Source organism: Bacteroidia bacterium (genome assembly GCA_041391665.1).
GTDB lineage: Bacteria > Bacteroidota > Bacteroidia > J057 > J057 > JAGQVA01.
Genome location: JAWKNO010000002.1, coordinates 2,133,844 through 2,191,514, shown reverse-complemented (window position 1 = coordinate 2,191,514; position 57,671 = coordinate 2,133,844). Strand labels below are relative to the sequence as shown.

Sequence of the window (57,671 nt, the reverse complement as noted above, 5' to 3'; positions counted from 1 at the left end):
AATCAAAAACGTAGGCATGCTGATCAATGATGTAAAATCTGTCGCAGCTTACGGCTATATCGATAGTCATTATGGCTATGGTGATTAATTGTTAATGGTTAATTGTTAATTGGTTGCGGGTGACCGCGGTTGTTAGTTATATCATGGAAAGGGAAAAAAAAATCCTTTCGTAAAAAGTAAATTGCATTTAAAAATCAGAAATGAAGAAAGCATTTATTACGGGTATTACCGGACAGGACGGCTCTTTTTTAACAGAATTTTTGTTGGAAAAAGGTTATGAAGTACATGGCATTATTCGCCGGGCATCTTCCTTTAATACGGAAAGAATTGACCACCTTATGGGCAATAAAAATGTACACCTCCATCATGGAGACTTGTCTGATAGTGCCAACCTCAACAAATTGCTCCGCACAATTCATCCCGATGAGATTTATAACCTTGGCGCGCAAAGCCATGTAAAAGTATCTTTTGAAGTACCTGAATATACCGCACAGGTTGACGCGATTGGTACGCTTCGTATTCTGGACGCTATGATCAACCAGTGTCCGGAGGCAAGGTTTTATCAGGCTTCCACCTCAGAGCTTTATGGCCTGGTTCAGGAAATTCCTCAGAAGGAAACCACTCCGTTTTATCCACGCAGCCCCTACGGTGTTGCCAAACTCTACGGTTTCTGGATCACTAAAAATTTCCGGGAATCCTATGACCTCTATTCCTGCAACGGAATCCTGTTCAACCACGAATCTGAACGCAGGGGTAAAACCTTTGTAACCCGCAAAATTACCACCAACCTGGCCGAAATTTCGGTAGGTCTTCGCGAAGTCCTTCGCCTGGGTAATCTTGACGCACAACGCGACTGGGGATATGCCAAAGAATATGTGGAGGCGATGTGGTTGATGCTGCAGCAAGATCAGCCTGAAGATTTTGTGATTGCCACTGGTAAAATGTACACCGTCCGCGACTTTGTCCAAAGAGCCGCTTCACATATCGGACTGGATATCGTATGGGAAGGAACCGGGGTAGATGAAAAAGGCTACGACAAAACTTCCGGCAAACTTGTCGTCGAAGTAGATCCCCGCTATTTCCGCCCTGCTGAAGTCGAGCTGCTTATCGGCGATGCGACCAAAGCTAAAGAAAAAATGGGCTGGGAAGCGAAAGTCGGTATCGACGAGTTGGTCGAGATCATGATGGTAAACGATATTAAAGAAGCAAAGAATAAAGTCTTCTATGCACAAAACAGCTAAAATCTACGTTGCCGGGCATCGGGGAATGGTAGGATCTGCCATTGTAAGAAAACTCAGAGAAGAAGGGTATGAAAATATCATCACTCGCTCTTCCTCAGAACTTGACCTCCGCGACCAGACAGCAGTGGAAGAATTCTTTGCTCAGGAAAAACCCGATTTTGTATTTCTCGCTGCCGCAAAAGTTGGGGGTATTGTTGCCAATAATACCTATCGCGCAGAATTTCTGTACGACAACCTCGCCATTGAGATGAATATTATTCATCAGGCATATCGGCATAAAGTGGAGAAATTGCTCTTCCTCGGAAGTTCTTGTATTTATCCCAAGTTTGCCCAACAGCCCATGTCAGAAGACCAATTGCTGACCGGCATTCTGGAGTATACCAATGAGCCCTATGCAATCGCCAAAATTGCGGGTATCAAACTCTGCGAAGCTTACCGCGATCAGTATGGCTGCAACTTTATTTCCTGCATGCCTACCAATCTCTACGGGCCCAATGACAATTATGACCTGCAAAAATCGCATGTTCTTCCTGCTTTGATCCGAAAGTTTCATGAAGCAAAACAGGAAGGTAAAGCGGCGGTGGAAATCTGGGGCGACGGTAGTCCTAAACGCGAATTTCTGCACGTGGATGATCTCGCCGGGGCTTGTCTGTATCTGATGGAACATTACGACGAAAAAGGATTTGTCAACATCGGTGTAGGCGAAGATATCAGCATCCGCGATCTGGCAATGATGGTCAAAGAAGTAGTGGGATTTGAAGGAGAACTTGTATTTGACACTTCAAAACCATCGGGCACACCCCGTAAGCTTATGGACGTGAGCCGTCTTGAGGCACAGGGATTTCGCGCGACCATTGGCCTTCGCGAAGGAATCGAAAGTGTTTATCAGGAGTTTCAGCAAAATATCGAATATTATATTTCCGGAGAGCGGGTTGTTTCCTGAGAGGAATGCCAGCGGAAGATGGGATGATGAAGACCGGGAAAATCATATTTACAATCATAACACTTACAGCAATAGCCGGATGGATCATCTGGCTATTTGCGTTTCATAAAACTCAAACGGAGTCGCCATATTCCTCTGACATCAGACTGAATCAGGTGGGGTTTTATCCCGGCGGGCCTAAAACTGCCATTATTCGCAATGCGCCTTCGGGTGAGTTTACGATCCGCAGGCTGTCAGACCATTCGGTCGTATTTTCAGATACAATGACAGAATCGCTGCGCTGGTCATTTTCCGGTGAAGTGGTGCGAAAGGCAGATTTTTCAGCATTTGATCAGGTCGGCAGATACTATCTGGAGGTTCCGCTGGTGGGCAATTCCTATCCGTTTCTGATTGAGACAAATATCCATCAACATGTACTGGCCACCATTTTGCGGTCGTTTTATTTCCAGCGGTCGTCTCAGGCCATTGTTGCTCCTTTTGCGGAAAAATGGCCCAGAAAAGCTGGCCACGCCGATGATCAGGTGAAAATTCACCCGTCTGCTGCTTCGGCTTCCCGGCCTGCCGGCACCCTGGTCTCGGCTCCGGGGGGGTGGTATGATGCCGGTGATTACGGCAAATATGTTCCAACAGCGACATTTGCTACCTGGATGCTACTGGGAATGTACGAGACGGCCCCCGAACAGTACGACACCTTTGGGCTCAATATTCCGGAATCCGGCAATACATTGCCCGATATCCTTGACGAAAGCCTTTGGAGTATCCGGTGGCTGCTTACCATGCAGGATCCCGGCGAAGGATTTGTTTGCCATAAGCTGACCACCTCCCGGCATCCGGGAAAAATCATGCCCGAAGATGACCGGGCTACCCGGCTGATGATCGGAAAAAGTACTGCGGCTACCCTGGGGTTTGCTGCGGTGATGGCTCAGGCTTCAAGAATCATACGAAAATGGGAGCCAGGCCTTGCCGATTCCTGCCTCAAAGCATCTTTGGCCGCATGGCGGTGGGGAAGGGCAAACCCTGCAGTAAGTTTTGAAAACCCCCGGGACATAGAGACGGGGCCCTGTCTGGATTATTATTTTGAAGACGAAAGGGCCTGGGCCGCAGCCGAACTTTGGGTTACAACCCGTGAAGATAGTTTCTACTATGTGGGGAAATTTGGCGAACAAACATTTGACGACGCACCCACCCGCCGCAATGTCGGGCCGCTGGCCTGGATGTCGCTGTTGGCACAACCCGTCAGGTTGCCTGTGAATGGCGATGAGAAAATTATTCTGCGAAAGCTCCGTCTGATCACTGACCGGTTTCGCGATCATGCCTTGACTGTAAGCCCTTACGGTGTGCCGGTTGGAGACCGGGAGAATGACTTTCTCTGGGGGAGTAACGGGAACCTGGCGAGCAGGGGGGTATTGCTGATGTTTATGGCCCGGAAAACCGGAGACGCCTCGTATGCCGCAGCGGCTACTGCCGCGCTTGATTATATCCTGGGGCGCAATGCCACCGGGTATTGTTTTATCACAGGAGTGGGAAGCTATTCTCCCATGGATATTCATCACAGAATTTCCCTGACAGACGGCGTTTTCGAACCCGTTCCCGGCTTGATGGCCGGAGGCCCTCAAAACGAACTCAACCGGGATGGCTGTGTATATCCCGACAGCCTGCCTGCCACGACTTACCTCGACAGCTTTTGCAGCTACACCACCAATGAAGTCACCATCAATTGGAATGCCCCACTTGCAAGGCTTTGTGGAGAAATTGAACGGTGGTACACATCGCATGCTCCGGTAGAGGCCCACTAATTGAGTTGAGGCATAGCCTGTTTTTTCCTTTTTTTAGAAAATTCCTTACATTATTGATAAAAAAATAGCGGATAATTTACCGCTAATGAAAATTGAGAAAACTCCATACCATGAGGAGAAACATTGATAATCAGCATATATGTGGTGGGAAACCCCCTTTTTTGCGGGATCTGGCAGGGGCGGTGACGATTGGCGGCAAATTGTTTTCTGCGTTTTATCGGCAAAACTTACAAAAAATCGATACACCCATGGAAATAACGATTACCGAATAAACAATAGCTGGTATTATATTAGCGATATAAAATTATACTCAATGATACAATGGCTTGCTGAAGTTTGCCATTTATATCAAAGAGTAAGGGGAAAACCGGAATAGGGGTATTTCGGTTTTACAAACCCCAGGTATTAGGTATAGGTTAATAATGTAAAAATGCAAACGACTCATCGTCTTTCTTTATCCTGGCTTTCCAGTGGTATCCCTTTACCATTCAACTCTCAAGGTGCGTGTCCTGACCGGCGAATGACCGGCTTCAGGCCTTTTGTGTTTTAGCACCGTCTCCTTCCTGCTCTTAGTATTTAGGATTCGCCCGAATCTGAATTTCTTTAAAAAAAACTGCTATGTCCGGAATCATATTCATGATTTCGGGATGGGAAGGGCTTGGTCTGTATGGTTCTTCCCAAAACCTAAAGAAACCTTTAATCTGATGAAAAGACTTTTGTTGCTCAGTTTCCTCTTGCTTCTTTTTTCCCACTCTTTTTCCACAACCTATTATGTGTCAAATGCAGGTAACGATGCAAATGCCGGAACGAGCACCGCAGCTCCCTGGAAAACCATTGCAAAACTAAACACACATATATCGGCTCTTAAGCCTGGCGACAATGTACTTTTCCGTAGGGGAGATGTATTTACTGGTCAGATTCTTTTGACAGTAAGTGGCGGTCTGAACAATCCCATTACGTTTGGCGCGTACGACACCGGAGCTGATCCGGTGATTTCTGGCATGGTTCCTATTACCAACTGGAAACTTCACCAGGGAAACATCTGGTATGCTGCTTCCAGCACAAAGGTTCCCTATCTCTATGTCAATGATAAATTTATGACGTTGGCGCGTTATCCCAATTCCGGATATATTCTGGTGAATACCGCTACCGTAAACAACGTGAACTCCAAATCAATTACTCAGGCCAATGACTATTGGAAAGGCAGCAATGTGCGTCTCCGCACCACCAAATGGACATGGGAATACAAGGAAGTCGCCTCCTCTACGTCATCAGGTACGATCAATTTTGTAGGGTCCAATAAATATATTCCGGAAGCTGGTTACGGTTTTTTCCTTGATGGCAAACTTGAGCAGCTGGATATGGAGACAGAATGGGCCTATGATGCAGCCTCCGGGCGGGTATATCTTTGGGCGCCCAATGGTGCCAATCCCAACAACCTTCTTGTAGAAGGAAGCACCATTGACTATGGGATTTATGCAGCGGTAGAAGAGGCCAATATTACCGTTCGCGATCTTACTTTCCGCGGCCAAAAAATTGATGGTGTTTATTTGTTTGACCGCAAAAGCGCCAATAATACGATTACCAATTGCAAATTTTATGACCAGGGCGAAACTTCCGTTTCCGTCGGTGGTGCAAATATTACCGTAACCAATAATTATTTTGAAGGCGCACGTGGCCGCGCCGTCAAAGGTCATGAGGTAAAAGGCGGTACATTTTCTCACAATATCATGCGGCAAATCGGTCGCCAGAACGGGTATGGTATCAGCGGGAATCAGGGAATGAATGGATTTCATTTTACCATGACCGATGATGTGTATGTGGGCTACAACCGGATCGATAGTGTCGGCTATACCGGAATTACAGTTTATGCTTCCAATTCGCTGGTGGAACGCAATATCGTCAACGCTTCTCTGCTGAATCTCAATGACGGGGGGTGTATCTATACATTCTCCGAGCAGTCCCACCATACGATCATTCGTGAAAATATCGTGTATAATGCCATTGGCAACAATGACGGAGTTCCTGCCGCTAAAGTAAAATCTGCCGCCTTTGGTATCTACATCGACAACAAATCTTATAATATGAGTGTGCTCCACAATACGATCCTAAACTCCGGTACTGCTGGCGTTTTTGTCAACTCCGGGGCACATGATGTGGAAGTGGCAAGTAACGTAATCTATGGTGCTGACAGGGACCTGATCCAGCTGGAAGAAAAAATTCTGCCCGGGCAAACCATCGACAATACCTTTCATGACAACGTTGCGATTTCCTTTAATCCGGATGTAGCATGTGTGCGGTTGCTTTCTGAGTACGGAACCCATGCCAATTTGGGAACATTTGAAAACAATTATTTCTACAACCTGTATTCTCCCTATATCGCCAGAATCGGCAAACTGACCAATAAGCCGCTTTACAGTATGGATCAGTGGGAAAATATGTTGCCAACAGTCATTAACCAAAACAAAATCAGTCCTTTTCAGTGGGATTGGGTTACGGTCGCTTCCTATTTGAGCAACAACCTTATCACAAATGGTACATTTACTGCCAATGCCAGTGGCTGGACAACAGCCAGTGGGAATGCCCAAACTACCTGGCTGACCAAAGGTGGAATGGACGGAGGGTGTTATGAACTGAAAATGACCGGCGGTTCTCCGGCGACGGCAGCTGTTTCCACCAATATCACAGGTGGTTTAAAGTCAGGTACACATTACGAATTAAAGTTCAGTGTCCTTTCCACCAAATATGAAACACTGGAAGTAAATGTAAAAGGAGCGGGCGGCAAAGTGTTGCATACTTTTGATTATCCGTTGTCTCCAACCCGCCACGACTTTGTGAAAATTATTGAAAGCAATTCGAATGAAGCCACTGCTACGGTGGAATTCAGAGTAGCATACACCAATGGGCACAATTTTATCTTAGACAATGTGGAAGTATTTGAGGTGAATGCCATTCCATACAACCCCATTGTAAAAGCCAAAATATTTGTCAACCAAACCGCTGCAAATAAAGCTTTTACGCTTACTGGTACTTATCAGGACGTGGATTTGAACCCCGTGTCCGGTTCGATTACCCTGGCGCCATTTTCTTCGGTTGTATTGTTTGCAGACTCAGTTTCCGTAGTGAATACCGATCCCGGCCATACAAACTCCAACCCGGTAGCGGTGATTAATGCTACACCGATTACTGGTACTGCGCCTCTGCTCGTGGATTTTGACGGTACAAGTTCCAGCGATCCCGATGGCCTCATCACAAATTACACATGGGACTTTGGCGACGGCAAAACCGGCACAGGAAATTTATTAGCTCATACGTATCAAAGTGCCGGGAACTATCTGGCTACGCTTACTGTGCAGGACGACTCGGGAGCGGTCAATACCGCCAATGTGATGATCATTGTGAAGGAACCAGCGACAAGTTCTGGCTGTACTCTCCCTTCAGGCTGGCTGAATGAAGATATCGGGAATGTCGGATTTTCGGGCAAAGCCTGCGAAGATGGCACGGGTGTATTCACCATAGAAGCTTCGGGTGCTGATATCTGGGACAAAATCGATGCCTTTCAATATGTCTATAAGCCGATGACCGGCAATGGCGAAATTGTCATGCGGGTGAATGCTTTGTTGGAAACTCATGCCTGGGCCAAATCTGGATTGATGATGCGGGAGTCGCTTGATCCGGGTTCCAAAAACGCTTATACTTTCATCGCTGCTTCGGGAAGATATACTTTTCAGCGCCGGGTAAATAACGGTGGCCTTACTACCAGCACCAACAGTCCCAAAGATACGCCGATTCCTATTCCTTATTGGGTAAAACTGGTCAGACAAGACAATATGTTTAGAGGATATGCTTCTCCGGATGGTATCACCTGGACGCTTATCGATCAGGAAGAAATACCTATGGCTACTGAAATATTTGTAGGTATTGCGGTTACCAGCCATGACGACAACCTTCAGACTACCTCTGTTGTAGATAATGTAACCTTTACTGCGGAAGGCGTTTCTTCCTTCCCGGTCGAGTTGATCCACTTTGATGGACGCCCCGTAGGCGAAGCAGTATTACTTGAATGGGCCACAGCCAGCGAATTGAACAACGCCTACTTTACCATCGAAAAATCACTGGACGGAGCGATATTCGAAGTATTGGACCAAGTACAGGGAATGGGCATAAGTCAGGAAGTGGCCGAATACCAATTGATTGACAATCAGCCCAATAAGGGCAGGTCTTTCTACCGGTTGAAGCAAACGGATTTTGATGGCACCTTCCGTTATCTGGGTACTGTAGAGATATTTTTTGACTCCGAGCTCAAGCCGGAAGTAAGCATTTACCCAAATCCTACCTATGATCATAACCTGAATCTGCACTTTCAGGGGATTGATACCGAACAGATTCTGCGGGTGGCATTGCTGGATGTTGCCGGCCGGGAGGTTTGGGTAGCCAGTGAGCCCGCCAAATCCATGCAGGTTTCTCTGCCGGAGGCGATACCAGCCGGAATGTATATTATGATGGTAGAGTTTTCTGACGGGTTGATCGGAGAAAGACTACAGATTCAATAGCGAATCAGACTTTATATAAAGAATTTGGGGGAATGGGAGGCCTGTAATGGGCTTTCCATCTCCCGTTTTTTAGCGATTCAACAAACCTGTTAAATTTCCGGTTATCCGGAACAATATCAATTCACGGGTTATTTTTAGCTGTTCATTACTCGTATGATTTAGCTGTTAGTATTTTTCCTAATTTAGGCTCAGTTCACAGGGTGGAATCAGTATCTTACCCCAAAATTGTTGCTCTCAAATTTAGTCTTTACACGTGTACTGATACGGTAAGGCAGGATTAATTGAATGTCAGTGAATTATATAGCAGAACTGAATAAAGTTATTCGCTCTAAAGGCTTCCTGAAATATCTGAAAAACACCTCCTGGCTCATGGGAGGGCGGATAACGCAAATGGGAGTCTCATTCCTCGTTACAGCAAGAGTCGGAAAATACCTTGGAGCCGACGGGTTTGGCGCATTGGGCTACTCCCGAAGCCTGGGAATGTTATTTTTGGTATTTGCCGGACTGGGGCTTCAGGAGATTGTCGTCCGGAACCTGATAAAAGATCGTGCCAATGAGCGAAAGATTCTGGGTACGGCTCTGATATTGAGGTTTTTAGGTGCAGTTGTCGCATTTGCACTTTACTTTGTACTCTCCTTTTTCCTTCCCGATGATCAGGTATCCATTTACCTCACCTATCTGGTAATTGCCAGCGGCGTTTTTCAGGCATTGGACGTGTTTGATTATCATTTTCAAAGTACGGTTCAGGCACATTACGGAGTAAAATCACGATCTTTTTCGACGTTTGCTTTTGCTTTCCTTCAACTCTTTCTGGTGATTGTCGAAGCCGACCTGATATGGTTTGGCTGGGCATTTTTCTTCAGAAATGCGCTGGTAGGCATAGGCCAGGTGATCTGGTTTATGCGATACTTTGATAAGCCGCTGGATCTGAAGGTTGACTACAAATATGGAAAGGAAATGCTGATTGACGGCTGGCCACTGGTGTTTTCGGGTATGGTAGTGATGGTGTATATGAAGGTGGACCAGATTATGATCAAACAAATGATGGACAACGTCTCCGTAGGGTATTATACCTCTGCGTTGCGATTTTCTGAGATCTGGTTTTTCCTGGGACCCGTGCTGGCAAGTTCGTTGTTTCCTGCAATCATGAATGCCAAAGAGAAGGACGAAAAGCTATACCTGGAGCGTTTGCAAAACTTCTACAACTTAAATGTGCTGGTTGCTCTGGCGATAAGTATTCCGATGGCACTGTTTGGCCCGTGGTTTCTTGAGCTTCCGTTTTTGTTTGGAGAAAAGTACGCCGCAGCGGGGCCTGTACTGGTCATTCATATCTGGTCGCTGGTCTTTGTATTTCTCGGAGCAGCAAGCAGCAAACAAATGATTGCAGAAAACCTGCAAAAAATCACTTTATACCGTACACTGCTTGGGGCGGTAGCAAACGTTGTGCTCAATTTTATACTCATTCCCCGGATGGGAATACAGGGAGCAGCTATCGCAACCCTCATTTCGCAAGCTGTGGCATCCTATTTGGGATATCTCCTTTCAAGGAAAACATGGGGGACTTTTATTATGCAAACCAAAGCGCTTACATTTTATTCCTTAATTGAAAAGCTTAGAAAATAAGCACCTAATATAAATTTCAAATGAGTTTTGAAAAATCTCACCCTTCTTACAAACCTGTCATTGTCGTAGTTGCATATAACCGGGTTCACTCGCTGACAAGGGTGTTTCAATCACTTTCATCTGCCGAGTATCCGGAAGATGTAAAATTGATCATAAGTATAGACAAGGGCGATAATAACCAGGATGTAGTGGCGCTGGCAGCCGGGTTTGACTGGCCTTTTGGTGAAAAAGAAGTTATTTATCAGCCAGAAAATCTAGGCCTTAGAAAACATATTCTGAAATGTGGAGACCTTACCCAACAATACGGGTCCGTTATCCTTCTGGAAGATGATCTCTACGTTTCTCCCTGCTTCTACCGGTTTTCTACAGAGGCAGCTAATTTTTATGCAGACGATGACCGGATTGCCGGCGTCGGTTTGTACACCAATCAAATGAACTCTCATGCGACATTTTTGCCATTTATACCAATAGAAGATGGCTCAGACGTGTTTTTTTTCCAGGCTCCCTGTTCATGGGGACAGGTATGGACGGATAAAAAATGGCTAAAATTTCGCGACTGGTACAACAAAGGCCAGACCATTACAGCAAATGACCGGTTTCCAGAGCCCATCAAACAGTGGCCGGAAAGCTCATGGCTGAAATATCACACAAAATATGTCGTAGATCACGATATGTTTTATGTTTATCCGCGCGTCTCTCATAGCACAAATTTTGGCGATAGTGGCGTGCACTTTGATAAGCAGGTCAATATGTTTCAGGTGAACCTGCAATACCGGAAAAAATCATACACTTTCCACACTTACGACGAGTCGCTGGGAGTATATGATATCTATTATGAATTATTGCCCTCCAGGCTTAATCAAATGCTGCCTGCACTCGCAGAATATGACTATGTGGTGGATATTTACGGCACCAAAAATCTCAGTCAGTATAAAGAAGAATATGTACTGACGCAAAATCCTGTGGCAAAACCCGTTTTTTCATTTGGAATGCAGTTCCGGCCATTTGTGATGAATGTGGTCAACCAATTGGAAGGAGATGCCCTGTTTCTCGCCAAAAAGAATCAGATGCTTGCGCCCAACGGCTCTGCATTTCGACCCTTTAAATATTATTTTGGCCATTTGCAGCCCCGGCCATTAGTCAATCTCCTGAAATTCAGACTCAGAGACAGAAAACCATTTTCCCTTTTTATTAAGTAATAAGAATTATAACAATGAACATCAGTGATCAGAAGCTTGTATTTATAGTAGGCAACTCCCGTAGCGGCACCACCATGATGATGCGTATTATCGGCAAACATCCGGAGATGCATTCTGTCAATGAAATACACTTTTTTGAAAAACTTTGGTCGGTCAATGACAAAGACCGTGTCATAGATGAGGGTGAAGCGATCTATATTGCTTCCCGGCTCATTTTTGTGAAAAAAGAGGGTTATCTCGCCACTTTTAATCCGGAGAAATACAAGGAGGAAGCGACAGCGCTGGTGAGAAGTATCGAAACCGACAAACTGTACAGCCATGATGTATTTCTGGCGTTTCTGGTAAGTGAGACCCATGCAAATGGGAAAACCATACCCAGTGAAAAAACGCCGCAGAATGTATTTTACATTCAGGATATTCTGGACCTTTTCCCCAATGCGAGAGTGATCAATATGATCCGCGATCCGAGAGGGGTACTGCTGAGCCAGAAGAAAAAATGGATGCGCAAAGACAATGCGGATGCTTATCTCTCCAAACATAAAAAAGAGGTCGTTCGTCTTCGGGTAAATTATCATCCCATTACAATCAGCCGGCTTTGGAACAGCTCGATCCAGGCCAGTAAAAAGTTTGATGGAGATCCCCGTGTATTGAATGTACGTTTTGAAGACATCACCGGCAGCCCTACAGAAGAGCTGAAAAAAATATGCGCATTTATCGGCGTTGATTATTCCGAGAAAATGCAACAGGTAGAATATATTGGTTCTTCCAATGAAAAAGATGCACCGGGACAAGTCGGGATTAAAAGTAACCGCACCAAAACCTGGATGCAGGGAGGATTAAATCGCGCAGAGATTTGGTTTTGCCAGAATATTACCGCAGATTTTTTCCGGCAGTTTGGATATGAACCGATGCAAACCAAGGCTAATCCGCTGATTGTCTTTGGGTACTACATTTCATTTCCCGTAAAATTAGGACTTGCATTGGTAATGAATCTTCACAGAATGAAAAATGTAAAGGATTCCATTCGCCGCCGGTTATTTGCATAGGGAACGTACTTCCACTTATATTTGCCATACAGGCTGATTCTGCATGTATTATATCATCGCATTTTTTCTCGTTGTAAACCTCAAAGGCCTGACAGGAGGTAGCCTTGCCTTTAAGTTTTTACCCAACTTCATTTTGCTGTTGGGTATTTTCCGATACTCTTTTTTTTCTAAAGGCAAGGTTTATCTGCGAAAAATGTATGTAGAGTCCAATTTTACCATGTACGGACTCTATCTGATTGTATTTCTGGTCAGCTTGTTGCGGACGGCTTTCCCCAATGCCACATTCACCGGGTTATTGAATGATACACTGAGTGTGATTTTTCTCAATTTGCTGGTTTACAGCGCATTGGGATACCAGTTCCGGAACCCGGACAACTTCGAAAAGCTGTTTAATAAGGGTACATTACAGGCAATCATGATTCCATCAGCCCTGATTGCCTTTATGCTTTTTTTGTATATCATTGGCTACAACGACCCTACTACCAAACTTCGGCGGCAGGGGGAAGAGGCCATTATTTTGAAATTGATCGGGATTAGTCTTCAAAAAAAGGCGATTCCTTATACGGAAGGTACACACCCCAATACAATCAGTATTTTTGCCGGAGCAACTTTGGTCATGACGCTGGTTGCCCTCTGGTTGCTGGAAGTAACCCGTAAGGAAAAGATCTTCCTGTATGTCAATGCAGTGGTCTGTGCAGCTTTTATGCTGATTGCCGACTCCCGGGGCACGATTTTGAGTTTTGTCGTAACGCTCGCGATGGTGTACGCCACGTATAAGGTGCGTTTTACCGGCGCTTTGAGGGTGTTTATTCTGGTTGTGCCTTTCCTTCCGTTTTTATTCAGTGGTTTTCTTGCGGCCTTTGCAGATTCGCCCCTGCTGGCGCAGTTTGCGCGAAGCGGCGACACCAAAAACCTGACAACTTTGTCCTCACGCTCGATCATCTGGGAGGAGTGTCTGGAGGAAGTGCTGGAGCCTAAACCTATGCATATTATCGGTTTTGGTGAACATGGCCAGTCCACGGCAGGCGTCTCCGCAAGGTATGCCTATATTTTCCCCAAAGATGCTTACGAAAATGACCTGATCGTAACGCATAATATGTTTTTTCAGTCATTTTTTGATATAGGTTATCTGGGAACATTCTTCTTCCTGGGTGCATTGTTTTTATGTCTCAACAATGCCATTTTCCTCTACAACAAAGGCTACAAAGCCGGACTCGTTTATATAGGATTTATTCTATACTTTGTATTGTCTGGCACCCTCGAATCTACATTCGGCAACCACAATCGTCCATATAATCAGACACTGATGACGATTATGATGGCGATAGTATTTTTCAAAAATGAATACACCCGGCTTTCCAGCCAAAAGTGGTAGGTGTAAGATTTTTTCAATTCCTTCATATCTTTTTTCCTACCGGTGCTTTTGCGCAAACGGTTGATATTTGGCGATAAACTGTCCCTTTTCGCGAATGATACGTCTGATTTCTCTTATCAGGCACTTTTTTTGGAATAATCTTCAGGTTAAATCCTTATTTGTTAGGTGCTTAGAAAATCGCCACAAGATAAATTGCGAACATGTGAAATGAAATGTGAAGCCATGTAAGATTTAGCATGATTTTTGTAACTTTATCTTGATTTCAGGCAGCATTTCTGCCGGCATTTTCCTCCCCACACCCAACTTACATCTGGATTTACTTTTTTAACATTGAGCCTAAGGGCTTTGGTTGGCATTGTTAATGGTTTGGTTATGAGAATATTTACACGATTCAAACAGGAATTTGGAAAGCTCTTTTTGTTGGTTCTGACGGGGTTGTTGATTGGGACAAATCCTGTGCAGAGTCAGCCTTTTATTGATTCGGTGTGCGTGATTACGGAATATCAACCGGTGGGAGGACATTCCCTCTACCTGGCGAATCTTCCCGGTTCTCCGCATGAACGATTTGTCTTCGACTCGTTGGGGGGGACAATCGTCTTCTACAGCGACAGTACCGCCAATATCATTGGCAGGGTCTTCAATGACTCCTTACCCAATCTGCAGTGGGATGTCGATATCTGGCTTGAAAATCGCCGTACGTTCGCGGAGTGGAAAGCGCTTCAGCGAAAAATCAAGATTGAACTGGCGCCTGCCTCTGTCGCACATGCCAATAAATTTAACTGGGTGTTTTATGAAATGGACAGTACGCGTAGTCGCCTTACCGGTGTGCCGGGTACTTTCTATGCCGGTGATACACTCAATCTTACCCATATGCCAACGGATTACACCTACGGTTTTCAGATCGGCGTTGCCGCCAACTCTAAAAATGGAAACTACGGGATTTCCGGATGGTTTTTCTTCGGGGGAAGTTATACCGGTCATGGAGACGTCAATGCAAATTTGGGATGTTCTGTGCCTGTCTGTGATGTAGCCATCGACACCGTCGCTACGAACTGTCTGTCTGACTCGACCTTTGAAGTAGTGGTAACACTTTCGGGTTCCGGATCGAATCTTTCGATCTCCGACGACCAGGGCACCACGCCACTGACCGGGCTGAGCGCAGGAACTTACACCTTCGGCAGCTATGCCAATAATACAAGTGTAACAATATATGCCACAGACCTGAATCTGGTCGCCTGTGCCGACACAGCCGCTCCGGTAACTGCAGATTGCACACCGCCTCCGGCTTGTGATGTGGCGATCGACACCGTCGCTACGAACTGTCTGTCTGACTCGACCTTTGAAGTAGTGGTAACGCTTTCGGGTTCCGGATCGAATCTTTCGATCTCCGACGACCAGGGCACCACGCCACTGACCGGGCTGAGCGCAGGAACTTACGCCTTCGGCAGCTATGCCAATAATACAAGTGTAACGATATATGCCGCAGACCTGAATCTGGTCGCCTGTGCAGACACAGCTGCTCCGGTAACTGCAGATTGTACCCCCCGCCTCCGGCTTGTGATGTGGCGATCGACACCGTCGCTACGAACTGTCTGTCTGACTCGACCTTTGAAGTAGTGGTAACGCTTTCGGGTTCCGGATCGAATCTTTCGATCTCCGACGACCAGGGCACCACGCCACTGACCGGGCTGAGCGCAGGAACTTACGCCTTCGGCAGCTATGCCAATAATACAAGTGTAACGATATATGCCGCAGACCTGAATCTGGTCGCCTGTGCAGACACAGCTGCTCCGGTAACTGCAGATTGCACACCGCCTCCGGCTTGTGATGTGGCGATCGACACCGTCGCTACGAACTGTCTGTCTGACTCGACCTTTGAAGTAGTGGTAACACTTTCGGGTTTCGGATCGAATCTTTCGATCTCCGATGACCAGGGTACCACGCCACTGACCGGGCTGAGCGCAGGAACTTACGCCTTCGGCAGCTATGCCAATAATACAAGTGTAACGATATATGCCGCAGACCTGAATCTGGTCGCCTGTGCAGACACAGCCGCTCCGGTAACTGCAGATTGCACACCGCCTCCGGCTTGTGATGTGGCGCTCGACACCGTCGCTACGAACTGTCTGTCTGACTCGACCTTTGAAGTAGTGGTAACACTTTCGGGTTCCGGATCGAATCTTTCGATCTCCGATGACCAGGGTACCACGCCACTGACCGGGCTGAGCGCAGGAACTTACGCCTTCGGCAGCTATGCCAATAATACAAGTGTAACGATATATGCCGCAGACCTGAATCTGGTCGCCTGTGCCGACACAGCCGCTCCGGTAACTGCTGATTGCACACCGCCTCCGGCTTGTGATGTGGTCATTGACTCCGTAGTTACGAACTGCGTTACCGATTCAACATTTGAAGTGGTAGTTACATTTAGCGGAACCGGATCAGCGTTTAGTATCTCTGACGATAAAGGCACGCCTCCGGCTACAGGCCTGATTGCCGGAACCTATATGTATGGAAGTTACAACAGTGGTGATTTTGTCAGCATATTTGTGAATGACGCCAATATTGCAGGCTGTAACGATAATGCCGGGCCATTTACCGCCAACTGTGCACCACCGGTATGTGATGTAACCTTTGATACCATATATTCACTCTGTGTTACCGATTCGACCTTTGAAGTCGTAGTGAAAATTGGTGGCTCAGGTTCAAACTACCAGCTGGAAGATGATCAGGGAAATCCACCCACTGTAGGACTTTCTGCAGGAACTTATAATCTCGGTCCATATTACAACAGTACCGATGTGTATGTTACGGTAACAGATTTGAACTTCGGCTCAGGTTGTTCATTCTTCAACGGACCTGTAACCGCAGACTGTACGCCGGTTCCGGTATGTGATGTGAAGTTTGACAGTATATCTGCGGTTTGCAATACCGATTCTACCTTCCAGATAAAGGTAACCATCTCGGGATCTCAAAGCAGCTATATTATCAGCGACAACAAAGGGACGCCGATGCTGACTGGGCTTGTACCGGGGACATACACCTACGGAACCTATGCTTCCAATGATTCTGTGATTCTGCAGGTTTCTGATCCGGGGATATTTGGATGTGTTAAGTTTTCTCCGGTGATATCGACCAAGTGCGATTCTACGGTAGCACCCAAACCACCGGTAGCGTTGCCGAAGGTGATTTATATGAGCAATTTCTTCCCAAATCCGGCGGATGGTCAGACTTCTATCAAAGTGTTTATGCCTTATGTAGGAAAAGTCAGATGGGATCTGGTCAACTCACAGGGAAAAATAGTAGCATTTGGAGATGTTGTACTGAATCCGGGAGAAAACACCCTGCCATTTAACACGACGAAGATGTTGTCTGGGATTTATGTGATGAATTTTTACATGGCCGGATTGTTACTGGATTCCAAAAAACTAATGATCCTTCATTAGTTCTGATTTAGCCAAACCATTATATATTCTCACGCAGGGTGGTCCGAAATATGGCCACCCTGTTTTGTTTCTGGGGGTTAACAGAAGCTTAACAATTATTTATCGCAGAGTTCCCACGGGGGGAAGATAACCTGCCGATATTTGCAACGGGTAATCTTTCAAGCTTGGCTGAGATGTTTCAAGGTCTAAGCAAACAGATCCGGGATCGCTGGCCGATCCCGGAATCTTTTCAAGACCCAGGCTAGTTGTTTACCTCTGCACAGCATTCACGTGGGCAAAATTTACATTCGTAGTAACTCTGTTTTTGTAATAAAGCTTTTGATTAGTCACAAACAAAAATCGTCTCTGTAAGGGATGATTTTTGCTTTTGGGGAGAATGGGATCCGCTTAGAAATAATTTTCCAGCGTAGTATCGGGCAGCTTTGTCAGATCCAGGAAAATAAAACCATCGAGGCATTGGTTGAAATGTGGATCAACATTGAAGCTGATGATTTTAGCGTTTTGTTTGATATACTTTTTGAGTAGTACGGGCAATTTCAGGTGATGGGGTTCCATGTCTTCGATGACTTTGTCTGCGAGTTTGAGATCATCGGTCGCACCATCAATCAGGTTAATAATATCTGATTTTTCCTTTTTGGGGCGGAATTTTTTCCTTGGTTTTACCCATTCGGCGAGCTGTTCGTCAAAGTGGTATTTTTTTATAAAAGCCACCATAAATGAACGGGAAAGCAGGGAATATTGATTGGAAATACTGACCGGGCCAATGAGGTAGCGAATCCCTGGATTTTCCGAAATCACCTGAGAAATACCCTTCCAAAGGAGGAACAGTGGCAATCGCTGTCTTTGATATTCCGGTAAAACGAAAGACCTTCCCAATTCGATCGCTTGTACCAAATAGGGATTGAAGGCCGTTTTTATTTTAAACAAACTTTGGAGATAAAACCCTTTCCTTCCATAATGGGCCATAATTTCAGGTCCCATTCCCAGTCGGTAGGCGCCGACAATTTTTTCATTTTTGCGATCCCAGACAAACAAATGCCGGTAGTAAAGGTCGTATTCGTCAATGTCGAGCGGTTTTCCTGTCCCTTCTCCCACCATACGGAAAGTATATTCCCTGAGTCGGCCAAGTTCGCGCAGGAGGTGAGGAATCTGATCCGACTGACAGCAAAATACCTCCATATCATTTTGGGTAAACAGCAAATGCGTTTCCCTTAGCTGGCAGATTTCTGTTTGGATCAAGTCTGGCGCAATTTCTTCTGCAATAGGCTGGAAGCTCGGAGGGATAGGCTGACTTTCAAAAAAAGGCTTTACATCTATTCCTGGTTTTAGTGAATAGGTTCTCGCCCGGAGATATCGGCCAAACCGTTGGACATCATCTATTTGCCCCAGTTCTTTGGGTAAAATAGGTTTGCCGATATTCATCTTAACGGTGGAGTCCTTTTTGCGGATAAACTCAGCAGGCCCGGCCACTGTGCGCAGAGAAGGATGAACCAAACCCATCAGGTGGAAGAGGGGACTGTTGGTTCCTTGAAAATAGACCGGTACCACCGGGACTTTAGCTTTTTGGATGAGTTTTACTACAGCTTTTTGCCATTCGCGGTCGGCAATTCTTCTTTCGTCAAAGCGGTAGGTCGAAACTTCTCCGGCGGGGAAAATGCCGATAGGATGGCCTTCGTGGAGGTGTTGCCAAACATTTTTCACATCTGTCACAGCGTACTCCTGCATTCTGTCAATCTGCTGGATTAAAAAATCAGCCATGACCTTGTAGTCGGGTCGACGGGCAGAGATAACCTGTAGCAGGAGAATGGCGTCGAGCATACCGAAAGGGTGATTGGATACGGTGATAAAAGGCCCTTCTTTGGGGATTTTATCCAGTCCTTTTCCTACTACTTCCAGTTTGATTCCCAGCAGTTGCACCAACTGGTCGAGAAACTCGCGGCCCTCATATTGCTGAAGGGCGCTATAAATCCTGTTGATTTCATCCAGCCGGATCATTTTCATCATGGGCCCGGCAACGGGTTCGAGTTTGAGTTTATCGAGTCCTGTGGCCTTAATGAACGAGGTTTTAGAAATCAGTTCCTGATTCATGGCAATGACATTGGGTGTTATCAGAAAGCAAAGGACTATTTACTGTATTAGGTACAGGTAAATGGATAATTAATTTACGTGAATTTTGATACAATTCTTCACGGAAGTTTCATTTTCTTTTAACAATATCCGACGTGTAGTTCAGGTCCAAACCGAAGAAATCTAGCATACATACCCTTTCAACTGTCAACTTTTTAGGACGAGACCGTTAGCGGCTGGCATTCTCATTGTTCCTGTATTATTGATTGTCCTTTTGATTTATCACCTGATGTCCATTCCCAACTTTCGTGAAGCCGAATTTTTCCATTTTTAAGAATTTCAGGTTTTGATGTACATATGCCTGTCATAAGTTCCCCGTTTTGGTTTACTTGATGATATCGCATTTCAATTTCCCCATTTTCACCAACAAGTCCAATCAAATGCCCCTTAATTATTTTACCACCTGAGTATTCAGATGTCAATATGTTTCCGATTTGCTTGTAAATAAAAACCGTTTCACTTGATGTTTCTCCATTTTCTGAATTAACAACAGGTATGAATATTTTGTCATTATAGTTTATCATTCCTATTTTATTTGAGGTGGTCCCCAATTCTGTCCAACAATTGGGGAGTACCTCACTGAAAATATCCGGTATGATCCCAATTTTTGTGAAAACGCTACAGGTAGATTGATGATTAATTTATGCAAATATGGGCAAAATGCTTCACAGGAAGTTTATATACTAATAATAATATTCACTTACATTTACGTCAAAAAAACAGAATATGAATACCACAACACAAGCCGTTGTTGATGAAATATTTGCCTTGTTTGACCTATATGGAGATGACAGTTACGGAGAAGAAGTGACCCAACTGGAGCACATGGTACAAAGTGCCGAGCTTGCCGAAGAAGAGGGGTATGATGAGGAAGTGATTATTGCGGCATTTCTCCACGACATCGGGCACCTGTATGCAAAGTCACTTTCTCCCGAAACATTTGGCGAATATGGCGCAGCTGATCATGACCGTATTGGGGCCGAATTTCTCCGCACCCGCGGATTTTCAGAGAAAGTAGCAGCATTGGTGGAGGGGCATGTGGCAGCCAAGCGATATCTCACATTTACCGAACCCGGTTATCTGGAAGAATTGTCAGAAGCCAGCAAAAAGACCCTTGAAATGCAGGGCGGAGTCATGACAGAGGCAGAAGCCGAAGCCTTTGAAGCCAGTCAGTGGTTTAAGTTATCCTTGCGCATGCGTTATTGGGACGAAGCCGCCAAAGAGATCGGAATGGATACCCCCGATACAAGCTATCTTCGCGACATGATGGCGCGGGTATTGGGGGAGTGAGTTTTTATCTTTTCCCCAAGATTTTGGGCCATTGATTCCCAATGTCCTCTTCCCCTAAACCACCCCAGGTCTAAAGTAAAAATTCTGCTTTAAATGTTGTCCGATCTCATCGGGCGTTTTATACCCGATGGAGCTGTGGGGGTGGAGATTATACTCGCGTAACGGTGTCAATTAATTATTTAAAAGTATTACCTTAGTCAAGCCGCGCCGGTCTGATTTCCCCATAAAACCAGCGCCCGCGGGGCAAAACGCAGCCATTTTCCCCCGCTCTTCCAAAGAGCGGGGGCCAGGGGGTGAGTTCAATTTGGCCGTTCTTTGAATTTGGGAGAGTATCGGTTTGGGTTTAATGGGCAGGTGATGCCCTGAGTTCCGTCGAAGGGAAACTGACCCCGAAATCTACGGCACAGGCAACGCCGTTTCCTACAAGTACCGCGTCGAGGATGCCCGGCTGGGGCGGTTTTTGAGTGTGGATCCGTTGGCGGCTAAGTATCCTTTTTACAGCCCGTATGCTTTTTCGGGCAACCGGGTGCTGGATGCGGTGGAGTTGGAGGGGGCGGAGCCGGTTAGAGCAACATCTCCCGCTCCTCAACCGCAAATGCGAGTAATTCGTGGAGGACAGTATGGCAAAGGTTCAAGCCAGCCCTTCAACCCTGGAGATCCCGTTTCTGAAAGAGCAATTCAATATAATCGCCCGGCTTCTCCAACGGTTGAATCACAGGTATATAGTTTATTGACGTGGAAACTCTTGGCAGATTGGTTGTTTCCCCAAGAAACGCCCAAAACATCCTCCGAATTTACCAACGATCCGGTTGAAAATCAGCGCCGAATTAACCATGCAAAATCGTATGCTTATCGTATTCAAAATGGTCTAAAAGATTATAACCGGATACAAGAAGCTTTTGAAAATGTTGGAAACGGAAATGCATCCGCCGAAGATTTAAATATTTTTAATAGGGAGATAAAAATCAGGAACTCTCACCTAGCGGAATCGAACCATCCAAAGACAGATGTTCCATTTGATGTAGATGGATTTCCTGATTTTTCAGGCAATCTATATCCGGATGGCCCCAATGACGTTATGATTACACCAACTGGAGATAGGGATAATGATTTTTCGGCAGCCAATAAAGAGGCGGGCTATAACTTTACACCTAAGGGTTACACTTGGCATCATTATCAGGATTATGGAAGAATGCAACTAGTTGAGAGCGAAATCCACAATAAGACAGGGCATACAGGAGGATTTTACTTATGGCCCAGGAAATAACAGAAGTAGTATTATGATAATATTCTCACATACAGAACTACCCATAACTCAGTTTCAGATTAATGAAATAGAGCAAATAATCGGATTACGGCTCCCGGAGGAGTATAAAAAACACTTACTTACATACAATGGGGGAAGATGTCTCCCCAATCGGTTTTTTTTTGATGAAAATGGGAAAAGGACGAGTTCGGGAATTGATTGGTTTTTGGCAATCTATGACGGAAAGTACGACAATCTAAAAAATTATATCAAAATTTATAAAAAGGAGGAAAAACGATTACCTCACAATATTTTACCTATTGCACACGACCCTGGCGGAAACTTAGTTTGTATTTCCTGTGTGGGAGAAGATTTCGGGTATATTTACTTTTGGGATCATGAAAAAGAAGTTGATTTTCAAGACCCGGATCATAATGAGTATTCAAATTTGTATTTAGTCGCAAAATCCTTTCAAAGTTTTCTGGATGAATTGCAGTAACCCGGACGCCACCGGCAATATCCTTTCGACCTATCAGGAGGCGCAAATGATCGGATATCTGGCGACTATTCCTACTTCTCCCAGATCACATCAACACCATAATTGCTGAAAAGCGCATCTTTGGTCATGATTTTTAACCCTTCGCTTTTTGCCTGACCAATGATCATCCGGTCAAAAGGATCTCTGTGATAATGGATTAATTGAGTGGCTAACAATACGTGTTCCGGAGTGATTGGGAGAATCTCAAACCCCGATTCTTCTATGATTTCGAAAATTCTTTCCAGACTGTTTTTCAATTCCAGACGATCTAAAGAATATTTAATCCCCATTTCCCAATAGGTTGCCATGCTGACAAAACAACGATTGGCAGGATTTGATATAATTTCCTTCGAAGCTACGGGCAGGCTAGCGTTTTCCGTAATAAACCATATTACCGCATGGGTATCGAGAAGGATGTCCATTTACATATATTCATTGAAATCTTCGATCGGATCGTCAAAATTATCCTTCATGGTGATCATGCCTTTGGCCAATCCTGCCACACGGACAGCTTTTTTGTTCGACTTTTGAGCCTGATATTTGAGATAGTCAATATAATCAGCCACTTTTTTCTGTAGCTCGCCCGGCAGTGCAGAAATTTGCGTATAAAGTTGAATGGCCCTCATGGATAAATGGATTTAATTAATCACTTCCTTCTACGGCATTAATTTACGCTTTGTTTGCCGGGATTCAAAGGGACTGGGCAAGGATTGATACCTGCCATAAAAAGCTTCCCAACTGTTTGCGCGAAAAGTACCATCTTCCAACCCAAAAATCGTTACCTTAGCCAACGCCGCGCCGGTCTGATTTCCCCACAAAACCAGCGCCCGCGGGGCAAAAAGGGCATCTTTCCCCCGCTCTTCCAAAGAGCGGGGCCCAGGGGGTGAGTTCAATTTGGCCGTTCTTTGAATCTGGGGGACTATCGGTTTGGGTTTAACCTGTCCGCCTCGGGTGGAGGACAAGAGGGAGATAACGAAATCTACGGCACAGGCAACGCTGAGGTGGTCCCTAAATTCTCTCCAATCTTTTTAGGCGGGTCTGATAAGCCTGCAAGTAATTTCGTTGGGTGGTTTCGTGCAAAAAGGAAACACTTATCAGTGCCTCTACGTGGTCAGCCGCTCCAGTCATTAAATGAAAGATTTCTGATGTTGTTTTTTCAGGTAACCCCGCATATGTTGCAAGGAGAGAAAACTGTTGTCTTATATTTCCCTTTGCAAGATTTCGCGGTAAAAGCCCGTCATCTAAAGCCAATTCACTATCTTCAATATGAATTCTGCTGTTTAGTAAATCGTAAGCCGGGCTTAAACGGTAATCGCCCATTGGTGTTTCCAGCAGGCTAAAGTTTTTGAAGTGCGCATCTCCATTGGAAAACAGGTAGTTGAACATCAACAATTTAAACAACCTGGGAGCTTCCGTTTTATATACCGGTAAATGCTTTTGCATCAGGAGGAATAAATCAAGGTAACTACCCAGATATTTGTAATGTTCGCCGTGAGTTTGGGGGGTTCTTTCAGCCAGGGAAGCGAAATCTTCTACTGCCCATTTTGTTCCGTCGTCTTTTACATCAAACCGCCTGGTAATGTAAGCAGGCTTACCATTTGGAAAGAATATCAGTGCATTTTCAGCTGTTTCAATTCCATACACCTGACGGGCAATCTGCATAGTGAGGTGCTCATTGGCTGGCATCTGGTCGGCTTTATTGCCTGCCCCCGGAATGGGTTTCAGGATATGCGTACCGTGTTCCCCTTCAGGAGTCAGTATTAGTTTGTTTTTCTCCTGACGCAACGAAAATTTATCCTGAACCCCTGATATGGATATACGGTGTCGGCTTTCTTCAAACAATTTGTCTGTTTCGGGATTCGTCGCCGGAGCATCGTAATGCAGGATATGGTGAACTTTTTTTCCTCCAAACACTCTTTTCCGACAAGTAGGGCTATAGGTAGTAAATCCTTTGGCTAGGGTTCCGGGGCAATAGGTAATAACCGGTAAATTCATGTTCAGGATTCAGCTTTGATTACCCTTACTGCTCCGATAGTATCTGCTTTTGCGATATTCACCAATAACCCAAAGTGATCATCGGGGTCGATCCGCAGATATTTGCATACAGCTTCCCTGTTTGGGCCTTCGGGCAGAAGGTGAAAGAAAAAGGGAAACAGGTATTTTGACCGAAATTCTCCCCTGGTTTTGGGGAGGGTAAGACTGATGGAGGGTTTACTGCTATCGGCTTTCCATACATCGTGGTAGCGGAAGGTAAACGAGCCATCATCGAGTTGCGACAGCAATCCCGCTTCGTTTTCCCGGAATAATACTCTGGCACTTCTCATGAGTTACCGGTTGTAGTTTTTATCTGCAAACAAACCTCCATACCCAGCACATCCGCCAGCTTTTGGAGGGTGAGCAGGGTTGGATTGCCGTTCCCGCTTTCAAATTGTTTGAGGGTACGCAACCCCACACCCGAAAGTTCCGCCAGCGTTTGCTGCGTTACGCGGAGCATTTCCCTGCGGGTTTTGATGATATCGACTAGTTGGTGATTTTTCATGCTTTTGTGCGGTATATGGCACTATTTTATGTAAAATTAGGGAAATTGCCGAAAAATACAAAATAAAGTGCGGTTTGTGGCACTTTGATGAGTGTCTAACGTTTCAAAAAATATATAAATACTCATAAGTCAAACGCATCAAAGTAGTGAGACCTTTACCAGAGTATCTTCGATTATATCATTTCATTCCCGCCTTCCCGCTGCTCCGACAAATACGCTACCGCTGCATGTATATCTCTGTACAACAAACGATCCTTGTCCACAAAGGGTACCCGCGCCCGAAATCCCTCCAGAAGTGGCAATAGTTGCGTTCCTGTCTGGCTGGGCTCTCTGAAATGCAGGGCCTGTGAGGCGTTCATCAGCTCGATCGCAAGTACGTGGTGGAGGTTTTCCAGTATGCGCAGGCATTTTGTCGCAGCATTCGCACCCATGCTCACATGGTCTTCCTGATTATTGGATGAGGGAATGGTGTCCACACTGGCTGGCGTTGCGAGTTGTTTGTTTTGACTCACAATGCTCGCTGCGGTATATTGCGGAATCATCAACCCGGAATCTAAACCCGGATTGGCAACCAGAAACAGCGGTAAACCCCGCACGCCGGAAAGCAACTGGTAAGTCCGCCGCTCCGATATCGAAGCAAGTTCGGCTACTGCTATCGCCAGAAAGTCCAATACCAGCGCCAGTGGCTGCCCGTGAAAATTGCCTCCGGAAAGAATCAATTCTTCTTCGACAAATATATTGGGATTGTCCGAAACACTGTTGAGTTCTGTTTCAAATACGGTTTTTGCATAACTCAGCGCGTCGCGGGTTGCCCCATGTACCTGCGGTATGCACCGGAAGGAGTAGGGGTCCTGTACCTGGTTTTTGGGTCTTTGCGCAATTTCGGAGTCTGAAAGCAGTTCCCGGATCATACGTGCTGTGGAGATTTGGCCGGGGTGGGGGCGAATGTCATGAAGGGCCGGATGAAATGGTTCCAGCCTGCAATCAAATGCGTCCAGGCTCAGCGCTGCAATGCGATCAGCCATATCGGCAAGGTGAGACGCCCACAGCGAAATATGAATGCCGTAGGCCAGCATAAACTGTGTTCCGTTGAGCAGGGCGAGCCCTTCCTTGGCGATAAGATTCACCGGCTCCCAGCCCATTCTTCGGTTCATTTCTTCGGCTGATATTCGTTGGCCGTGGATTCTCACCTCCCCTTCCCCGATCAGGGGTAGTGACAAGTGCGCCAGGGGAGCGAGATCGCCACTTGCTCCCAGACTCCCTTGTGTGTAAACAATGGGCAGAATGTCATGGTTGTAAAAGTCCAGCAGCCGCTGTACCGTTTGCAATTGTACCCCCGAATGTCCGAAGGAAAGTGAAACTACTTTCAGCAGGAGCATGAGCCGCACAATGGCTGGCTGCACTTCTTCTCCCAGGCCGCAGGCGTGGGAGCGGATCAGATTGAGCTGAAGCTGGTGCAGGTCGTCAGGGTTGATCACTTTATCACAAAGAAACCCGAAGCCTGTATTGATGCCGTAAATGATCTCTCCACCTTTTTCCAGGCGGTTGGCTAGGTATTCCTGACAGTGGATGATCCGCTGCACGGCATCATCGGAGAGGCTCACAGGTTGTTTGCTGCGAAGTATCTCCTCAATCTTCTGCAAGGTGAGATTATGGGAAGGTAGTTCCATCGTAAATTTTGCAAACTTACAGAGAACCCCCCGAACGGACAAGCCCCGCATAAATTAGTAATGAACGATCAAACTTAACCGCCCCGATTCGTGAAAATTCGAGACATTCGTGGCTTTTCAACAAAAGGCCCAGAAGTAAAATCGCCACGAATGGTCGAATGAAAGACGAATAACTTTAGGCATCCCGATTCGTGAAAATTCGAGACATTCGTGGCTTTTCAACAAAAGGCCCAGAAGTAAAATCGCCACGAATGGTCGAATGAAAGACGAATAACTTTAGGCATCCCCATTCGTGAAAATTTGTGGCTAAAAAAGAAGCAATAGAGATATTTCTTTTGAGGTTCGTTATTCCAATTCCGAATTATTTCATCCACTCCAGCCCGGGCCAGTTTTCGGCCTGCTCATAAGGCTGGGCTGGGCCTGGTGTGCTCCGCCCGTTTTGGATATAGCTGATCAGCAACTGGCGCAGTTCTTCGGCTTTCTGCGGTTCCTGGTTGAGAAGATTTTCGCTTTCTCTGGGGTCAGTTTCCAGATTGTACAATTGGAAGGGTAGGGCGTCTTCCGGTTCTTCCCCGGGTTTGGGCTCACTCCATCCACCCGAACCAGGCGCCAGAATCAGTTTCCAGTTACCCTTGCGGATAGCAAAATTGCCATGGACGGAGTGGTGAACCGTAGCTTCCCGGATGGGTGTTTCTCCTGAATTTCCTTTGAGTGCGGGAAGCATGCTGTAGCTGTCTTCAGCCTGATTTTCTGCCAGGGGAATGTGTAGTATATCCGCACAGGTGGCCATCAGGTCGGTCAGGCAGGTTGTCTGGTTGGAAGAAGTCCCTGCGGGAATATGTCCCGGCCAGCGTGCAATAAAGGGAATCCGGTGTCCGCCTTCGTAAATATCTGCTTTATACCCCCGGTAGATAAAGCTGGAATAATGTCCCGCTTTTTCCATTTCGGCTGTCCCGGCGTAAGGCGCGCATCCGTTGTCGGAGGTAAATATGACCAGGGTATTATTGGTAAGTCCGTTTTCCTCAAGTGCCTGGGTTACTCTCCGGGTGATTTCGTCCACCATCACCACAAAATCTCCATATTCATTTAATCCACTTTTTCCTCCGAATGAATCAACAGGTAGAATGGGCGTGTGCGGGGCGGACAAGGGCAGGTAAAGAAAAAATGGCTGATCTTTGTTTTCACCGATAAACTGCACGGCTTTTTCTCCGAATGTCTCCAGTACTTTTTCGTGGAAAAAATCTTCGCCCGTTGGCCCTTTGCGCCACCAGCCGTATTGGGTAGTACTTTCGGTTTCCCGGTTGGGCTGTGCAGTGACTCTGCCATTTTCCACATATACATAGGGCGGAATGTCCAGCGACGCCGGAATACAAAAGGAATAATCAAACCCAAAATCGTTGGGTGATTTTTGTACGGGCTGGCTGAAATCCACCGGCCATCCGGCTGTGCTGTCTTTTACCCAGTTGAGCCCGAGGTGCCATTTGCCGATACATGCCGTGCGGTATCCTTTTTTCTGAAGCATGGCGGATACCGTTTCTCTCCCCGGCTCTATAATGGCTGAATCATAACTCCATGTTACGCCTTTTTTGATCACACCCCGCCAGCTGTATCTTCCAGTCAGAATGCCATATCGCGTGGGCGTGCAAACGGCTGATCCGGAATGTGCATCGGTAAAAAACATTCCTTCGGATGCGAGCTGGTCCAGGGCTGGGGTATTCCAGCGCGAATGATCATTATAGATAGAAACATCGCCTATCCCGAGGTCATCGGCGAGGATATAGACGATATTGGGAAGTTTTTCCTCCTTTTCCTCTTTTGTACAGGAGGGAAAAAGGCTAATTCCTGCAAACAGGATCAGAAAGTTTAGAGCGGCAATTTTCATATCAGGGTTGGGTTTTGCCCCAGTTGGGGAGGGTAAGGTTGAGGAAATCGTGGTATTGCTCCATTTGTTTAGTCAGAAGCTGGTTGAGTTTCCTGTATTTTTTTTCAAACTGCTTATTTTCTATCAGATTTTTTGTCTCAAAAGGATCTGTATTCAGGTTGAATAGCTGAGTGGTTTCGGTTTCGTTGACATTATACCGGATAAGTTTCCAGTTATCGTCAGTGCGCACGCCCCGCTGAATGTCGCGATAGGCGTAATAAATGGCTTTCCGACCATTTGCCCCGGGCTTTTGGATATAGGGAAACAGACTGGTGCTTTGCAGGCCTTCCGGAGCATTTACCTGTAAAATGTCCATAACGGTGGGGAAAATATCCGCGAGGTAACAAAGCTGGTTGCGCTGCTGGTTTTGTGGAAGGGAGTGGTGTGAGAATATCATTGGAACCCGCATGCTGTGGTCGTAGATATTTTGTTTACCCAACAGCCCGTGACTACCGACAGCCAGGCCATTATCTCCGGCAAAGACAATCAGTGTATTTTCCCGCTGCCCGTTGGCTTCCAGCACATCGAGGATTCGGCCGATCTGGAAGTCAAGTTCGGAAATCATGCCGTAGTACAAAGCCAGTTCTTTTCTCGCCATTTCCTCCGTCAATGGCCGGGGCAGGAGCATTTCATCTCTGACTTTCAGGTCTCCATTGTCAAATGGGTGTTGGGGAAGAAAGTTGGGCGGCAGCGATACCTTTTGCCAGGGATACATATCCCTGAATTTCTGCGGCGGGGTGCGTGGGTCATGCGGCGAAGTAAATGCCACATAACATAAAAAGGGTTGGGTTGCTTCCTTCTGCCGGTTTAAAAAGGATATCGCATGATCGGCATAAAATTCGGAGGAGAATTTTTCTGCATGCTGGAAGGGTACATCGTATTTGCCTGTGGCATCATATTCGACATACCGGGGACTTTCCTGCCCGCCATCTTTGGGAAAATGCATGCCACCAAAATATATACCGCCGCCGTCCTGATAAGCTCTGTTAAATGCGGCTTTGTCATTGTGCCATTTGCCTATGCCATAGGTCTTATAACCCAGGGTTTGAAGGTATTCGGGCATCATGATATGGGTGGGCGGAATAAAATCTCCCTTTCGCTCCAGTGAATGAAGGTATTTGGCGGTATGCAGCATCGCGCGACTGGGGGCACACAATGCGCCGTGCATCCCGCCCATCGTATGTGCGCGGGTAAAGGCTACACCAGAAGTTACCAGCCGGTCGAGATTTGGTGTGAATATTTCTTCATTCCCCAACGCATGGATCGTATTATATCGCTGATCGTCAGAGTAGAGGACCAGGACGTTGAGGGGTTTGGGCTGGGCAAATACGGAAAGACAAGCGTATAAACCCGCGAGTAGTAGGTAGATTCGACGTATCATAAAGGCAAGATAAATTAAAATTTGAAAGCAACACTTCCAAAATTTAATCCGCTGCCGGAACCTATCATAAATATCAGGTCATTTTCTTTGATTTTTCCCTTCTCAATCGCATCGTTGAAGGCAATTGGGATACAGGCTGAGCCGGTGTATCCGTATTTTTGCATGGCCGTGTGGGCCTTTTCGTGGGGCACGCCGAGATTGTCGAGCGTTTTATGGATGCTGTTGATATTGATCTGGGTGAGGAGAAAATGCTGAACTTCTTCTGTGGTAAGCGATAGTCTTTCCAGCAGGTTTTTTGCCATATGCGTCCATACCTGGGGATTTAGTTCGGGTGGGAAACGGTAATTGATCCGGAGAAGATGTTCTTTCTTATCCAGTGATTCATGGGTAATGGGGTGTTTGGTCCCTCCGCCATAAATGCCCATTCCATCGTAATATTGCCCCAGGGTAATCAGCTCACTCGCCAGCCAGCCGCGGTCTGTATTTTCTTCGAAGCCCAGAATGATTGCCCCTGCGCCGTCGGCGAAGAGGGTGACGGTTTTTTTGTCCTCCTTGTTGAGGTATTTGCTCATGGCATAAGCACCGATAATCATCACATGATTGTATCTGTCGTCGGTGCGGATATACTTTGCCCCGACATCCAGCCCGGTGACAAAACCTGCACAGGCAGAATTCAGGTCAAATGTGCCTGCATGCCCTGCCTGAAGGCGATATTGCAATACGGCAGCGGTAGAAGGGGAAAGGTATTCCGGTGTATCAGTCGCAACGATGATGAGGTCAATGTCCCGTGGCCCCAGTCCTGCACGCTGTAGGGCAAGCAGAGCTGCCTGCTCACACATATCAACGGTTGATTCATCTTCTGCGCACCATCGCCGTTCTTGTATCTGGAGATTGTTGGAGAGCCATGTGCTCACATCTTCTCCTAGTAGCTCATCAAAATAGCTGTTGGTCAATACACGTTTCGGAAGGTAAGCTCCGGTTGCGCGAATTACAGCGTTTCGCATCTTCATTCAATTTCTCGATTCCTGATAGGAAAGATAAAGAAAGTTTTTGAGCCAAACCAACCCCTTTTGCTGCCGTTTCCCTATAATCCGTTCATTTCCTCCATCGCTTCCTGCCAGCTTTGTCCAAAGTTGATCATCTGAAGGGTGGCCAGCGAAAGTTTGTTTTCCAGTTTGCCAAATTTCTTACGGTAGTCGTGCATGCTCCGGGAAATCACTTCGAGTGCTTCTTCTTTTCCGTAAGTATGGGTGATTTCACAGGTCGCCTGCTCCTGTCCGGGCATTTGTTTGTAGGTGAGAAAATAGTGTTTCAGCCGCTGAATGATGGAGTCCGGACAATCTGTAATATCTTTCCAGTCCTGATACACTTCGTCTCCTTTCAGAATGGCGATGATTTTGTCGTCAGCTTCGCCGTTGTCGATCATGCGGAAACCACCGATCGGAATGGCCGGCACAAGGATGTCGCCGTGGGTGATGTTTCTTTCTGTGAGCACACAAATATCGAGGGGGTCACCGTCTCCGGTAATATTGATTCTGCCGGTTTTTTCCATACAATATTCGGCGACTTCATCCATGCAGTAGGTCTGAGGAATAAAGCCATATAAAGCCGGAACGATATTGGAAAATTTTTGCGGGCGATCTACTTTCAAATACCCCGTACGTTTGTCCACTTCATATTTTACGGTATCTGATGGCACGACTTCTATAAATGTCGTCACAAGTTCGGGCGCATCTTTTCCTATTTGTACCCCATGCCAGGGGTGCGATTTATATCGAAGACCAATCAGTTCCCAAATGCGGGTTAATTGAGAATTACTCATTGTTTGTATGTTGCTTTAGTGCGTTAAGTATTTATACGAATTTTGTCCGAAAGTTCCTATTTATCTAAGAAAATCCCATGCCGTTATATCGGTTGATCCGAACATTGCCCCTGAGTGGTAAAAATCGCTTCATGTACTGGTCAGATTGAGAAATAAAGCGCCGACAGCAAAAAAATTCTTTAATTTGCCCTCAAATTTGACATTATCTGTATGGTTTATAATTTTTCTGCCGGTCCTGCTGTCCTGCCTCATGAAGTGCTCCTCGAAGCACAAAAAGACTTTCTCGACTACAAGGGTACAGGTATGTCTGTGATGGAAATGAGCCACAGGGAATCTGTCTTTATCGATATCATGGAGCGGGCGGAAGCCAGCCTCCGAAGTCTGATGGCCATTCCTGATTCGTATGAAGTCCTCTTTTTACAGGGCGGTGCAAGCAGCCAGTTTGCCATGATTCCGCTCAACCTTTTTCGCAACTCGCATCGCGCAGACTATGTGCGCACGGGCACCTGGGCGGAAAAAGCGATTGAAGAGGCTTCCCGTTACGGAAAAGTTAATGTTGTCGCCTCTTCCGAAGATGAGGGATACACTTATTTTCCCGAACTGGATCCTTCTGCTTTTGATCCTTCGGCTGACTATTTTCATATTACTACCAATAATACCATTTTTGGTACGCGTATCAGCCAATTGCCCAAAACCGGAGCTGTGCCGCTGGTCGCTGATATGTCTTCCAATATTCTTTCTGAACATTATCACGTGGAGGATTTCGGGCTGATCTATGCTGGTGCACAAAAAAATATCGGCCCGGCAGGGCTTACCATCGTCATCGTGCGAAAAGATCTGATCGGTCATGCAATGTCGTTTACGCCGACCATGCTCAACTACTATACCCACTCCTCCAAAAAGTCTGCGTACAATACGCCGCCTACCTTTGCGGTATATATGGCCGGACTGGTGTTTGACTGGACCCTGCGCCAGGGAGGGGTGCCGGCAATGGAACAGCGAAACCTCGAAAAAGCAGCCTTATTGTACAATTATCTCGATAATTCAGACTTTTATCTCTCGCCCATTCGCAAACAGGATCGATCCAGGATGAATGTCCCGTTTAAACTGATAAACCCTGCGTTGGACAAAAAATTTCTTGCTGAGGCAGAATCCGCTGGTCTCTCCACGCTTCAGGGCCATCGGTCGGTGGGAGGTATGCGGGCCAGTATATACAACCCTATGCCTTTGGAAGGAATTGTCGCACTGGTCGATTTTATGGAAAAATTTCGCATTCGTAACTTATAATATTTCACGCACTTGGCAATCATTAAACCATTCAAAGGATTCAGACCTGTGCCGGAAAAGGCGCGGGCGGTGGCTTCCAGGCCCTATGATGTACTCAATTCTGAAGAAGCCCGGGAAGAAGTACAGGGCAATCCCGATTCTTTCCTGTATGTTGTAAAACCTGAAATAGACCTTCCTCCTGAAATGGATCACTACGCAATGGAGGTTTATGAAAAAGGACGGGATAATTTTCTCAACCTGGTCTCCCGGGGAACGTTTTTTCAGGATGAGGCGGAATGTCTGTATATCTATCGCCAGATGATGGACGGGCAATATCAGTCTGGAATTGTTGCCGCAGCAGCAGTGAAAGATTATCTGGATGGTGTGATTAAAAAGCACGAACTCACCCGTCCGGACAAAGAAGAAGACCGGAAAAATCATGTGCGCGTATCGGGGATGAATGCCGAACCGGTGTTTTTTGCGTATCCTGCTGTAAAGGAGATAGATGCGATTGTAGCAGAAATAGAAAAAGAAACGCCAGACTATGATTTTATCGCGGAAGATGGCATCGGCCATACGCTTTGGGTGGTGAAAGAGGAAGCTGTCGTACGCCGTTTGGTACAACTTTTTTCTGAAAAAGTACCTTTCACTTATGTTGCCGACGGACACCACCGCACCGCAGCCGCCGCGCTCGTAGGGGATGAACGCCGAAAGGCCAATCCAAACCATACCGGAGAAGAAGCCTACAACTATTTCCTGGCTGTTCATTTTCCTGACAATCAACTCCGTATCATCGATTACAACCGGGTCGTCAAAGACCTTGCAGGGCTTTCCAAAGCTGATTTTATTCAAAAAATTGAGCAAAACTTTGTCGTGGAAAACCGCGGGAAAGACATTTATAAGCCCGAAAGCCTGCACAATTTTTCCATGTACCTGGAAGGGGAATGGTATTCGCTCACTTCACGTCCCGGCACATTTAATGACGAAGATCCGATTGGCGTGCTGGATGTGACAATTCTCTCCGACCATATCCTCGGTCCTATTCTTAATATCACTGATCTCAGAAGAGATACAAGAATTGACTTTGTAGGCGGAATCCGTGGACTGGGCGAACTGAAACGAAGAGTAGACAGCGGAGAAATGAAAGTCGCATTTGCCTTGTTTCCCGTCTCGATGAAACAACTGATAGATATTGCGGATACCGGAAATATCATGCCTCCTAAAACCACCTGGTTTGAGCCCAAACTTCGGAGTGGGCTTGTTGTGCATACTTTTGACTGACAGTCGGACCGGGGAAAAACAAATCAATTAAAGTTTTGTCATTTTTCTTACTTTTGGTAAGACCGTGTTTTTTTATGTTTGTGTAGTTATTGTTTTACCCCATTGCCTTAAGAACCCTAATCTATTTGCAATGAACCTTGTTGACGTTCTGGATATCACGCTTTCCAAAATCAAAGTTTACCTGGAAGAACTTGATAATGAGCGGTACAGCCGCCCGCTTGACTTGTTTTCCAACTCAAGCATTGGTCAGCATACCCGCCATATCATTGAGTTTCTTCAATGCCTGATTGAGCAAAACCCCACAGGGATTGTGAATTACGAAAAACGGAAACGCAATAAGGCAATCGAGGAGGACACCGAAACGGCAGGAATGATCCTTGATTTTATAATAGATCGACTAAAATCGGGAGAACTTCAACAGTCGCTGGTTCTCGAAACCCAATACGACCACAAAGGGCCGGTTCATTCTGTAGAAACAACCCTTGACAGAGAGTTGATTTACAACATAGAACATGCGATTCACCACATGGCCATCATCAAAATCGGGATGAAGGTGATTGCTCCGGAAATAGGTATTTCATCTGATTTTGGCGTTGCTCCCTCTACTGTCAGGTACCGCAATGGTTCAGAAGTTTCTCAATAATATCCGCTATTCGCGATTTTTTATCAGACTCTTAAGCTGGGAGTACTGGCCGATGCATGTGGTCTATACTCCGGTCTATTTGTACTGGTTTTTTCTGGGTATTCGCGCCAGGGGGTTTTTGTTTTTTACCGGGGTAAATCCGGGAATGGATTTTGGTGGTTTTTTCGGAGAATCCAAGAAGGAGATTCTGGATAAGATTCCGCAGGAATGGGTGCCGCTTACGCTTTTTTTCCCAAAAGGTACACAACTCTCCGATATCCTTTATCAAATGGAAAAAACGGGTATTCCCTTTCCTGCCATCGCCAAACCTGATGTGGGCGAAAGGGGTTTCCTGGTCGAAAAGGTACACGATGCGGGCGAACTGGCTCACTACCTGAAGAAAAATCCGGTGAATATTCTCATTCAGGAGTATGTTGCCTATCGGGAAGAGGTTGGGGTGCTTTATTATCGCTTTCCGGGAGAAAAATCCGGAGCGGTTAGTTCTGTTACGCTGAAAAAATTTCTATCTGTAACCGGTGACGGCACCTCCTCTATCCGCCAACTGATGACGGCATACCCCAGAGCCAAATTACAACTTCCTGCATTGGAGGAATCACAACCGCTCTTGCTGGAAAAGGTTCTGCCCGGAGGAGAAACCCTCGAACTTGTCCCCATCGGCAACCACAGCCGGGGCACAACTTTTCTCAACGGAAACCATCTGATCGATGATCAGTTGGTGAAAACATTCGACCAGATCAACTCCCGACTCGATGGCGTATTTTTCGGGAGATTTGATATCCGCTGCCAAAGTTTTGAGGATTTGCGGAAAGGGCAGCATTTTAAAATTCTGGAAGTAAACGGCGTGAAGTCTGAACCCACACATATTTATGAGCCTGGATTTTCTATCTGGAAGGCTTACAAGGTGTTATTTCGCCAATGGAAAACGATCTACCGGATCAGTATGGCCAATAAGGCCCTGGGGTATCAATTTCCGTCTCTGGCAAAAGGGATACAGCGAATGTATGAAACCACCCGTTACAAAAAACTGGCACTAAAATCCAAAAACTATGTTTGAGACCATTGTTTCGGTTACGTTTACCCTGGTTGGGATATATCTTCTGGTGGGGGTACTGTTTGGGTTATTTTTTGTCTTTAGGGGGGTGCAGAAAACAGACCCCGGAGCCGAAGGTACAGGGCTGGGATTCCGTTTGCTGATTCTTCCGGGGGCGATTGCGCTTTGGCCTGTATTGCTGGGAAAATGGCGAAAGGCTGCCTGATTTTTATTTTTAGCCAGTATCTGAATGACAATTTTATTCTTATTCCCATGACTCCTGCATTGAGAAAAAGACATTTGTACACCTGGGCAATTCTCGGTATTCTGGTTCCTGTTGGCTTCTATATGGCGATTTTGGTGATCCCGAAAATACAACCGGGAAAGGTAGTCCCCAATCTTCAACCACAGCCACTGGAAGACCTGGTGCGAAGTGTAAGCGGGGCTGCGATATCGGCCCATCTCCGTGCACAGACACAAAGTATCGTGAAGCCGGGCACAGATATGGGGTTGCCAGCGATGGAAGATACTTATTTTCAGCTTGAGTTGTTGATACATCAACCCCTGCGAACCCCTTCAGCGCTTGTGTACCTTGCACTTGAACCAGGAAGTACTTCTGTCGAAGGGAAATTACTGATCGGACGTTTGGGGGCAACCGGAGCATATCGGTTCAACCTGGATAATCTTCCTGATCCACCGGAAAAAATGTATCTGTTGATCTATGATGATTACCATCAGATGATATTAAAGGAAATAGAATTGTAATCTATTGTTATGTCAGTAACTTATAAAGCAATCGGCTGGAACCGGCAGAAGAAGATCTACGACTGGCTGATTTTCGGGTTGGTTATCCTTTATATCGGAGCCTATGTGGGACTCAGTGTGGTTTTTACCCCTGAGGTAACCCCTGAGACTTTGATAATCAGGGCTTTCGGAAGCCTGTCAATCCTCATGTTGCATGTGGTGCTGGCAATTGGGCCGCTGGCCCGTCTTGATCAGCGGTTTTTACCGTTGCTGTACAACCGCCGGCATCTCGGCGTATCTATGTTTCTGATTGCAGCTGTACATGGGATATTCAGCATCATCCAGTTTCATGCATTGGGTTCTCTCCATCCATTGGTTTCGCTGTTTGTGTCCAATTCTGACTATGGGAGTTTGTCGGGATTCCCTTTCGAAGTTTTGGGTTTTTTCCCGCTGGTGATTCTGTTTCTGATGGCAGCTACCAGTCATGATTTCTGGCTCAATACGCTGAGTCCGCGTGTCTGGAAAGCCCTGCATATGATGGTCTATCTTGCCTGGGGTATGTTGATCATGCATGTGATGCTGGGCGTCGTGCAGTACAATACTTCGCTGGTATCGGTGAGCCTGGTCGGTTCGAGCATGACTTTCCTGATTGTGATTCACCTGATGGCCGGTCTAAAACAGCACCGGGAAAATAATCAACAGAATCTGGTAGAGGACGGTTTTGTTCGTGTCTGTGATTTGGCAGAAATTCCCGATAAACGGGCAAAAATGATTCTGGCAGGCGGAGAAAATATCGCCATTTTCCGCTATGGCAATCATCTGTCGGCTATTTCCAATATTTGTAAACACCAGAATGGCCCGCTGGGAGAAGGGAAAATAGTCAATGGCTGTATCGTATGCCCCTGGCATGGGTACGAATACAAGCCGGAAGATGGTACATCCCCACCGCCTTTTAAGGAAAAAGTCGCTACTTATGATCTTCTGATGAGGGGAACCGTCGTCTATGTAAACCCTTCGCCTCATCCTGAGGGCACGCGGGTAGAACCTGTGAAAATTTCTTAATCAGAATACCTAATCTGAAAAAATGTCTTCAAAAGTAGAAAATAATGCCGGGAAGTCTGATGATTTTTATATCGGCTACTTACCCAAAATGCCGGCTTCCTACCGTATGCCGCTGCTGGTTGTGGTCGTGTTGATTGCAATCTTTCTTGGCGGGGGTGCCTGGATATGGGTTTCTTCCCAAAAACAATTTCCCATCGCAAAATTTGAACTGGGCAAGAAGATCACGCTGAAAGGAATTGTATTTCAATCTCCTATACCAGCCATTCGGGTGGTGAGCGGGAGAGATTTCCTCGGAAACCAGGTATATCAAACCATCCCCCTGATCAACTTTGGCAAATTTGGCGCCTCAGGTTTGCTGATGGAATATGAACAGAAAATCGGACGGCCTCTTGACAAGGGAGAGTTGTCGCTGGAGGGAACCCTGATTTACCGCGATGGAAAAACGCTGTTTGAACTTACCAGCCGCAGTGAGGCGCTGAAAGGTTTTTCCGACGATCGGTCTGGGTATGATGCTAAATTGCAAATATTCTCAACCGTGGACCTGGGTGAGGCAGAGATGACAGGCGAAATTGTGGACCCAAAATGTTACTTCGGCGTAATGAAACCCGGAGAAGGAAAACCCCACAGGGCTTGTGCTTCGCTTTGTATTCGGGGAGGGATTCCGCCCGTATTTGTCACTACTGATGCGAATGGTGACCACAGCTATTTCCTGCTGTTGGGGGAGAATGGCGAAATGGTCAATGAAAAAATACTGGACTATGTAGCGGTCCCCTCCCATATCAAAGGAAAAGTATTTCAGGCCGGAGACTGGTATCTCTTGTATGCAAATCCTGAGACGGGAATTGATCCTATCTGATTATCAGTTTGAGGATTTGCGTATCAGTTTCTGTAGAAACTCTGACCAGGTAAAGACCAGCTGCCAGTCCTTGTGTTCGGAGATTCCATTCATTTTCACCGGCAGTTCCTGTTCGGGTTTTTTCTATCATCTTTTTCCCGCGAAGGTCAACGATTTCAAGGAAACACTGCGCACTTTCTTCCAGGTGGTAGGTAAGTACAATCTTCCCTTCTTCAACCGCCGGATTGGGATACATACGGAGGTTTAGCCCGGCGGAAAGGATGGGAACATTAATTTCTGTCTGGTTGGAATAGCTGCTATATCCGGTTTTATCTGTGCGTCTGACCCGATAGAAATTTTGTCCTGCCAGGGGCATACGATCGGTCGCCGCAAACGATGTGGCTGGATGACTTTTTTCAGGAGAAACAACCATGATTTCCCGAAAATACCTGCCGTCGGCTGATCTTTCGATGACGAATTCGCGGAGGTTTTCCGGTGAGGGATCATCCCAGGTGATTTGTACAGATTCTCCCTGCAATTCGCTCTGAATCTGAAAACTCACAATTTGCAACAATACATCGGGAAGCCCGCTTACCAGTTCGACCAGGGTAACGGGGGATACATTTCCCAATAAATCTTCTACCTGGTAAGAAAAATGGTCGGTGGAATCTGTACTGCCAAAATAATTGTAGCTGATCAGCCCGTTGGCCGGATTTACCACCACCGTGCCCTGTATTGGCGGCGTTACAATAGAGACAGTACCCGGGTCTATCGGTGCCGGACCTGCAATGTCATTGGCCAGCACATTTAATACGGTACTCATCGCCGGAGTAAAACCAAACAAATCTGTTTGCCCGATGGGGCCACCGCAATCCGGGTACAAGTCCTTGTGGATCGTGGCCGATAATCCTGCTGCATCAGTGACCGTCAGGGTAATTCTGTAAAAATACAATACCCCATCGCATCCGATCGGCTGAAGCCCGGTGGAGGAAACTTTGGCGGTGTCGTCTGGTTCCGGATGGCTATGGTCAGAATGGTGAAGTGACGTTTGCCAGGAATAAAACAGTTGGGAAGGGCCGTGTTCGGCATCGGTGACTACTGCATTCAGCGGAACCGTGGTCAGGCCTGACATGTCATAAGAAAAGACATTGTCCAGACTTGAAGAGACAATTACCGGCGGGGTATTATTGAGGGAAATGATCAGCGAATCTGTATGGGATTCACCATCATCATCTGTTACGGTAAGCTTTACCACATACTGCGCAGGGGCGGAAGTCGGGGGTGAAAAAATATGTTGGGGGCTGATGGACGTATTCAACGGAGAGCCATCATCAAAATCCCAGGAAAACAACAGGGGGTCATTGTCGGGGTCGGAGGAATTGCTCCCGTCAAATTGGACAGTCAGCGGACCCGGACCAAAATTGGTATCAGCCATTGCTACAGCTGTGGGGGGCAGATTTGCAGGTGCATATACAATTTTGCGTACCTCTTTAGCATAATAATCTACATAAAACATTCCGGGCTCGGTTGGACTGGCAGCCAGACAAGCCATGGAAGGTCCGTTATTAATAAAATCATAGACAGAGTCCGGCTCATTGTTTGCGTCAAGGCGAATGGCTTTTACCCAGCCATCGCTGAAATCCATATGATAATATACGTTGCGGTAGAGTGGAGGAAAATCCATGCCTTCATAAAAAATCCCTCCCATTGCGCAGGTACCCGCCGTCGCATTGCCATACGAAGGATTGGTGAGTCCCATCTCATAGACCGTTCCCCCGGCAGTAATATGAGAAAGCGGCGTACCATGCCGATATTCAAATGCAGGGAATTTGTGGTTTACGTAAGTAGAGAAGCCCGGGGGTAAGTCGGCGAGGTTGACAAAATTGGTGTCCACCCCTTCAAAAATCGGCCAGCCGGAGTTTTGGCCTGCGGCAGTAATGATATCGAGTTCCTCCCGGTCATTATGTCCTACATGGCCGATCATCAGTGTACCCGGATCCCCAAGTGCGGGGTTATGCTCACCTGTGCCGGGGAGATAGACCATGCGAAAAGGGTTGCGGAAGCCCATTGCCCAGATTCGGGATTGGGCAGCACGTGGTTTTGTCGGGTCAAAATAAGGATTGCTGGGAAGCCCGTCTCCCGTAGCAGGGTCGAGACGAAGGATTTTTCCATTGAGCACATAGGGATATTGTGCGCGGTATCTGCCAATGGCGGCATAAACAGAATCGACAATCCCATCAATAATGCCCTGTGCGGAGTAATCCAGTGATGGGGTAGAGCCGGAGTACGCATCGCCGACAGAGACCATGAGGGTTTTGTCAAGCATAAAAACGAGACTGCCCGCGCTGTGTGAAGGAGCGGTTACAGGGATCCCATCGGCAATATTTGTTCCCAAAAGGACAAACCTGCTGCCTGGAATCGTAGTTTTATATCCGTTGGCAGCGTTGGCTGTATAGCGGGTCAGGCGTGCAATAGTTGCGTTGTTGTATTCGTTGGCAGTGGCGCTGTATGAAGTGGTTCCATAATGCAGCAGATGGTGCCGGTCCACATTGTAAAGGAGATAATAATAGCCATTGGTCCAGAAGTCAGGATCAAGGGCAAAGCCGCTGAGCCCCAGGTCGTTGTGGTTGGCCACTTCTTCACTGATATCTATCAGGGGAGTTGGCAGTTTGACCCCATTTTCGACCACATATACGATGCCGGGTTTATCCCAGACATACATAAGTCCATTGGGGGCAAAGGCGATTCCTTCAGGCTTATTAAAGCCGGAGACGACCAGTTGGTCGGCAAATCCTGGCGGTTGAGCCAGGAGGATATGTAATCCCATCATCTCCGGGATGAGCATAAACATAAACAGCCGGACAAATGATATGACACGCATAGAATACAAAGATCTTGGTGAGGTAAATGTATTAAAAAAAAGCAGGACATTTATATCCTGCTTTTTAAAAATTTGTGCTTAAATCCTATTAACGAATGATGACTTTGGCTGTCTCTGACTGAAAGTAATTCGACAGCCTGATAAAATAAATGCCAGGGGTAAGGGTATCCGAAGATAACGGCAGCTCATTGAGCCCGCGGGTCGCGGAATAGTTGGTACTATAAATATGCCTTCCGTTCAAATCAAATATTTCGAGATAAACGGGACGGGTTTCCGCAGCTATAAAGTGTACTGAAAATTTGTCCCCATGCTGTACCGGATTTGGCGCTACCTGTAGTTTCATTCCCAGACCGCGGGGATCGATGTTTACTTCCATTACCGAGGAGAAACTCATATGTCCATTCAGGTCTGTCTGCCGCAGGCGATAGTAGGAGGTACCCGGCAGAGGATCTTCATCAGTAGATTTATAATAGGTCGGCTCCTGGGTAGTCCCTTTTCCATCGACCTCTTGAATTTGCCAGAAAACTTTACCGTCAGAAGACCGCTCGATGGTGAAAAAATCATTGTTGGTTTCACTGGATGTTACCCATTCCAAATCTACATGATCTCCTTTGGCAAACGCATTTACAGATAGATATTCAACAGGGAAACCATTTCCACCGGAGGACTCTTTCAGTGTTACCATGATTACTGCCGATGGGGTTCCGAAAACGTCATTCACCTTATAGCTAAACCAATCTTCTTTTTGTGGCCCTCCATTGTGGGTGTAGGTAATTTGACCTGTAAGCGGATTTACAGAAACCGTTCCCCACTCAGGCGGATCTACTACAGATACTGAGGTGGGATCAATGGCGTTGCCATTATTGGGTTGATCATTGCTCAGCACATCCAGAATGGTACTCTGTCCGGAGATGTAGTTGAGAAAATCGGAGAGGCCAACAGGTCCGCCACAATTCGGATATATATCCCGGATCAAATTGCTGGAAAGTCCTGCTGCATCTTTTACCGTCAGATAAATCCGGTAGAAGTACATGATGTCATCACATCCTACGGGAGAAAGAATCGTGGTGGTAGATGCTGCATGGTCATCGGCCTCCTGATGCTCATGGTTGAAATGCCGGAGAGAAGTTACCCATGTATAAGTGAGCTCTGAAGGGCCGTGTTCTGCATCTGTAACTACAGCATTTAACGGTACTACACTATTGCCCGACATGTCGAAATAATGGACATTGTCAAGGCTGGTAGATACAATTTGCGGTGGTGTATTGTTGAGCGAAATGGTAATGATCATTGAATCCTTTTCCAAATCGTCATCTATTACGGTCAAAACCACATCAAACTCTGCCGGAGCACTGGAAGGTGCTGTAAACGTATGGGTTGCGGTAATGCTATGAACTACTGGCGAACCGTCTTTGAAATCCCAGACGTAGTCCAAAGGATCATTATCCGGATCGCTGCTCGTACTGGCATCAAAATCGACAGTCAATGGGCTGACACCATAAATCTTATTGCTCGTTCCTCTGGCCGTAGGCGGAAGATTTGCCGGTTGGTAAGTGATTTTCCTGATCTCTTTTTCGTAAAAATCGATATAAAATATACCTGGCTCAGTGGGGCTCGCGGCAATTGCCGGAATACTTCCTGCGATTTTTATAAAAGGTGTGATTTGTATAGGATTAAACTCGTTGTCAAACTCAACATGTTTAATCCAGCCTTCACCGAAATCCGCTGCATAATACCCTCTCCACTCTGGTGGGAAATCTGCGCCTTCATAAAATAATCCGCCAATCGCTGCATTTCCACTAAATGCAGATCCGTAAGACGGATCAGAATTCATGCTGATGACGTTTCCATTTACCACCACCCGCGAGATATTGGTTCCGTGATGATAATCAAATACGGGTTTTGTATGTGTAAAAAGGTGATATTGAGAGGATGGAATCTGCTGACCCGGATTACATGGGTCAGGCCATGAACCCGTTGTGGAAAGGAGATCCGAAAATTTGTAGTAAGGCTGTGAACAACCCGATGGGGTAGGAGCTCCCATATTGTAAGGTTCGTTTGCAACGTATGGTGGCGCTTCTGTACTCCCTTCGAATAATGGCCATCCAAAATTTTGCCCGGGTCCTGAAATCACACTCGTTTCTTCCCAGGTTGAAAACCCAACGTCTCCGACTACAAAAATCCCGGGATCGCCGTCATTGGGGTTATGGCTGCCAGTTTCAGACTCTATAACCATGCGGAATGGGTTTCTTAATCCTAATGCCCAAACTCTTGATTGGGCAGAACGCGGGTGTGCTGCATCGTAAAAGGGGTTGCTCGCAACGCCGTCGCCGGTAGCCGGATCCACACGAAGTACCTTCCCATTGAGAGAACCGAGATATTGTGCCCGCCATGGGCCAATGACTTCATCGGCACCTATGATACCATCGACCAAAGCCTGCTGCTCATAGTTATTTGGGGCATTTTCATGAAAATACATATCCCCGCTACATACCATTAATGTTCCATCTGTGCCAAACACGAGGCTGCCTACGGAGTGCGTTGTGCCCAGCATCGGAATTCCATTGTGAACCGAATCTCCAATCAAAATGGTACGGCTGCCGGGTATGACACTGTTGAAGTTGTTTGAGGCATCTGCTGTATATCTGGTCAGTCGTGAAATGGTTGCCTGATTGTAGTCATTGGTATTTGGATTGTAGGCCGGAGTGCCAAATTTCATCAGGTGATGTCTGTCAACAGAATACAGGAGATAAATGTAGCCGTTTGACTGAAAATTGGGATCAAGGGCAAACCCGTTTAATCCGTGGTCGTTGTGGTTAGCTACTTCTTCCTGTATGTCAATCAGATAGTTGGGCAATTTATTCCCGTCTTGTATAATGCTGACAGTCCCTCTTTTTTCCCATATATACATCCGGCCCATATAGTCAAAGGTGATTCCTTCTGCTTTGTTAAAGCCGGAAGAAACCAATTGATCTGCAAAATCGGTGGGTTGGGCAATGCTATTACTTAACGATAGCGCACTTAACACAAATACAAGCAGGAAACGGATTTTCTTATCGAAAGCGGAATTTAATGAGCAGCTCATAGGATTATCTATTCACAAATTTTTTAAATACGACTCAATTCATACTTACAATTCAAATGTAAGATTTGGGCCGAATGTGAACAATGATCTAAAGAGGAAGCGTCAATACAGGGGTTTGGGCAGTAAAAAGTCGATGTTGAATGGTAACCCTTTTTTTTCGTGGATGTAAGATCTTATGGTTTTTTCGACAGAGAAATATTCCTGAATAGGAATTATCAGCATATTATGCAAAAATCTTCGTGCCTTCAGAGCAATTTCTGCACATGTCTATTTCCGCGCGCGAATGGAGCAACTGACTGCGAAAATGGTGATAAGCGGGACTCCGCCAAATGGACTCAAACGATGCTGTTTGCAGGCTTCCCATCTCATAATCCGCATCCTTGTCAAAACAACAGGGTAAAACCTTTCCATCCCAGGTAATCTCTGCGCCATGCCACAACTTCCAGCACTGGTTGTCCAGACGGTTTTTGAGGTGGTATTTTCCGTCATCTCCCTGCCGGTATCTGCTATATTTTGAGATTGTCGGAATCAGCTCACTTCCATTCTCATAATCGTAAATCTGCGCGGTTTTAAAAACCACAGCGTCAACCCCCAATTCTCTCCCCAGTATTTTTATGTCCTGTATCTGATGCTCGTTGGGCCGCACAACCAAAAACTGAATGACAATAAACGGATACAGGGTTCCTGCTTTTTTCCGGGCTTCTACAAGGTTTTTTACGCCTGCTTTTACCTTCTCCAGATTGCCTCCGACGCGATAAGACTGATAGGTTTCCTGGGTCGTTCCGTCTATAGAAATAATCACTTCTGAAAGCCCGCTTTCAAGGGTCATACGCGCTTTTTCTTCTGTCAGATAGTGTCCGTTGGTACTTGTAGCGCTATAAACACCTTTTTCGCGTGCGTAAGCTGCCATGTCCAGAAATTGTGGATTCAGATAGGGCTCCCCCTGAAAATAAAGCAGCAAAAAGACCAGATCTTTATGAAGCTGGTCAATAACGCTTCGGTGAAGTTCCATACCCAGCATACCCGTAGGACGGCTAAATGAGCGAAGCCCCGAAGGACATTCCGGACAGCGCAGATTGCAGGAGGTGGTCGGCTCAATCCCGATTTTTACGGGGTTGCCTCTATGGTGAGGTTGTTGTTTGTATTTTGAATAATGAAAGGACTGCCAGATCCTGCGGAAGTTGTTGACCTTCCGTGGCGTAAGGGTTTGTGTCAGCAAAAGCGCTTTCCGGTAGTGATTCAAAGGGTTGTTTTCCCCAAATATAGGACAAAGCTGCCAACTGATGGCACTCAGGAAAGAAAATCAGGGAAATGGCCGTAAACAATTAGCCCTTACGTACACCCAAACAACAGCTAGCCCCTAAAACGGAAGTAGTCCAGACTCAAGGCCCGGACTACACGAGATAGTGCGGTCTTTGACCCACTTCTCTATATCTAAGATATAACTTTTTTTTTAAATTTCCCTTGCTTCTCAACACAGTACCTCTGCGTGAAACTTCAACGCCACCGAAAATAGACCAGGTAAACATTCTGCGCACTTTTAAGTTGTTTTTAAGCTGTTTCATTGCATATTCGAAGGCCAAAGGAATGAGGGTAAATGCCTTTATGTTACATTCCTTTGAAAGTATTTACCTCAACCTTATCTTTGCGGCTATGTTGCGCATATTTCCCAGTTTATTACCGCTTGTAATTTTTTCTTGCTCATTTTCCCTCCAGGCTCAGATCTCCGGAGTGGTCAATCAATATACGGAAGTACTGACTGTTGACAATGTCAATAGCACGGTCACGGTTGCCGACCCCTCCGCTTTTGCCCTCAATGATCGTGTCCTGATCATTCAGATGAAAGGGGCGACCATCGACGAGTCTAATAATTTTACTTATGGCGATATCACAGATATCAATGGTGCCGGCTTATTTGAAATGGCTTCTGTGTGTGGGGTCAACGGCAATAAAATCGGCTTCCAATACGAGCTGGTCAATACCTACAGCACCGATTCCGACGCCCGTATCCAACTGGTAAAAGTTCCTCAATACACCAACCAGACGGTCAACGGAACCCTTACCGCCCAGGCCTGGAATGGCGCCACCGGCGGTGTACTTGCCATTGAACTCACCGGAACGCTTACCCTCGCTGCCAATATCGATGTCAGCAATCAGGGGTTTCGGGGAGGGACGCATTTGCGGGGAGATACTACGTGTATGATATTTCCCAACGACCCTGATTATTACTATCCATATGCAGGACCAGGAGGTGTTGACACCAAAGGCGGAATGAAAGGAGAAGGAATTGCTGAATACATAGTCGGAAAAGAATATGGAAAAGGCGCTCAGGCTAATGGCGGTGGCGGTGGCAATGATCACAACAATGGCGGTGGAGGGGGAACAAACTATGCTTTTGGCGGAGCCGGAGGGTATCGGAGTTCGGTATTTTGTTCCAGTTTTGATGTTGGCAGTAGCGGGGAAGGCCTGAGTTTTTATGGCTATGGGACAAGTGGCAACAACAATATCTTTATGGGCGGAGGTGGCGGTTGTGGCCACGACAATGACAATGATGGAAACAATGGCGGCAACGGTGGTGGCATTATTATCATCAAAGCCAATGATATTGAAGGGAATGGCTTCGCCATACGTGCAAACGGACAAAGTCCGGCAGCGGTGTTGGGTGATGGCGCCTCCGGCGGGGGGGGAGGTGGAACGATTCTTCTGAGTACCAATGGGTACGGGGCTTCGGCACTTACCATCCAGGCCAATGGGGGCAACGGTGGAAATTCAACATTGGGGAGCAATTGTCCCGGCCCCGGCGGCGGCGGTGGCGGTGGCGTGATCTGGGTAGCAACCGCTTATGGAGGTTTGGTATCTGCCAGTGTTACAGGAGGTGCCGCCGGTACAGCTACTGCCTGTGCCTCGAATCAGGGCGCTACAAGCGGCGCCGCCGGAGCTATTTTAGCTGCGGCTAACATCCCTGAAAATGTAGTCAATACCAGCCCTTGTGTGCTTTCCCCTGAAGTTGTACTCTCCGGCGAATGGACTTCCGAACAAAATATACAGCTTGCCTGGACAACCGAAGGGGTAAAAAATCGCACCAAAATCACGCTGGAACGCAGTGTGGATGGCGGTGATTTTGTAGAGATAGAGGACTGGTTTTTCGATGTGTTTCTGCCTGTTTCGTCCGCTAAGGACTATTTTCCCGAAGGATCTGCCGCTGTCTACCGGCTGCAACTTCGCGATCCCGCCGGCACCATCCGATACTCCAACCAGGTGGAAATCTTGCTGCCGGGTTTAAAATCTATACAGTTATCAGTATTTCCCAACCCACTGCCTGCTTCAACCATGCTCAAGCTAAAAGTCTATCTTCCCGAAAGTCAAAAAGTTGACCTGGTAGTGGTAGATATGCTTGGCAAGCCTGTGTATCAGCAAAGCGCTGAATTAGGTGCCGGAGTCTCCTGGATGCTGATAGATGCTACGCGATTTGCCGCAGGTAACTATGTAGTTAGGATCAATAGTATTTCCGGTTCTGCAGGACAAACCTTCTGGAAGGCTAACTGATAGTTTTTTTGCGCAGGATGGACGTTTTTGAATGATTATTCGTTTATACATCATGCATCTACGAATTACCACGCTTACCTTACTGCTTTTCCTTTTCACTTCTGTATCACTCACGGCACAAGTTCTGCAAGGATCAGTATTTGACCGGGCGACGGGTAAGCCGTTGAAAAATGTGGCTATATCTGTAGCTGGTCTGACCTCCAGCACCGTTACCAATCATAAAGGCCATTTCACATTTAAAGGACTGAAACCGGGTGTTTACTACTTTCGGATCACACACATAGGCTATGAAAATGTTGACTGTGAGGTGGTTATCAATGCCGATAGTGTACTTTCTCTGGGGGTCGCTTTGTACCCTTCCGTGCGCCAGCTGGATGAAGAAAAGGCTGTAACCCCCCAGCGGTTTGAGCGGGAAATTTTCATCTCTCCCGCATCGGTTTCGGTATATGGCCGCGAACAAATGCTTCAGGACGCACCTCGTTCGGTGCCTGAAGCTCTGGCTGGTTTGCCGGGTATATGGACACCACTGAATGCACCCGGTACCGCCGACCTTCGTATTCGCGGACTGTCTGGCAACCGTACGCTGATGATGGTGGATGGGATTCGTATCAATACGCCCTTATTATCAACCCGAATGAATCCCTGGCTCAACACAGTTGACCTCTATACGCTTGACAGGGTGGAAGTGATGCGGGGATCAGGTGGCGTTCAGTATGGCAGTGATGCGCTTACAGGCGTTACGCAGGTTTTTACCCGGACGCCCAAATTTTCTGACACAGGGCTAAAAGTTCATGGCAATACCTTCCTCAAAATGGCCAGCCGCGATATGGAAAAATCGCTACGGGGGGAGATGGAAATCAGTGGTTCGCATGTAGCCGTCAGCGGTGGTTATACGAAGCGAATGTTTGGCAATATTTTTCCTGGAAATACGCAATCCGCGCTCGATCCTTCGGGCTACGGGGAAACAGCCGCCAATGTAAAAGCCCTGATAAAACTATCCCGCCACCATTTGCTTACGTTTTCGTGGCAGTCTATGGATCAGCAGGATATACCCGATTATGCACGCATAGCCTCGGGAGATTTTCAGAATTACCGGCATGATCCCCGGTCGCGTCAGCTTGCTTATGGCCGATTGGTCTCTTATTACGACAGTAAATGGTTCCGTCAGGTGAAGATTACGGGCTCATACCAACGGGCTTTTGATCAGGTAACTTCACTGAAAGAGAAAAGCAGTCTGGAAATAACTCATACAGAACAAGTGGATACCTGGGGCGGTGCCGTGGAAGTGCTTTCCAGCCCCAATCCTTATTGGCGATTTGTCTCCGGCGTAGAATATTATTCGGATGACGTTTATACTCAAGCTACAGGCAGAGAGGTTTCTACCGGAAATATCCATGGCTTGCCTTCAACGTTTGAGGATGGGGCAGCTGCCGCGGGACTGAGTGTGTATAGTCTGCATACATTGGATGTATTGAAGCTCAGGCTTTCTTTTGGAGGCAGGGCAAATCTCTCAGCGCTAAACTTTGAAAACTCCGAATTCGGTAAACAGGAGGTAATGCCTTCGGCTTTGGTCGGCAATATATCGGCAATGTATCCGATTCATCCCAATGTTCATCTGACTTCTTCTTTTAATACGGGATTTCGAACCCCCAACCTGCATGATTTTCAGACTATCGGTGTTTCCGATCTTGGGATTGAAGTGCCCAATGACAGTATTAACCCTGAAAAATCATTCACGTCGGAAGTGGGACTTAAAGCCCGGACAAAATTTTTCTCTGGCTCTGTCGTCTTTTACCGTACCCAGCTTACTGACCAGATTGATTTAGTCAGAAGCTCTTATCAGGGCTCGGGTGAATATGAAAACCAGCCTGTTTACCGCAAGGTAAATCTTTCTCAATCGTATGTACAGGGCGTTGAAGCAGAAGTCGAAGTGCCGGTTTCCCGCTCGGTTGCTTTGTTTGGCAGCCTCTCTTATACAAATGGACAAAATCTTACCTTCAATGAGCCCATGACCGCTATACCGCCATTAAATAGCCGTCTTGGGCTTCGGTTTAGGTCCAAATCAGGTGTCTGGAGCAAAATGGAATGGTTGCATGCCAGCATTCAGGACAGACTTTCATCTGAAGATCTGATGAATGATTTTTCGCCAGATGGTGGAACACCCGGATGGAATGTCGTCAACCTTCACGTGGGGTATGATTTTAATTGGGGATATGCGACGGTGGGTATCCGCAATTTACTGGACGAGGCATATTTTTTACATGGTTCTTCTCTGGCTTCGAATGGCCGGATGCTGCTTCTCTCGTTGCAACTGGGATTTTAATCAGTCGTTTTTACCAGGCAAGCCTGCCGGTCTGATATCCCGATCTGTGTGATTGCACCGGAGTCAAACCTGAGAAAGTCGGATTCTATTCCATCGCTGAAAATCACTCCCTGATGTGGCATGCGTGATTCTATTTCCAGCATTTCTCCACTGGCAATTTTTCCAGCTGTGAGCGAAATGGCTGAATGTCTGCTCAGAAAGGGTTCTCTTACCACAAATATCAATTCCCGGGTATTCCAGGGCAGGGCAGGGGATTGGATGGGTTGTGATCCGGAAATCATGTGTGAAACACTCTGCGCCATGTTAAACACAGAACTTAGCCATCCGGTTGAACCAGCACCTGTAGAAACGATAATGCCACTCGATGACTGGATTTCTGTCTGGCCCCGAAACCGGAGTTCGTACCGGGCAGAGCGGTGAGTGGCCGGGCCAATAAACAAATCATTGAACGCAAGCAGAGACTGACCGTCTTTAAGCCGGGCTTCTGCCATGGTTACATAACTGGCGGAGAAATCATTATCCAAAACTTGTGTGAGGCCTGTTAGAAAATTACCAGGAGTAAACGGCAGGAGTACCCCGTCGTATCTGAGAGGATCCGGATTAATGCCAATAATCGGCTGCGTATCCACGTATTTTGCTGCGTTGGCTACCAGGCCATCCTGGCCTAAAATCAGGATGACCTGATTGGACGCGAAGATAAAAGAAGGTAAATATTCGCGAAGAATCCGCTTGTATCTGAGCCGGTTGCCAAGGGTGCGGATTACCTGATCGAGAGATTGATAAAATGCCTGGTGTTCCTCCTCATAGGTGTAGAAATTTCCGCCTGATCGCTCAATATAAAATTTTGCCTGGGCTTTGGAGTTAAACCTTTCGATGAGTTGTTCGAGCCGGGTTTTGTCGTGGATGACGATGGCCTGATCTATCATAATTTGTGGGAATACCTATTTGGATTTAATGATCGATTGGAGGAGGTCGGGCGAAATGTTGAATGTGCCGATTTTGTCAGCGTTGGCAGCTATTTCGCGGAAAGCCATGGCAATCTGACTCCCTGCTTCCATTTTCCCGCTATGAATAGCCATAAGCGTGCGCCAGTCCAGTTCCCGGTAAGGGTTCAGCAAAGCCCGGAGGGCGTATTCCTGGGTGTCGGCGGCTTCCTTTTCGTTGGTGGCTTTAAGATTGGTGAGTTCGCGGCGCTGTTTTTCTAAGGAGATTTCAGCCTGCATTTTCATCTCCCGGATTTTCCGTTCGTTTTCCTGAGCGACCGTAGCCGTTTCCATTCGTTTTTCAGAAATCTGTTTTTGTTTTTCTTCCATAGCGATTTCTGTGTTGAGCTCACTTTCTTTGATTCTTCGTTCCTGTTCTACGGCAAAATTGCGCCTTTCAAATACCGCCTGATCGGCTTCCTGTTGGAGCGCTTCGCGGGTTTCTGCTTCAAGGGCACGGGCCATTTCGGGGGTAGCGCGCACGGCGAGGACATGCACACCGAGAATTTCGACACCGAGCATCATGACAGCCTTCGATTCACTGAGACCCGTGATTATATGCTCTTCAATGGCTTTCAGACTGCGGAGAGATTCCCGAAGGCTGAGGCTGTGTACAAAAGCTGCGGTAGCGGTGTGCGCCTCGTTTACAAGGCGCTGAACGAGTTTTTCGTGATCATCGGTCTGGTAGACCCGCTTTTCATCTACCGTGAAGTCCAGCATCTGCGATAGTTGATGTGGGTCCGCAACTTTATAGGTAAGTTGTCCCTGAATCGTGATTGTCTGAAAATCGCGGGTGGTTTCTGTAAAGATAAACGGAAGGTCATTGCTGCCGGCAGGAATCGCGGCGATTGACGACTGAGGCGCAAAATACAGGAAGGTGAGACCCCGGCCTTCGCGGCGGATTTTGCCATTTTGGAAATGGATCACATAATCCATAGAGTCGAAGCGTATGTACTTAAATCCCAGCATAGTTTTGGTATAAAAGTTATTTGTGTGATTTATACACAAATAGATACGGAGTAAAAAAATCTGGGTTTCAGTTTTAGTGTAAAAAATACACAAATTAAAAAATAATGAAAAAATGCTCAGGATTTTCCCGGAGATTGCGGGAAAAGCACTTCAAAAATACCCTGTGCTTTTTTTTCTGCGTATTGGGTGAGATTAAATCGATAGAGGCGGGCGGGGCGACCGGAGCCTGCCTGTTTGCGTCGTTCGTTGACTTCTTCGATCAGGCCAAGGCTTTTGAGCTTTTTCTTGAAATTTGCGCGATCAATATTTCGTTTGTCGCCCAGAATGGTTTCATAGAGGCGTAATAGTTCTGCAAAGGTGAATTTTTCCTCCAGCAGATTAAAGCCAATGGGTTCATAGGTAACTTTACTTCGGACTCTTTCTATGGCCGTTTCCAGAATATTTTTGTGGTCGAATGCGAGTTCCGGAAGTTTTTGTACATCAAACCAGCGCACATCCGAGGCATCCGAGCTCGCCGAAATCTGGAAAGCCTCCGGCCTGACAAGGGCAAAATATGCGACAGAAACTACTCTTCTCCGCAGGTCTCTGCCCGGATTGCCAAAAGTATAAAGCTGCTCCAGGTACCGCATTTCTATTCCTGTTTCTTCCTTCAGTTCGCGCTGGACAGCGGCTTCCAGCGATTCGTCATCACGCACAAATCCTCCCGGCAACGCCCACATCCCCTGATGTGGATCAAACCTGCGCTCGACAAGCAGAACCGACAACCCCTCGCCAGGGTGATAGCCAAAAACAACGGCATCCACCGCCAGTAATATGTTCTGTATCTCTGTCAATCCTTGTAAAGTTTGCCTAAAGATAATAAAAATCGGTCGGGTTTCGGCAATCGCAAAAAGATTTGAGTATATTTGACACAAAAAAATCCATGAAATATATTCATCTCGCCGGTGCAAGCCTTAACCAAACGCCGCTGGATTTTTCAGGCAATCTTTCTCATATCCGCGATGCGATCCGGGAAGCCCGTTCGCTGGGGGTAAAAATTCTTTGTCTTCCCGAATTAGCCATCAGCGGATACGGCTGTGAAGACACTTTTTTTAGTCATTATCTGACTCACAACTGCCTGAAAAGCCTGATGGATATCATTCCCGAATGCGAGGATATATTGGTTACAGTAGGGCTTCCGATGGAATACGAAAATTGCCTTTACAATGTGGTGGCGGTGATTTTTAATAAACAATTGCTCGGTTTTGTCGCCAAGCAGGAGCTCGCCGGAGACGGAATCTATTACGAACCCCGCTGGTTTAAGCCGTGGAAAGAAGAATCGGTCGTCTGGTATCGATGGGGAGAAGACGAATATCCGTTTGGCGATTTGATCTTCGAAGTGGACGGCGTACGGATAGGATTGGAAATCTGTGAAGATGCCTGGAATGGGATCCGTCCGGCCCAACGCCATTACAAAAATAATGTGAACCTGATTCTCAATCCGAGCGCGTCTAATTTTGCTTTTGGCAAAAGTCTGGTTCGCAAGGGATTGGTCACCGAAGCTTCCCGCTCTTATGCCTGTACCTATGTGTACAGCAACCTTGTCGGCAACGATGCTGGGCGGATCATTTTTGACGGGGAGATCATGATTGCCCAGGGAGGAGAATTGCTCGCCCGCAATCAGCGTTTTTCTTTCCGGGACTATCAGATACTGAGTGCTGTGGTGGATGTGGATAAAATGAGTATCACACGGAAAAAATCGTTTAGCTTTCAGCCTGATTTTCCCGACAACCTGATTGTAGCTGAAGGTAGTTTACCCGAAACTGCCCCACAGGATATACCGCTCCAACTTTTCCCTTTTGAAAGCCGGGAGGAAGAATTTTATCTGGCAGAGACACTGGGGCTGTTTGACTATATGAGAAAAAGTTACAGCCGTGGGTTTGTGTTGTCGTTGAGTGGGGGCGCTGACTCATCGACCTGCGCGGTATTATGTGCAAAGGCGCTGGAAAGAGCAGAATCAGAGCTGGGGCGGGAGATGTTTTTGAATAAGATTGGCTATGCCCGACTGGACGACGACAAGTCTGTGATTTCTCAAATGCTGACCTGCGTATATCAGGGGACCCAAAACAGCGGGGCAGAAACCCTTCAAAGTGCGAGAGAGCTGGCACTGGGGCTGGGCGCAACTTTTCACAACTGGAATGTAGAACCATTGCACCGCCAATATATCGGCCTTGCCGAATCGGCGATTGGAAGACCCCTGACATGGGAAAAAGATGATATTACCCTTCAAAATATTCAGGCGAGGCTCCGTTCGCCCGGAATTTGGATGCTGGCCAATATCAACAGAGCACTGCTTATCACGACCAGTAACCGGAGTGAGGCAGCCGTAGGATATGCAACGATGGATGGCGATACTTCAGGCGGATTATCACCACTGGGAGGCATAGATAAAGACAGCCTGCTCGAATGGCTTCGCTGGGCCGAAGATCAATTGAAAATACCGCAACTGCATTATGTAAATCACCTGCAGCCTACGGCAGAACTGAGGCCTTCCACATATTCTCAGACCGATGAAACGGACTTGATGCCATACCCCATTCTTGACGATATTGAAAAATGTGCAATCCGCGATTATAAGTCTCCGGTAGAAGTTTTCAGGACGCTGAGAGGGAGCTATCCAGATGAAATATTAAAGGGATATATCCGCAAATTTTTCAGGCTCTGGTCCATCAATCAATGGAAAAGAGAGCGTTATGCCCCATCTTTTCACCTCGACGACGAGAACCTGGATCCCAAGACATGGTGCCGGTTTCCTATCCTAAACGGAGGCTATGGAGAGGGTTTGGCAGAACTCGATGCCTTTTGAAAACAATTTCGCAAAGGCATTTGTTAGAGCACCTATAAAACCTTATTACCAAATTTTTAATTTCTTCAGAGAATACTTACTTTCGTCATTTTCATATAGTAGCTATTATTCCTCAAATAAATTATAATATGTCCTTAACCATAAAATCAGATGAGACGGTAGAATTAAAGATTGACGGGCAAAATTTTGCATTACCAGTATTGACGGGAATATACGATGAGAAAGCAATTGATATTTCCAAACTGAGAGATCTTACTGGTTATATTACGCTCGATTCAGGCTTTAAGAATACAGGTTCTACAACCAGCACTATTACATTTATTGATGGTGAAAAAGGTATACTTGAGCATTGCGGGTATCCCATAGATCAGCTTGCCGGTGCCGCTTCTTTTCTGGAGGTTGCTTATTTATTACATTTCGGAGAACTGCCCAACAAGCAGCAGCTTGCTGATTTTGAAGCTAATGTCATGGCCTATATCCAGCCCCCCGAAGGCATTAAGGCTATCTTGACCGCTTTGCCAGATGACACCCATCCAATGGGCATGCTCAGCGTAGTATTGACCTCACTGTCTGGTTTTTATACAGAATCTGAAGACTCCTGGAAAGACGAAAAGGTTCGCTGGCGTACGATTTACCGCTTGTTGGGGCATATGCCGGCAATCTCAGCCTATATTTATCGCCGCAAGCAGGGGCTTCCCTATATTGATCCTAAGCCTTCACTGGGATACGTTTCCAACTTCCTTTATATGATGAATGGTAAGGAAAATGAAGGAATAGCAGAAGCCCTGGATACTTTGCTCGTATTGCACGCAGATCATGAGCAAAATTGCTCGACTTCTACCGTGCGTTTTGTAGGCTCTTCCGGTACCAATCTTTTTGCAGCAGTAAGCGCCGGCAATAATGCGCTTTGGGGACCGCTTCACGGGGGTGCCAATCAGGCAGTACTCGAAATGCTGGAGGCAATCAATAATGATGGCGGAGATACGGACCGGTATCTGAATAAAGCGAAAGATAAAAATGATCCCTTCCGTCTGATGGGATTTGGACACAGGGTGTATAAAAACTACGATCCAAGGGCAAAGGTTATCAAAAAATATGCAGACAAAATTCTTGACGAGCTGGATATTGAGGACCCAATCCTTGATATAGCCAAAGGTCTTGAAAAAGCTGCATTGGCAGATCCCTATTTTGCCGATCGCAAGCTTTTCCCTAATGTGGATTTCTACTCAGGCATTATTTACCGGGCGATGGGTATCCCTGTAGATATGTTTACTGTAATGTTTGCTCTGGGTCGTATGCCGGGATGGATCACACAATGGAAAGAAATGCGCGAGCATGGTGAGCCCATTGGTCGCCCGAGACAGATCTATACAGGTTATGCCAAAAGAGATTATGTATCAATAGAAAACCGATAGACTGGTTTACTCAAAAAATTTGACTATTTTTGCAGGGGTTAGCAATGATTGCCAACCCCTTTTATTTTTTAGATGAATGATAAAGGACTTTCTTAGAATGAAAGTTTTTTTGTAACTTCAACTTAAGAAAACAGGTAACGATATGACGCCGAATAATATCTTTGATTTCGAAAAGCCGATTGTTGAGTTGGAAAACAGGCTGGGGGAGATGAAGAAGGTCGCGGAGGAGAATGGTGTGGAGATGGATGCTGCATCGGCCGATCTGGAACGAAAAATACACGATCTTAAGGTGAATATATATAACAATCTGAGCCGCTGGCAAAGAGTTCAGATCTCCAGACACCCCGAAAGACCGTATGCCTTAGACTATATCACACATATTTCTGAAGAGTTCATCGAACTGTTTGGCGACCGAACCTTCCGCGATGATAAAGCAATGGTCGGCGGACTCGGGAAGATCGACGGACATCCGGTTATGTTTATTGGCCAACAAAAGGGCCGCACCACCAAAGAACGTCAATACAGAAATTTTGGGATGCCTAATCCCGAAGGATACCGTAAGGCGCTGCGCCTGATGAAGCTCGCTGAAAAATTTGGTATCCCTGTTGTCGCGCTGATTGACACCCCGGGTGCATACCCCGGACTGGAGGCCGAAGAAAGAGGGCAGGGGGAAGCCATCGCGCGAAACCTTCTGGAAATGGCAATGCTTAAAACACCTATTATTTGTATCGTTATCGGTGAAGGTGCATCTGGCGGTGCGTTGGGAATTGGCGTTGGTGACCGTGTCTATATGATGGAAAATACCTGGTACTCCGTCATTAGCCCGGAATCCTGTTCCAGCATTCTATGGCGCAGTTGGGAAAACAAGGAGCAGGCGGCTGAAGCCCTTAGGCTTACCGCAGCAGATAATCTCGAATTGCATATCATCGACGGGATTATCAAAGAGCCTCTTGGCGGCGCTCATAAAGATACTGCCAAAGCCTTTGAAGCAGTGAAAAAGCAGATTC

46 protein-coding genes (2 of these 46 only partly in view) are annotated in these 57,671 nt (G+C 46.6%); 28 read left to right on the top strand and 18 right to left on the bottom strand.

Annotation, left to right across the window (positions count from 1 at the left end; translation table 11 throughout):
• The 12 genes from R3D00_20425 to R3D00_20370 all read left to right on the top strand — a co-directional run.
• Positions 1-88 carry the end of a polysaccharide biosynthesis tyrosine autokinase gene (locus tag R3D00_20425; protein ID MEZ4775563.1) on the top strand. It extends 2,273 nt beyond the left edge of the window, so the window shows 88 of its 2,361 coding nt (coding positions 2,274-2,361); its start codon lies off the left edge, out of view; the stop codon is at positions 86-88.
• Between the two features lie 112 nt (positions 89-200).
• Positions 201-1,241, top strand: a complete 1,041-nt coding sequence (gmd, locus tag R3D00_20420; protein ID MEZ4775562.1) for a GDP-mannose 4,6-dehydratase — start codon at positions 201-203, stop codon at positions 1,239-1,241.
• Positions 1,225-2,184: a GDP-L-fucose synthase gene (locus tag R3D00_20415; protein ID MEZ4775561.1), complete on the top strand. Its 960-nt coding sequence runs from the start codon at positions 1,225-1,227 to the stop codon at positions 2,182-2,184. The genes gmd and R3D00_20415 overlap by 17 nt, the downstream gene beginning before the upstream one ends.
• A gap of 5 nt (positions 2,185-2,189) precedes the next feature.
• On the top strand, positions 2,190-3,980 hold the full coding sequence (locus R3D00_20410; GenBank protein MEZ4775560.1) for a glycoside hydrolase family 9 protein: 1,791 nt from the start codon (positions 2,190-2,192) through the stop codon (positions 3,978-3,980).
• Between the two features lie 110 nt (positions 3,981-4,090).
• The gene (locus R3D00_20405; protein MEZ4775559.1) at positions 4,091-4,252 is read left to right on the top strand and encodes a hypothetical protein; all 162 of its coding nucleotides are present in this window, start codon (positions 4,091-4,093) and stop codon (positions 4,250-4,252) included.
• 432 nt (positions 4,253-4,684) lie between these two features.
• Positions 4,685-8,533 carry a PKD domain-containing protein gene (locus R3D00_20400; protein MEZ4775558.1) on the top strand — a complete coding sequence of 1,283 codons (3,849 nt, stop codon included), beginning with the start codon at positions 4,685-4,687 and terminating at the stop codon, positions 8,531-8,533.
• Between the two features lie 285 nt (positions 8,534-8,818).
• Entirely contained in the window at positions 8,819-10,156 is a 1,338-nt protein-coding gene (locus R3D00_20395) for a flippase (protein MEZ4775557.1), read from the top strand.
• A 20-nt stretch (positions 10,157-10,176) separates the two neighbouring features.
• Positions 10,177-11,355, top strand: coding sequence for a glycosyltransferase family 2 protein (locus R3D00_20390; GenBank protein MEZ4775556.1), 1,179 nt, complete (start codon positions 10,177-10,179; stop codon positions 11,353-11,355).
• Between the two features lie 14 nt (positions 11,356-11,369).
• A complete protein-coding gene (locus tag R3D00_20385; protein ID MEZ4775555.1) occupies positions 11,370-12,401 on the top strand; it encodes a sulfotransferase in 1,032 nt (343 codons plus the stop codon).
• A gap of 43 nt (positions 12,402-12,444) precedes the next feature.
• Entirely contained in the window at positions 12,445-13,776 is a 1,332-nt protein-coding gene (locus R3D00_20380) for a hypothetical protein (protein MEZ4775554.1), read from the top strand.
• Between the two features lie 372 nt (positions 13,777-14,148).
• Positions 14,149-15,393 (top strand): hypothetical protein, encoded by a 1,245-nt coding sequence (locus R3D00_20375; GenBank protein MEZ4775553.1) that lies wholly within the window; start codon positions 14,149-14,151, stop codon positions 15,391-15,393.
• Positions 15,312-17,222: a T9SS type A sorting domain-containing protein gene (locus tag R3D00_20370; protein MEZ4775552.1), complete on the top strand. Its 1,911-nt coding sequence runs from the start codon at positions 15,312-15,314 to the stop codon at positions 17,220-17,222. The genes R3D00_20375 and R3D00_20370 overlap by 82 nt, the downstream gene beginning before the upstream one ends.
• Positions 17,223-17,609: 387 nt before the next feature.
• Here the strand turns inward: R3D00_20370 and R3D00_20365 are convergent, their stop codons facing one another.
• Entirely contained in the window at positions 17,610-19,310 is a 1,701-nt protein-coding gene (locus R3D00_20365; protein ID MEZ4775551.1) for a lysophospholipid acyltransferase family protein, read from the bottom strand.
• 224 nt (positions 19,311-19,534) lie between these two features.
• On the bottom strand, positions 19,535-19,873 hold the full coding sequence (locus R3D00_20360) for a n-acetylglutamate synthase (protein MEZ4775550.1): 339 nt from the start codon (positions 19,871-19,873) through the stop codon (positions 19,535-19,537).
• A gap of 202 nt (positions 19,874-20,075) precedes the next feature.
• On the opposite strand from R3D00_20360, the gene R3D00_20355 reads away from it, so the two are divergent.
• From R3D00_20355 to R3D00_20345, 3 genes are all read left to right on the top strand, one after another.
• Positions 20,076-20,639, top strand: a complete 564-nt coding sequence (locus R3D00_20355) for an HDIG domain-containing protein (protein MEZ4775549.1) — start codon at positions 20,076-20,078, stop codon at positions 20,637-20,639.
• Positions 20,640-21,105: 466 nt separating this feature from the next.
• Positions 21,106-21,906, top strand: coding sequence for an HNH endonuclease (locus R3D00_20350; protein ID MEZ4775548.1), 801 nt, complete (start codon positions 21,106-21,108; stop codon positions 21,904-21,906).
• A complete protein-coding gene (locus R3D00_20345) occupies positions 21,842-22,384 on the top strand; it encodes an SMI1/KNR4 family protein (protein MEZ4775547.1) in 543 nt (180 codons plus the stop codon). Before R3D00_20350 ends, R3D00_20345 begins: the two co-directional genes overlap by 65 nt.
• A gap of 71 nt (positions 22,385-22,455) precedes the next feature.
• Here R3D00_20345 and R3D00_20340 read toward each other — a convergent pair whose 3' ends face one another.
• The 10 genes from R3D00_20340 to R3D00_20295 all read right to left on the bottom strand — a co-directional run bounded on the left by R3D00_20340 (position 22,456) and on the right by R3D00_20295 (position 31,756).
• Positions 22,456-22,845 (bottom strand): type II toxin-antitoxin system VapC family toxin, encoded by a 390-nt coding sequence (locus tag R3D00_20340; GenBank protein MEZ4775546.1) that lies wholly within the window; start codon positions 22,843-22,845, stop codon positions 22,456-22,458.
• Positions 22,846-23,049: a DUF2281 domain-containing protein gene (locus R3D00_20335; protein ID MEZ4775545.1), complete on the bottom strand. Its 204-nt coding sequence runs from the start codon at positions 23,047-23,049 to the stop codon at positions 22,846-22,848.
• A gap of 382 nt (positions 23,050-23,431) precedes the next feature.
• Complete coding sequence (locus R3D00_20330) at positions 23,432-24,418, bottom strand: HipA domain-containing protein (protein MEZ4775544.1); 987 nt, start codon at positions 24,416-24,418, stop codon at positions 23,432-23,434.
• Positions 24,419-24,420: 2 nt separating this feature from the next.
• Positions 24,421-24,747: a HipA N-terminal domain-containing protein gene (locus R3D00_20325; protein ID MEZ4775543.1), complete on the bottom strand. Its 327-nt coding sequence runs from the start codon at positions 24,745-24,747 to the stop codon at positions 24,421-24,423.
• Positions 24,744-24,962, bottom strand: a complete 219-nt coding sequence (locus R3D00_20320; protein ID MEZ4775542.1) for a helix-turn-helix transcriptional regulator — start codon at positions 24,960-24,962, stop codon at positions 24,744-24,746. The genes R3D00_20325 and R3D00_20320 overlap by 4 nt, the downstream gene beginning before the upstream one ends.
• 173 nt (positions 24,963-25,135) lie before the next feature.
• Positions 25,136-26,632, bottom strand: coding sequence for a histidine ammonia-lyase (gene hutH, locus R3D00_20315; GenBank protein MEZ4775541.1), 1,497 nt, complete (start codon positions 26,630-26,632; stop codon positions 25,136-25,138).
• Positions 26,633-26,993: 361 nt separating this feature from the next.
• Positions 26,994-28,514, bottom strand: a complete 1,521-nt coding sequence (locus R3D00_20310) for an arylsulfatase (protein ID MEZ4775540.1) — start codon at positions 28,512-28,514, stop codon at positions 26,994-26,996.
• 1 nt (position 28,515) lies between these two features.
• Positions 28,516-29,934 (bottom strand): sulfatase-like hydrolase/transferase, encoded by a 1,419-nt coding sequence (locus tag R3D00_20305; GenBank protein ID MEZ4775539.1) that lies wholly within the window; start codon positions 29,932-29,934, stop codon positions 28,516-28,518.
• A 14-nt stretch (positions 29,935-29,948) separates the two neighbouring features.
• Positions 29,949-30,938, bottom strand: coding sequence for a ketoacyl-ACP synthase III (locus R3D00_20300; GenBank protein ID MEZ4775538.1), 990 nt, complete (start codon positions 30,936-30,938; stop codon positions 29,949-29,951).
• An 80-nt stretch (positions 30,939-31,018) separates the two neighbouring features.
• On the bottom strand, positions 31,019-31,756 hold the full coding sequence (locus R3D00_20295; protein ID MEZ4775537.1) for an inorganic pyrophosphatase: 738 nt from the start codon (positions 31,754-31,756) through the stop codon (positions 31,019-31,021).
• A gap of 204 nt (positions 31,757-31,960) precedes the next feature.
• Between R3D00_20295 and serC the strand changes: the two genes are divergently transcribed.
• From serC to R3D00_20255, 8 genes are all read left to right on the top strand, one after another.
• The gene (serC, locus tag R3D00_20290) at positions 31,961-33,043 is read left to right on the top strand and encodes a 3-phosphoserine/phosphohydroxythreonine transaminase (protein MEZ4775536.1); all 1,083 of its coding nucleotides are present in this window, start codon (positions 31,961-31,963) and stop codon (positions 33,041-33,043) included.
• 12 nt (positions 33,044-33,055) lie between these two features.
• Positions 33,056-34,303: a DUF1015 family protein gene (locus R3D00_20285; protein MEZ4775535.1), complete on the top strand. Its 1,248-nt coding sequence runs from the start codon at positions 33,056-33,058 to the stop codon at positions 34,301-34,303.
• Between the two features lie 130 nt (positions 34,304-34,433).
• The gene (locus tag R3D00_20280; GenBank protein ID MEZ4775534.1) at positions 34,434-34,946 is read left to right on the top strand and encodes a hypothetical protein; all 513 of its coding nucleotides are present in this window, start codon (positions 34,434-34,436) and stop codon (positions 34,944-34,946) included.
• Positions 34,924-36,000, top strand: coding sequence for a hypothetical protein (locus R3D00_20275; protein MEZ4775533.1), 1,077 nt, complete (start codon positions 34,924-34,926; stop codon positions 35,998-36,000). The genes R3D00_20280 and R3D00_20275 overlap by 23 nt, the downstream gene beginning before the upstream one ends.
• Positions 35,993-36,202 carry a hypothetical protein gene (locus R3D00_20270; protein ID MEZ4775532.1) on the top strand — a complete coding sequence of 70 codons (210 nt, stop codon included), beginning with the start codon at positions 35,993-35,995 and terminating at the stop codon, positions 36,200-36,202. Before R3D00_20275 ends, R3D00_20270 begins: the two co-directional genes overlap by 8 nt.
• Entirely contained in the window at positions 36,184-36,741 is a 558-nt protein-coding gene (locus R3D00_20265) for a hypothetical protein (protein MEZ4775531.1), read from the top strand. Before R3D00_20270 ends, R3D00_20265 begins: the two co-directional genes overlap by 19 nt.
• A 9-nt stretch (positions 36,742-36,750) precedes the next feature.
• The gene (locus R3D00_20260) at positions 36,751-37,782 is read left to right on the top strand and encodes a ferric reductase-like transmembrane domain-containing protein (protein ID MEZ4775530.1); all 1,032 of its coding nucleotides are present in this window, start codon (positions 36,751-36,753) and stop codon (positions 37,780-37,782) included.
• A gap of 22 nt (positions 37,783-37,804) precedes the next feature.
• Positions 37,805-38,638 (top strand): hypothetical protein, encoded by an 834-nt coding sequence (locus R3D00_20255; protein ID MEZ4775529.1) that lies wholly within the window; start codon positions 37,805-37,807, stop codon positions 38,636-38,638.
• On the opposite strand, the gene R3D00_20250 is transcribed toward R3D00_20255, so the two are convergent.
• The 3 genes from R3D00_20250 to R3D00_20240 all read right to left on the bottom strand — a co-directional run bounded on the left by R3D00_20250 (position 38,631) and on the right by R3D00_20240 (position 45,826).
• The gene (locus R3D00_20250; GenBank protein MEZ4775528.1) at positions 38,631-41,498 is read right to left on the bottom strand and encodes a PQQ-dependent sugar dehydrogenase; all 2,868 of its coding nucleotides are present in this window, start codon (positions 41,496-41,498) and stop codon (positions 38,631-38,633) included. The two genes, R3D00_20255 and R3D00_20250, sit on opposite strands and share 8 nt — an antisense overlap.
• 88 nt (positions 41,499-41,586) lie before the next feature.
• Positions 41,587-44,583 carry a PQQ-dependent sugar dehydrogenase gene (locus R3D00_20245; protein MEZ4775527.1) on the bottom strand — a complete coding sequence of 999 codons (2,997 nt, stop codon included), beginning with the start codon at positions 44,581-44,583 and terminating at the stop codon, positions 41,587-41,589.
• Between the two features lie 223 nt (positions 44,584-44,806).
• Entirely contained in the window at positions 44,807-45,826 is a 1,020-nt protein-coding gene (locus R3D00_20240) for a radical SAM/SPASM domain-containing protein (GenBank protein ID MEZ4775526.1), read from the bottom strand.
• Between the two features lie 362 nt (positions 45,827-46,188).
• Between R3D00_20240 and R3D00_20235 the strand changes: the two genes are divergently transcribed.
• A complete protein-coding gene (locus tag R3D00_20235) occupies positions 46,189-48,129 on the top strand; it encodes a T9SS type A sorting domain-containing protein (GenBank protein ID MEZ4775525.1) in 1,941 nt (646 codons plus the stop codon).
• A 52-nt stretch (positions 48,130-48,181) separates the two neighbouring features.
• Entirely contained in the window at positions 48,182-50,452 is a 2,271-nt protein-coding gene (locus R3D00_20230) for a TonB-dependent receptor (protein ID MEZ4775524.1), read from the top strand.
• Here R3D00_20230 and R3D00_20225 read toward each other — a convergent pair.
• From R3D00_20225 to R3D00_20215, 3 genes are all read right to left on the bottom strand, one after another.
• Positions 50,449-51,378, bottom strand: coding sequence for a sugar kinase (locus R3D00_20225; GenBank protein MEZ4775523.1), 930 nt, complete (start codon positions 51,376-51,378; stop codon positions 50,449-50,451). The two genes, R3D00_20230 and R3D00_20225, sit on opposite strands and share 4 nt — an antisense overlap.
• A gap of 15 nt (positions 51,379-51,393) precedes the next feature.
• A complete protein-coding gene (locus tag R3D00_20220; protein MEZ4775522.1) occupies positions 51,394-52,404 on the bottom strand; it encodes an SPFH domain-containing protein in 1,011 nt (336 codons plus the stop codon).
• 116 nt (positions 52,405-52,520) lie between these two features.
• Positions 52,521-53,237 (bottom strand): NUDIX domain-containing protein, encoded by a 717-nt coding sequence (locus R3D00_20215; GenBank protein ID MEZ4775521.1) that lies wholly within the window; start codon positions 53,235-53,237, stop codon positions 52,521-52,523.
• 89 nt (positions 53,238-53,326) lie between these two features.
• On the opposite strand from R3D00_20215, the gene nadE reads away from it, so the two are divergent.
• The 3 genes from nadE to R3D00_20200 all read left to right on the top strand — a co-directional run.
• Positions 53,327-55,249 (top strand): NAD(+) synthase, encoded by a 1,923-nt coding sequence (gene nadE, locus R3D00_20210; protein MEZ4775520.1) that lies wholly within the window; start codon positions 53,327-53,329, stop codon positions 55,247-55,249.
• 128 nt (positions 55,250-55,377) lie between these two features.
• Complete coding sequence (locus R3D00_20205) at positions 55,378-56,664, top strand: citrate synthase (GenBank protein ID MEZ4775519.1); 1,287 nt, start codon at positions 55,378-55,380, stop codon at positions 56,662-56,664.
• A gap of 142 nt (positions 56,665-56,806) precedes the next feature.
• Positions 56,807-57,671 carry the 5' portion of an acetyl-CoA carboxylase carboxyltransferase subunit alpha gene (locus tag R3D00_20200; GenBank protein MEZ4775518.1) on the top strand. The gene runs 179 nt beyond the window's last position, so the window shows 865 of its 1,044 coding nt (coding positions 1-865); it begins with the start codon at positions 56,807-56,809; its stop codon lies off the right edge, out of view.

Coding starts and splice junctions, on each gene's coding strand:
- gmd (MEZ4775562.1), top strand. CDS start 201: ATGAAGAAAGCATTTATTACGGGTATTACCGGACAGGACGGCTCTTTT.
- R3D00_20415 (MEZ4775561.1), top strand. CDS start 1,225: ATGCACAAAACAGCTAAAATCTACGTTGCCGGGCATCGGGGAATGGTA.
- R3D00_20410 (MEZ4775560.1), top strand. CDS start 2,190: ATGCCAGCGGAAGATGGGATGATGAAGACCGGGAAAATCATATTTACA.
- R3D00_20405 (MEZ4775559.1), top strand. CDS start 4,091: ATGAGGAGAAACATTGATAATCAGCATATATGTGGTGGGAAACCCCCT.
- R3D00_20400 (MEZ4775558.1), top strand. CDS start 4,685: ATGAAAAGACTTTTGTTGCTCAGTTTCCTCTTGCTTCTTTTTTCCCAC.
- R3D00_20395 (MEZ4775557.1), top strand. CDS start 8,819: ATGTCAGTGAATTATATAGCAGAACTGAATAAAGTTATTCGCTCTAAA.
- R3D00_20390 (MEZ4775556.1), top strand. CDS start 10,177: ATGAGTTTTGAAAAATCTCACCCTTCTTACAAACCTGTCATTGTCGTA.
- R3D00_20385 (MEZ4775555.1), top strand. CDS start 11,370: ATGAACATCAGTGATCAGAAGCTTGTATTTATAGTAGGCAACTCCCGT.
- R3D00_20380 (MEZ4775554.1), top strand. CDS start 12,445: ATGTATTATATCATCGCATTTTTTCTCGTTGTAAACCTCAAAGGCCTG.
- R3D00_20375 (MEZ4775553.1), top strand. CDS start 14,149: ATGAGAATATTTACACGATTCAAACAGGAATTTGGAAAGCTCTTTTTG.
- R3D00_20365 (MEZ4775551.1), bottom strand. CDS start 19,310: ATGAATCAGGAACTGATTTCTAAAACCTCGTTCATTAAGGCCACAGGA.
- R3D00_20360 (MEZ4775550.1), bottom strand. CDS start 19,873: ATGATAAACTATAATGACAAAATATTCATACCTGTTGTTAATTCAGAA.
- R3D00_20355 (MEZ4775549.1), top strand. CDS start 20,076: ATGAATACCACAACACAAGCCGTTGTTGATGAAATATTTGCCTTGTTT.
- R3D00_20340 (MEZ4775546.1), bottom strand. CDS start 22,845: ATGGACATCCTTCTCGATACCCATGCGGTAATATGGTTTATTACGGAA.
- R3D00_20335 (MEZ4775545.1), bottom strand. CDS start 23,049: ATGAGGGCCATTCAACTTTATACGCAAATTTCTGCACTGCCGGGCGAG.
- R3D00_20330 (MEZ4775544.1), bottom strand. CDS start 24,418: ATGAATTTACCGGTTATTACCTATTGCCCCGGAACCCTAGCCAAAGGA.
- R3D00_20325 (MEZ4775543.1), bottom strand. CDS start 24,747: ATGAGAAGTGCCAGAGTATTATTCCGGGAAAACGAAGCGGGATTGCTG.
- R3D00_20320 (MEZ4775542.1), bottom strand. CDS start 24,962: ATGAAAAATCACCAACTAGTCGATATCATCAAAACCCGCAGGGAAATG.
- hutH (MEZ4775541.1), bottom strand. CDS start 26,632: ATGGAACTACCTTCCCATAATCTCACCTTGCAGAAGATTGAGGAGATA.
- R3D00_20310 (MEZ4775540.1), bottom strand. CDS start 28,514: ATGAAAATTGCCGCTCTAAACTTTCTGATCCTGTTTGCAGGAATTAGC.
- R3D00_20305 (MEZ4775539.1), bottom strand. CDS start 29,934: ATGATACGTCGAATCTACCTACTACTCGCGGGTTTATACGCTTGTCTT.
- R3D00_20300 (MEZ4775538.1), bottom strand. CDS start 30,938: ATGCGAAACGCTGTAATTCGCGCAACCGGAGCTTACCTTCCGAAACGT.
- R3D00_20295 (MEZ4775537.1), bottom strand. CDS start 31,756: ATGAGTAATTCTCAATTAACCCGCATTTGGGAACTGATTGGTCTTCGA.
- R3D00_20280 (MEZ4775534.1), top strand. CDS start 34,434: ATGAACCTTGTTGACGTTCTGGATATCACGCTTTCCAAAATCAAAGTT.
- R3D00_20275 (MEZ4775533.1), top strand. CDS start 34,924: ATGGTTCAGAAGTTTCTCAATAATATCCGCTATTCGCGATTTTTTATC.
- R3D00_20270 (MEZ4775532.1), top strand. CDS start 35,993: ATGTTTGAGACCATTGTTTCGGTTACGTTTACCCTGGTTGGGATATAT.
- R3D00_20265 (MEZ4775531.1), top strand. CDS start 36,184: ATGGCGAAAGGCTGCCTGATTTTTATTTTTAGCCAGTATCTGAATGAC.
- R3D00_20260 (MEZ4775530.1), top strand. CDS start 36,751: ATGTCAGTAACTTATAAAGCAATCGGCTGGAACCGGCAGAAGAAGATC.
- R3D00_20255 (MEZ4775529.1), top strand. CDS start 37,805: ATGTCTTCAAAAGTAGAAAATAATGCCGGGAAGTCTGATGATTTTTAT.
- R3D00_20250 (MEZ4775528.1), bottom strand. CDS start 41,498: ATGCGTGTCATATCATTTGTCCGGCTGTTTATGTTTATGCTCATCCCG.
- R3D00_20245 (MEZ4775527.1), bottom strand. CDS start 44,583: ATGAGCTGCTCATTAAATTCCGCTTTCGATAAGAAAATCCGTTTCCTG.
- R3D00_20235 (MEZ4775525.1), top strand. CDS start 46,189: ATGTTACATTCCTTTGAAAGTATTTACCTCAACCTTATCTTTGCGGCT.
- R3D00_20230 (MEZ4775524.1), top strand. CDS start 48,182: ATGCATCTACGAATTACCACGCTTACCTTACTGCTTTTCCTTTTCACT.
- R3D00_20225 (MEZ4775523.1), bottom strand. CDS start 51,378: ATGATAGATCAGGCCATCGTCATCCACGACAAAACCCGGCTCGAACAA.
- R3D00_20220 (MEZ4775522.1), bottom strand. CDS start 52,404: ATGCTGGGATTTAAGTACATACGCTTCGACTCTATGGATTATGTGATC.
- nadE (MEZ4775520.1), top strand. CDS start 53,327: ATGAAATATATTCATCTCGCCGGTGCAAGCCTTAACCAAACGCCGCTG.
- R3D00_20205 (MEZ4775519.1), top strand. CDS start 55,378: ATGTCCTTAACCATAAAATCAGATGAGACGGTAGAATTAAAGATTGAC.